The sequence below is a fragment of the Pantoea sp. X-Soil-OKNW-713 genome (assembly GCF_059730685.1).
Genome location: NZ_AP035995.1, coordinates 2,635,345 through 2,692,143, shown reverse-complemented (window position 1 = coordinate 2,692,143; position 56,799 = coordinate 2,635,345). Strand labels below are relative to the sequence as shown.

57 protein-coding genes and 1 tRNA gene (2 of these 58 cut by a window edge) are annotated in these 56,799 nt (G+C 52.0%); 24 read left to right on the top strand and 34 right to left on the bottom strand.

Translation table 11 applies throughout. From position 1 onward, the window contains the following. From AC6I8R_RS12740 to aroD, 4 genes are all read left to right on the top strand, one after another. Positions 1 to 355: the 3' portion of a UbiX family flavin prenyltransferase gene (locus AC6I8R_RS12740; RefSeq protein WP_208724098.1), read on the top strand. 266 nt of this gene lie to the left of the window's left edge; 355 of the gene's 621 nt are visible here — the last part of the coding sequence; its start codon lies off the left edge, out of view; the stop codon is at positions 353 to 355. Further along, positions 352 to 1,071 carry a DUF554 domain-containing protein gene (locus AC6I8R_RS12735; protein ID WP_021182837.1) on the top strand — a complete coding sequence of 240 codons (720 nt, stop codon included), beginning with the start codon at positions 352 to 354 and terminating at the stop codon, positions 1,069 to 1,071. The genes AC6I8R_RS12740 and AC6I8R_RS12735 overlap by 4 nt, the downstream gene beginning before the upstream one ends. A gap of 108 nt (positions 1,072 to 1,179) precedes the next feature. Beyond that, entirely contained in the window at positions 1,180 to 2,721 is a 1,542-nt protein-coding gene (locus AC6I8R_RS12730; protein ID WP_497832413.1) for a right-handed parallel beta-helix repeat-containing protein, read from the top strand. 139 nt (positions 2,722 to 2,860) lie between these two features. Next, the gene (gene aroD / locus AC6I8R_RS12725) at positions 2,861 to 3,745 is read left to right on the top strand and encodes a type I 3-dehydroquinate dehydratase (protein WP_021182839.1); all 885 of its coding nucleotides are present in this window, start codon (positions 2,861 to 2,863) and stop codon (positions 3,743 to 3,745) included. Positions 3,746 to 3,792: 47 nt separating this feature from the next. Here aroD and AC6I8R_RS12720 read toward each other — a convergent pair whose 3' ends face one another. Then, on the bottom strand, positions 3,793 to 5,028 hold the full coding sequence (locus AC6I8R_RS12720) for a carbohydrate porin (protein WP_497832412.1): 1,236 nt from the start codon (positions 5,026 to 5,028) through the stop codon (positions 3,793 to 3,795). A gap of 554 nt (positions 5,029 to 5,582) precedes the next feature. On the opposite strand from AC6I8R_RS12720, the gene AC6I8R_RS12715 reads away from it, so the two are divergent. Further along, positions 5,583 to 6,530, top strand: coding sequence for a PDDEXK nuclease domain-containing protein (locus AC6I8R_RS12715; protein WP_497832761.1), 948 nt, complete (start codon positions 5,583 to 5,585; stop codon positions 6,528 to 6,530). Positions 6,531 to 6,643: 113 nt separating this feature from the next. Here the strand turns inward: AC6I8R_RS12715 and AC6I8R_RS12710 are convergent. The 3 genes from AC6I8R_RS12710 to AC6I8R_RS12700 all read right to left on the bottom strand — a co-directional run bounded on the left by AC6I8R_RS12710 (position 6,644) and on the right by AC6I8R_RS12700 (position 8,445). Then, a tRNA-Asn gene (locus AC6I8R_RS12710) sits at positions 6,644 to 6,719 on the bottom strand. A 103-nt stretch (positions 6,720 to 6,822) separates the two neighbouring features. Further along, on the bottom strand, positions 6,823 to 7,599 hold the full coding sequence (gene mtfA, locus AC6I8R_RS12705) for a DgsA anti-repressor MtfA (RefSeq protein ID WP_415174466.1): 777 nt from the start codon (positions 7,597 to 7,599) through the stop codon (positions 6,823 to 6,825). 165 nt (positions 7,600 to 7,764) lie between these two features. Further along, positions 7,765 to 8,445: a hypothetical protein gene (locus AC6I8R_RS12700; protein ID WP_415174467.1), complete on the bottom strand. Its 681-nt coding sequence runs from the start codon at positions 8,443 to 8,445 to the stop codon at positions 7,765 to 7,767. A 595-nt stretch (positions 8,446 to 9,040) separates the two neighbouring features. Here AC6I8R_RS12700 and AC6I8R_RS12695 point away from each other — a divergent pair. Next, positions 9,041 to 9,739 (top strand): phosphohydrolase, encoded by a 699-nt coding sequence (locus tag AC6I8R_RS12695; RefSeq protein WP_021182843.1) that lies wholly within the window; start codon positions 9,041 to 9,043, stop codon positions 9,737 to 9,739. Positions 9,740 to 9,815: 76 nt separating this feature from the next. Continuing rightward, entirely contained in the window at positions 9,816 to 10,067 is a 252-nt protein-coding gene (locus AC6I8R_RS12690) for a hypothetical protein (RefSeq protein ID WP_021182844.1), read from the top strand. A 74-nt stretch (positions 10,068 to 10,141) separates the two neighbouring features. Here the strand turns inward: AC6I8R_RS12690 and dcm are convergent, their stop codons facing one another. Further along, entirely contained in the window at positions 10,142 to 11,545 is a 1,404-nt protein-coding gene (dcm, locus tag AC6I8R_RS12685) for a DNA (cytosine-5-)-methyltransferase (RefSeq protein ID WP_497832411.1), read from the bottom strand. 143 nt (positions 11,546 to 11,688) lie between these two features. Here dcm and AC6I8R_RS12680 point away from each other — a divergent pair, with 143 nt between their 5' ends. The 6 genes from AC6I8R_RS12680 (at position 11,689) to dgcQ (ending at position 15,779) form a co-directional block, all read left to right on the top strand. Beyond that, the gene (locus AC6I8R_RS12680) at positions 11,689 to 12,165 is read left to right on the top strand and encodes a very short patch repair endonuclease (RefSeq protein ID WP_021182846.1); all 477 of its coding nucleotides are present in this window, start codon (positions 11,689 to 11,691) and stop codon (positions 12,163 to 12,165) included. 69 nt (positions 12,166 to 12,234) lie between these two features. Next, entirely contained in the window at positions 12,235 to 12,510 is a 276-nt protein-coding gene (locus AC6I8R_RS12675; protein ID WP_021182847.1) for a hypothetical protein, read from the top strand. Positions 12,511 to 12,520: 10 nt separating this feature from the next. Then, entirely contained in the window at positions 12,521 to 13,423 is a 903-nt protein-coding gene (locus tag AC6I8R_RS12670) for a DUF808 domain-containing protein (RefSeq protein ID WP_415174469.1), read from the top strand. Positions 13,424 to 13,468: 45 nt separating this feature from the next. After that, a complete protein-coding gene (locus AC6I8R_RS12665) occupies positions 13,469 to 13,603 on the top strand; it encodes a hypothetical protein (protein ID WP_021182849.1) in 135 nt (44 codons plus the stop codon). A gap of 181 nt (positions 13,604 to 13,784) precedes the next feature. After that, a complete protein-coding gene (locus AC6I8R_RS12660) occupies positions 13,785 to 13,964 on the top strand; it encodes a YodC family protein (protein WP_021182850.1) in 180 nt (59 codons plus the stop codon). A 162-nt stretch (positions 13,965 to 14,126) separates the two neighbouring features. After that, the gene (gene dgcQ / locus AC6I8R_RS12655) at positions 14,127 to 15,779 is read left to right on the top strand and encodes a cellulose biosynthesis regulator diguanylate cyclase DgcQ (RefSeq protein ID WP_497832410.1); all 1,653 of its coding nucleotides are present in this window, start codon (positions 14,127 to 14,129) and stop codon (positions 15,777 to 15,779) included. Here the strand turns inward: dgcQ and AC6I8R_RS12650 are convergent. The 3 genes from AC6I8R_RS12650 to AC6I8R_RS12640 all read right to left on the bottom strand — a co-directional run bounded on the left by AC6I8R_RS12650 (position 15,776) and on the right by AC6I8R_RS12640 (position 18,391). Further along, positions 15,776 to 16,996 carry a glycosyltransferase family protein gene (locus AC6I8R_RS12650; protein ID WP_021182852.1) on the bottom strand — a complete coding sequence of 407 codons (1,221 nt, stop codon included), beginning with the start codon at positions 16,994 to 16,996 and terminating at the stop codon, positions 15,776 to 15,778. The genes dgcQ and AC6I8R_RS12650 overlap by 4 nt on opposite strands. Before the next feature lie 31 nt (positions 16,997 to 17,027). After that, the gene (locus AC6I8R_RS12645; protein ID WP_497832409.1) at positions 17,028 to 17,825 is read right to left on the bottom strand and encodes a mannosyl-3-phosphoglycerate phosphatase-related protein; all 798 of its coding nucleotides are present in this window, start codon (positions 17,823 to 17,825) and stop codon (positions 17,028 to 17,030) included. Between the two features lie 362 nt (positions 17,826 to 18,187). Then, a complete protein-coding gene (locus AC6I8R_RS12640) occupies positions 18,188 to 18,391 on the bottom strand; it encodes a DUF2525 domain-containing protein (protein ID WP_021182854.1) in 204 nt (67 codons plus the stop codon). 334 nt (positions 18,392 to 18,725) lie between these two features. Between AC6I8R_RS12640 and dsrB the strand changes: the two genes are divergently transcribed. Next, positions 18,726 to 18,923, top strand: coding sequence for a protein DsrB (gene dsrB, locus AC6I8R_RS12635; RefSeq protein ID WP_208724109.1), 198 nt, complete (start codon positions 18,726 to 18,728; stop codon positions 18,921 to 18,923). 113 nt (positions 18,924 to 19,036) lie between these two features. Here dsrB and AC6I8R_RS12630 read toward each other — a convergent pair whose 3' ends face one another. The 15 genes from AC6I8R_RS12630 to fliF all read right to left on the bottom strand — a co-directional run bounded on the left by AC6I8R_RS12630 (position 19,037) and on the right by fliF (position 32,884). Further along, entirely contained in the window at positions 19,037 to 20,731 is a 1,695-nt protein-coding gene (locus AC6I8R_RS12630; RefSeq protein WP_497832408.1) for a methyl-accepting chemotaxis protein, read from the bottom strand. A 150-nt stretch (positions 20,732 to 20,881) separates the two neighbouring features. Beyond that, positions 20,882 to 21,517 (bottom strand): transcriptional regulator RcsA, encoded by a 636-nt coding sequence (rcsA, locus tag AC6I8R_RS12625; protein ID WP_036624919.1) that lies wholly within the window; start codon positions 21,515 to 21,517, stop codon positions 20,882 to 20,884. Between the two features lie 628 nt (positions 21,518 to 22,145). Then, complete coding sequence (fliR, locus tag AC6I8R_RS12620; RefSeq protein ID WP_021182858.1) at positions 22,146 to 22,934, bottom strand: flagellar biosynthetic protein FliR; 789 nt, start codon at positions 22,932 to 22,934, stop codon at positions 22,146 to 22,148. Further along, positions 22,934 to 23,203, bottom strand: a complete 270-nt coding sequence (gene fliQ, locus AC6I8R_RS12615) for a flagellar biosynthesis protein FliQ (RefSeq protein ID WP_021182859.1) — start codon at positions 23,201 to 23,203, stop codon at positions 22,934 to 22,936. The genes fliR and fliQ overlap by 1 nt, the downstream gene beginning before the upstream one ends. A gap of 10 nt (positions 23,204 to 23,213) precedes the next feature. Beyond that, a complete protein-coding gene (gene fliP, locus AC6I8R_RS12610; RefSeq protein ID WP_036625087.1) occupies positions 23,214 to 23,945 on the bottom strand; it encodes a flagellar type III secretion system pore protein FliP in 732 nt (243 codons plus the stop codon). Continuing rightward, positions 23,945 to 24,340, bottom strand: a complete 396-nt coding sequence (gene fliO / locus AC6I8R_RS12605; RefSeq protein WP_021182860.1) for a flagellar biosynthetic protein FliO — start codon at positions 24,338 to 24,340, stop codon at positions 23,945 to 23,947. Before fliO ends, fliP begins: the two co-directional genes overlap by 1 nt. 2 nt (positions 24,341 to 24,342) lie before the next feature. Further along, complete coding sequence (fliN, locus tag AC6I8R_RS12600; protein WP_021182861.1) at positions 24,343 to 24,753, bottom strand: flagellar motor switch protein FliN; 411 nt, start codon at positions 24,751 to 24,753, stop codon at positions 24,343 to 24,345. Then, complete coding sequence (fliM, locus tag AC6I8R_RS12595; RefSeq protein ID WP_021182862.1) at positions 24,746 to 25,753, bottom strand: flagellar motor switch protein FliM; 1,008 nt, start codon at positions 25,751 to 25,753, stop codon at positions 24,746 to 24,748. The genes fliN and fliM overlap by 8 nt, the downstream gene beginning before the upstream one ends. A 4-nt stretch (positions 25,754 to 25,757) precedes the next feature. After that, positions 25,758 to 26,243, bottom strand: a complete 486-nt coding sequence (gene fliL, locus AC6I8R_RS12590; protein ID WP_021182863.1) for a flagellar basal body-associated protein FliL — start codon at positions 26,241 to 26,243, stop codon at positions 25,758 to 25,760. Between the two features lie 129 nt (positions 26,244 to 26,372). Next, the gene (locus AC6I8R_RS12585; RefSeq protein WP_497832407.1) at positions 26,373 to 27,662 is read right to left on the bottom strand and encodes a flagellar hook-length control protein FliK; all 1,290 of its coding nucleotides are present in this window, start codon (positions 27,660 to 27,662) and stop codon (positions 26,373 to 26,375) included. Continuing rightward, complete coding sequence (gene fliJ / locus AC6I8R_RS12580; protein ID WP_021182865.1) at positions 27,659 to 28,102, bottom strand: flagellar export protein FliJ; 444 nt, start codon at positions 28,100 to 28,102, stop codon at positions 27,659 to 27,661. Before fliJ ends, AC6I8R_RS12585 begins: the two co-directional genes overlap by 4 nt. A gap of 22 nt (positions 28,103 to 28,124) precedes the next feature. After that, complete coding sequence (gene fliI / locus AC6I8R_RS12575; RefSeq protein WP_415174474.1) at positions 28,125 to 29,486, bottom strand: flagellar protein export ATPase FliI; 1,362 nt, start codon at positions 29,484 to 29,486, stop codon at positions 28,125 to 28,127. Next, positions 29,486 to 30,187: a flagellar assembly protein FliH gene (gene fliH / locus AC6I8R_RS12570; protein WP_021182867.1), complete on the bottom strand. Its 702-nt coding sequence runs from the start codon at positions 30,185 to 30,187 to the stop codon at positions 29,486 to 29,488. The genes fliI and fliH overlap by 1 nt, the downstream gene beginning before the upstream one ends. Continuing rightward, positions 30,180 to 31,172: a flagellar motor switch protein FliG gene (gene fliG, locus AC6I8R_RS12565; protein WP_415174475.1), complete on the bottom strand. Its 993-nt coding sequence runs from the start codon at positions 31,170 to 31,172 to the stop codon at positions 30,180 to 30,182. Before fliG ends, fliH begins: the two co-directional genes overlap by 8 nt. Then, positions 31,169 to 32,884, bottom strand: coding sequence for a flagellar basal-body MS-ring/collar protein FliF (gene fliF / locus AC6I8R_RS12560; RefSeq protein ID WP_497832406.1), 1,716 nt, complete (start codon positions 32,882 to 32,884; stop codon positions 31,169 to 31,171). Before fliF ends, fliG begins: the two co-directional genes overlap by 4 nt. 231 nt (positions 32,885 to 33,115) lie before the next feature. Here fliF and fliE point away from each other — a divergent pair, with 231 nt between their 5' ends. After that, positions 33,116 to 33,427, top strand: a complete 312-nt coding sequence (fliE, locus tag AC6I8R_RS12555; RefSeq protein ID WP_021182870.1) for a flagellar hook-basal body complex protein FliE — start codon at positions 33,116 to 33,118, stop codon at positions 33,425 to 33,427. A gap of 399 nt (positions 33,428 to 33,826) precedes the next feature. On the opposite strand, the gene AC6I8R_RS12550 is transcribed toward fliE, so the two are convergent. The 4 genes from AC6I8R_RS12550 to AC6I8R_RS12535 all read right to left on the bottom strand — a co-directional run bounded on the left by AC6I8R_RS12550 (position 33,827) and on the right by AC6I8R_RS12535 (position 37,786). Then, on the bottom strand, positions 33,827 to 35,080 hold the full coding sequence (locus AC6I8R_RS12550) for a glucosyl transferase (RefSeq protein ID WP_497832405.1): 1,254 nt from the start codon (positions 35,078 to 35,080) through the stop codon (positions 33,827 to 33,829). Continuing rightward, the gene (locus AC6I8R_RS12545; protein WP_497832404.1) at positions 35,077 to 35,514 is read right to left on the bottom strand and encodes a hypothetical protein; all 438 of its coding nucleotides are present in this window, start codon (positions 35,512 to 35,514) and stop codon (positions 35,077 to 35,079) included. Before AC6I8R_RS12545 ends, AC6I8R_RS12550 begins: the two co-directional genes overlap by 4 nt. 510 nt (positions 35,515 to 36,024) lie before the next feature. Further along, a complete protein-coding gene (locus AC6I8R_RS12540; protein WP_497832403.1) occupies positions 36,025 to 37,236 on the bottom strand; it encodes a diguanylate phosphodiesterase in 1,212 nt (403 codons plus the stop codon). Positions 37,237 to 37,522: 286 nt separating this feature from the next. Then, entirely contained in the window at positions 37,523 to 37,786 is a 264-nt protein-coding gene (locus AC6I8R_RS12535; RefSeq protein ID WP_208724114.1) for a hypothetical protein, read from the bottom strand. Between the two features lie 168 nt (positions 37,787 to 37,954). Between AC6I8R_RS12535 and AC6I8R_RS12530 the strand changes: the two genes are divergently transcribed. Beyond that, positions 37,955 to 38,221: a hypothetical protein gene (locus tag AC6I8R_RS12530; RefSeq protein ID WP_021182875.1), complete on the top strand. Its 267-nt coding sequence runs from the start codon at positions 37,955 to 37,957 to the stop codon at positions 38,219 to 38,221. A gap of 17 nt (positions 38,222 to 38,238) precedes the next feature. On the opposite strand, the gene AC6I8R_RS12525 is transcribed toward AC6I8R_RS12530, so the two are convergent. Further along, a complete protein-coding gene (locus AC6I8R_RS12525; protein ID WP_013509539.1) occupies positions 38,239 to 38,478 on the bottom strand; it encodes a DinI-like family protein in 240 nt (79 codons plus the stop codon). A 137-nt stretch (positions 38,479 to 38,615) separates the two neighbouring features. Between AC6I8R_RS12525 and iraP the strand changes: the two genes are divergently transcribed. Continuing rightward, a complete protein-coding gene (gene iraP, locus AC6I8R_RS12520; protein ID WP_497832402.1) occupies positions 38,616 to 38,909 on the top strand; it encodes an anti-adapter protein IraP in 294 nt (97 codons plus the stop codon). Positions 38,910 to 39,106: 197 nt separating this feature from the next. Here the strand turns inward: iraP and AC6I8R_RS12515 are convergent, their stop codons facing one another. Further along, on the bottom strand, positions 39,107 to 39,430 hold the full coding sequence (locus AC6I8R_RS12515; RefSeq protein ID WP_415174479.1) for a DUF6388 family protein: 324 nt from the start codon (positions 39,428 to 39,430) through the stop codon (positions 39,107 to 39,109). 150 nt (positions 39,431 to 39,580) lie between these two features. On the opposite strand from AC6I8R_RS12515, the gene yedD reads away from it, so the two are divergent. Next, positions 39,581 to 40,048 carry a lipoprotein YedD gene (gene yedD, locus AC6I8R_RS12510; RefSeq protein ID WP_036624928.1) on the top strand — a complete coding sequence of 156 codons (468 nt, stop codon included), beginning with the start codon at positions 39,581 to 39,583 and terminating at the stop codon, positions 40,046 to 40,048. Positions 40,049 to 40,105: 57 nt separating this feature from the next. Here yedD and fliT read toward each other — a convergent pair whose 3' ends face one another. The 3 genes from fliT to fliD are packed head-to-tail and all read right to left on the bottom strand — an operon-like array spanning position 40,106 to position 42,319. Continuing rightward, positions 40,106 to 40,465: a flagella biosynthesis regulatory protein FliT gene (gene fliT, locus AC6I8R_RS12505; RefSeq protein ID WP_021182880.1), complete on the bottom strand. Its 360-nt coding sequence runs from the start codon at positions 40,463 to 40,465 to the stop codon at positions 40,106 to 40,108. After that, positions 40,465 to 40,872, bottom strand: coding sequence for a flagellar export chaperone FliS (fliS, locus tag AC6I8R_RS12500; protein ID WP_021182881.1), 408 nt, complete (start codon positions 40,870 to 40,872; stop codon positions 40,465 to 40,467). Before fliS ends, fliT begins: the two co-directional genes overlap by 1 nt. A gap of 10 nt (positions 40,873 to 40,882) precedes the next feature. Beyond that, a complete protein-coding gene (gene fliD, locus AC6I8R_RS12495) occupies positions 40,883 to 42,319 on the bottom strand; it encodes a flagellar filament capping protein FliD (protein ID WP_415174481.1) in 1,437 nt (478 codons plus the stop codon). A 337-nt stretch (positions 42,320 to 42,656) separates the two neighbouring features. On the opposite strand from fliD, the gene AC6I8R_RS12490 reads away from it, so the two are divergent. From AC6I8R_RS12490 to AC6I8R_RS12465, 6 genes are all read left to right on the top strand, one after another. After that, complete coding sequence (locus AC6I8R_RS12490) at positions 42,657 to 43,955, top strand: FliC/FljB family flagellin (protein WP_021182883.1); 1,299 nt, start codon at positions 42,657 to 42,659, stop codon at positions 43,953 to 43,955. Between the two features lie 320 nt (positions 43,956 to 44,275). Continuing rightward, positions 44,276 to 45,259, top strand: a complete 984-nt coding sequence (locus tag AC6I8R_RS12485; RefSeq protein WP_208724117.1) for a radical SAM/SPASM domain-containing protein — start codon at positions 44,276 to 44,278, stop codon at positions 45,257 to 45,259. A gap of 39 nt (positions 45,260 to 45,298) precedes the next feature. After that, positions 45,299 to 46,138, top strand: coding sequence for a hypothetical protein (locus AC6I8R_RS12480; RefSeq protein ID WP_497832401.1), 840 nt, complete (start codon positions 45,299 to 45,301; stop codon positions 46,136 to 46,138). A 164-nt stretch (positions 46,139 to 46,302) separates the two neighbouring features. Further along, positions 46,303 to 49,830 carry a glycosyltransferase gene (locus AC6I8R_RS12475; RefSeq protein WP_497832400.1) on the top strand — a complete coding sequence of 1,176 codons (3,528 nt, stop codon included), beginning with the start codon at positions 46,303 to 46,305 and terminating at the stop codon, positions 49,828 to 49,830. A gap of 160 nt (positions 49,831 to 49,990) precedes the next feature. Next, positions 49,991 to 53,419, top strand: a complete 3,429-nt coding sequence (locus AC6I8R_RS12470) for a glycosyltransferase family 2 protein (RefSeq protein WP_497832399.1) — start codon at positions 49,991 to 49,993, stop codon at positions 53,417 to 53,419. 34 nt (positions 53,420 to 53,453) lie between these two features. Further along, complete coding sequence (locus tag AC6I8R_RS12465; RefSeq protein ID WP_021182888.1) at positions 53,454 to 54,605, top strand: DegT/DnrJ/EryC1/StrS family aminotransferase; 1,152 nt, start codon at positions 53,454 to 53,456, stop codon at positions 54,603 to 54,605. A gap of 41 nt (positions 54,606 to 54,646) precedes the next feature. Here the strand turns inward: AC6I8R_RS12465 and AC6I8R_RS12460 are convergent, their stop codons facing one another. Together AC6I8R_RS12460 and AC6I8R_RS12455 are read right to left on the bottom strand one after the other, a co-directional pair. Further along, complete coding sequence (locus AC6I8R_RS12460; RefSeq protein WP_021182889.1) at positions 54,647 to 55,792, bottom strand: Gfo/Idh/MocA family protein; 1,146 nt, start codon at positions 55,790 to 55,792, stop codon at positions 54,647 to 54,649. Continuing rightward, positions 55,789 to 56,799 carry the 3' portion of an ATP-grasp domain-containing protein gene (locus AC6I8R_RS12455; RefSeq protein ID WP_497832398.1) on the bottom strand. 171 nt of this gene lie beyond the right edge of the window, so 1,011 of the gene's 1,182 nt are visible here — the last part of the coding sequence; its start codon lies beyond the right edge, outside the window; its stop codon occupies positions 55,789 to 55,791. The genes AC6I8R_RS12460 and AC6I8R_RS12455 overlap by 4 nt, the downstream gene beginning before the upstream one ends.

Below are 56,799 nucleotides of genomic sequence, written 5' to 3'. Positions count from 1 at the left end.
TGGCATGCTGGTGGCTCCGTGTTCGATGCATACCCTGGCGGCTATCGCCAATGGCCTGACCGACAATCTGCTGACGCGTGCAGCCGATGTGGTGTTGAAAGAACGCCGTCGCCTGGTGTTAATGGTGCGGGAAACGCCGCTTCACTTGGGGCATATCCGTAATATGCAGCAGGCGACGGAATCCGGCGCGATTGTGTTTCCGCCGGTGCCCGCGCTGTATGCGCGGCCACAAACTGTTGAAGAGATAATCGCGCACAGCGTGGCGCGTGCTCTGGGGCTGATGGATCTGGATTGTGCCGATCTGCCGCGCTGGGGGGAAGACGTGACTTTAATGACCAGGAGTAATAAATCGTGATTATAGGACCCTATATTAATGGCTCTGCCGTGCTGATCGGCGGCATTGTCGGTGCGTTGCTCAGTTCGCGTCTGCCAGAACGCATCAGAACCTCGATGCCGCTGATCTTCGGTGCAGCCTCCATGTGTATGGGGATTGTGCTGGTGGTGAAAGTCAGCCATATGCCGGTGATGGTGTTATCGGTGATCCTGGGGGCGTTGCTGGGTGAGCTGTGTTATCTGGAAAAAGGTATCGGTAAGCTCGGCAGCAAAGCGCGTGGCCTGGTCGAGATGTTCGTCAGTTCCGGCGAACAGGATAAGGAGTCGCAGGAGCAGTTCCTGCAAAGTTATGTGGCGATCATCGTGCTGTTTTGCGCCAGCGGCACCGGGATTTTCGGTTCGATGCATGAAGGGATGACCGGCGACACCAGCGTCCTGATTGCAAAATCCTTTCTCGACTTGTTTACCGCCGCGATTTTTGCCACGTCGCTCGGTTTCGCGGTGGCGGTGGTTGCGGTGCCTCAGCTGATTATTCAGCTACTGCTCGCCTATGGTGCGGTGTTTATCCTGCCGTTAACCACGCCCGCCATGCAGGCTGATTTCTCGGCGGTTGGCGGCGTATTAATGTTCGCCACAGGCTTTCGCATTTGCGGCATTAAAATCTTCCCGGTCGCCAATATGTTGCCTGCTCTGGTGCTAGCGATGCCAATCTCTTCTTTATGGACCAGCTTCTTTTAAATCAGGAGGGTAAAAAACAATTATATCGGGGATGGAAAAGTCATTAAACCAGGGGCCGGAAAGTAACGGTGTTTATTTCCGGCTACTTTAGTCAGATCGGAATTCATCATGATTAAAAATAACATTGCCTGTGCAATAGCGTTGCTATTGCCATTGGCTTCGCACGCCGCAGATAACGCAACACAAGGTATTGAAGTATTACGGGTGACGTCTCCTGCCGATGATGGCAGCCAGGGCACGCTGCGCTGGGCGCTGGAAAAAAATAACCAAAATCCCGGACATTATCGTATTGAATTACACTCCGCCAATAACCAGCCACTGATTATCAAACCTAATAAACCATTACCGGAAATTAAAGGTCCGGTAGAGATTATTAACACCGATTTCCTTAAACAAGGGAAATATGTCGCCATCGACGGTTCTGGATATATTAAAGGTGTGGACCCGCAATCCTGCCCCGGTGCCGTCCCTGGCCAGTACGGTGCTAATGTGCGTACCACGACCATGCCGGGTCTGGTGCTGCGCGATACCCATGATGTCACCCTGCAAGGGGTTGAAGTGCGTAATTTCTGTATCGGGATTCTGGTGAATCGCGCCAAAAACAACGTGATTGAAGATAACCGCATCGTCGGTAATCATGGCGGTGCCGGTATTATGTTGACCGGGGATGATGGCAAGGGTAACTCAACCGCCACCACCACCGAGCGTAATAAAATTATCCGCAATACTTTTATTAATAATGGTGATGCGATGGAAGCCACCCGTGGCGCCTCGTTTAACCTGATTGCGGATAACTTTGTCACCACCGACAACGTACATAACCAGGAACCTTCACAGGGGTTGGAGATGCTGTGGGGGAATGACAACGAAGTGATTCATAATCATTTTGAAAATTACTCCGACGGCGTACAGCTCAATTGGGGAAATCGCAACTATATTGCCGATAATACCTTCACCAATCTCTCTTCTGCGGTGACATTAAGTGGGACGGGCAACGTGGTGGCCGGGAATACCATGATCGGCAATCGGGTGGCGGTTTCCGTGCGTCCACAGGGTGAACCCGGTAAAAACGGCAGCTTTGGCATTAATCGGATTACCGGGCCAGCCGTGAACCGGATCACTGAAAATATTATGGTCGACAACGGCAAAGACATTAAACGTTGCTTTGCCGGTGGGAGCTGCCTGCCAGGTTATGCCGGTGCCATTGTATTTAATGTGCCTGGCCTCGAACATGCGGCCTTTATCGGTAATCGTGGCGAAGGTATTAGCAATGACACCAGCAAGCTGGAAAAAATCTGCGCCATTGATGGTAACGTGGCTGGATGTGAAGCAACGCCGAATAAAGATCAGCCTGCGCCGGTCATTACCCGGGTCGTGCGTGACCAGCAGACGCTAACCATCGATGGCAGCGTGAAAGGGGAGGCCAATACTGCCTACCGCATTGAGTTTTTCTCCAACAGCAAAGCAACGATGGACGAAGCGGAGCATTTCCTCGGCTATCAGATGGTTGCCATTGATGCACAGGGTAACGGCACTATCCATTATCAAACCCCGCTGAGCGCGGATTTAGCGGTGGCGAATGTGACATCCACTGCCACCACCGATGACGGTGCTACTTCACCTTTAAGTAAGCCTGCCCCCATGCAATAACCCATTCCTGAGCGAGCTGCGACACAGCATTACCTGACGGCATTCATCTGCAACTAAAAAAATAAACCGACCGGAAAGAGACAGCCTCGCAGCTGATCTCGTCCAGTCAGGTGTGTCATTAGCGAAACAGGAACTCCCCATGAATTTGCATAAAAGTGTATTAGCGATTTCTTTGCTGCTGGCCTTGCCAGGTGTGACCAGCGCCATTGCTGCCACCAGCGCACCGGCTGCGGCCGTCAACGTACGACACGCACAACCCATCACCATTCGCCAGACCACCATTGGCGAAGGGATGCCGAAAGTCATCATCCCGACCACCGGCGCGACAGCCGACCAGGTTCTGGCGCAGGCCAAAGTTATCGGCGCGAACCCGGATGCCGATTTGATTGAATACCGTATTGATTATCTGAATTTCGCCACCGATGCCGCGCAAGTTGGCGCATTGGGCAAACAGGTTGCGGCTGAAGTGCAGGGTAAACCCCTTATCCTGACCTTCCGTACGCAGTCTGAAGGTGGCGCGAAAGCCATCAGCGATAAGGCGTATGGCAAGCTCTATCTGGCGCTGATCAAAGATCACTTTATCGATATTCTCGATGTGGAGATGTTCCGCGATCCGGCAGTGATCCACCAGGTGGTCACCGCTGCCCATGCCGCCGGAATTAAAGTGGTGATGTCCAGCCATGATTTCCAGAAAACCCCGGCCACCAGCGAGATCGTTGCTCGTCTGCGTAAGCAGGACAGCATGGGCGCAGATATCCTGAAAATTGCGGTGATGCCACATGATTCAGGTGATGTGGTGAAACTGATGGATGCTACGGCGCAGATCCGCAATGACTACTCGCGTAAACCGTTGCTGACGATGTCGATGGGCGGCCTGGGGGCGATTTCCCGGCTTTCCGGGGAAGTGTTTGGTGATGACCTGACCTTTGGCATGATTGGTACGGCGTCTGCACCGGGACAGGTGGATGCGGCACAGTTGCATCAGGTATTGAAAACGGTTGATGTGGCGCTGAACGGCCATTAATCCCCTGCAATTATGCCTTCCGCAAGCTCTGCGGAAGGCATTCTGTTTTAGAACTTCACTTTAACCTGCACACCCGCAACCCAGGTATCTTTGATCTCTTTATTCGAGAACGCACCCGGTTCTTTGATGTACTGCACGCTCGGGCGTACCGACAGCCACGGCGTTGCTTGCAGGGTATAGGTCATCTCAACCAGCTGTTCGCCAATATCCAGACCATTTACCATTTCTGCGTCGGCTAATTCGCCTTTGGCGCGCAAACTGTCAACGGCATTATCACGACTGTGCTGGTTGTACACCGCACGACCATAACCAATGGCAATCGCATCATGCGGACGCGCTGCAAACGGTCCATTCAATACCAAACCGGCCGAGTACCAGTGACGGAACGGCGAGGTGGCGGCATCGGTGGTGGTGGCCTGACCAAACATATGCAGGTTCTGGCTGCGCAGCGAAGTGGACTGCCAAATGGTCTGGTCGGCCAGCAGGTAGGCACCCCAGCGTTTATCAGCACGGCGATCGGGCTGGTCGATACGTGCGACGTTGGAACTGTCGTAGTAGTAACCCAGTTTGTACTGACCGGGTAACTCACCCTGTAAGTTGTAGATCAACTCAACCGGGACGATATAGCCGGTGGTGCCCGGTGCAAAGGGTTTAAAAGCACGGGACGATTCGCTGTTCTGTTCCGGGTTAACGTTAAATACCGCCGTTTGCAGCGCCCAGCTGTCATTGAAGCTGTACTTTAACTCACCGCCGAGGTGGGCGTTGGGGTAGTTACCCCAGCCGCTGCCACCTGACATCGACAGCGGGTGAGCACAGAAGCCTGCGTTCATAAAGTTGGTCAGAATCGACAGGCTGCCGAAATCATTCCCCATAGCCAGCCAGCCTAGCTTGTACTGCAACTGCGGGGTGAAGAGATAATTGGCGTAGCTCAGTTCGCTCAGGCGAGTATATTCGCCGCCATACGCTTCCTGAATTGGCAGACGGTTGCCGACCAGATCCGCCGAGGTGCTGCGTCCACGGCGATCGTTGATTGACAGCTGGACCGTACCGGCGTGCTGCGCATTGAACAGACGGTTCAAATCAAAGGTGGCACCCAGACGAATCTGCTGAGCGTAGCGCGTGCCATAAGACTGGCCGCCGCTCAACACGCCTGCGGTTTCTGAGACATAGTCGCCGGTTAAGTTAACGCCGTGCTGGGCGAGATCGCTCCGTGCGCCATCCCAGTCACCGGTCAGGGTGTCCTGGTGGAAGAAGTCGGTAGCTTGTGCGGCAGGTACTGCCAAAGCGCAAAGGAGGGCGACAGGCAATAGCCTGATTTTAAAACAAATGGTTTTCATGGTGTAAGTGGTAGAAAGTTAATAAGCACGCTTATTGTACCTCCTGGTACGTTTTTGATCGTGTGCTTATTGACGCTTCCTGACAAACCAAGTGTTTCTGGATTTTTCTTGCGGTAACGTTAGGTTTTTCAGAAGGGCTGTGAATGCTTGCCCTCGTCAGAATTGGGCTCGGCTGATACAATTCAGAGCAGTTTTTTTGTGCAACTTAAACAAGTGTCACGTTGTTCTAACAGGGTGTTTTTGACTCTGGTCTGAGGATGCTGGGTCGCATTTCAGTGAAAACAAAAATCGAGGAATAGACGAACCATGCCATCCTCAAGCCCCATTTCTGCCGTTTTAGAAGGTTTTGGCAAAGTTCCGGTCAACGTTGGTGAACACGACAAGGAGGTAGCGGTATGAGCAAGAAGCTCCCAGCTTCATTGGTTCCTGAACCAAAGGGTTATGCTGACTGGCTGGCCGACCTGAAAGGCCGTATTCATAACGCTCAGTAGCGTGCTGCACTGGCGATAAACAGGGAATTGGTGGGGCTGTATTGGCGAATAGGTCGCGATATCCTTGCACGGCAAGCAGAGCAGGGTTGGGGTGCTAAAGTCATTGAACGGCTGGCGCATGATCTACGTACAGCCTTTCCTGATATGAAGGGCTTTTCCCCGCGTAACCTTAAATATATGCGCGCTTTTGCCGAAGCCTGGCCGGACCTGGAATTTGTGCAAGCGGTGCTTGCACAATTACCCTGGTATCACCAATTGGCGTTGCTGGATAAATTGTCCCTGCCTGAAGATCGTCGCTGGTATGCCATAAAAGCCATTGAGCATAATTGGTCACGCAATGTTCTTGTCATGCAAATCGAAAGCCGGTTGTTGCAGCGAAGTGGTACCGCAGTGACTAACTTCGATGCCAGCTTGCCTCAGGCGCAGTCTGACCTGGCCCGTGAGTCACTGAAGGATCCGTACCGTTTCGACTTTCTGGGGTTGACCGAAGAGGCCCAGGAGCGAGAGGTGGAAAACGCGTTGGTCAAACATGTGACCGAGTTTCTGCTTGAACTGGGCGCAGGTTTTGCCTTTGTGGGGCGGCAGGTATTGCTGGATGTAGGTGGTGATGAATTTTTCATCGACCTTCTGTTCTACCATCTGAAACTACGCTGCTATGTGGTTATTGAACTCAAGGGCGGTAAGTTCAAACCGGAGCATTTGGGGCAGTTGGGATTCTATCTTACTGCTGTCGATCGGCAGGTGAAAGATGAGCAGGACAACCCCACTATTGGTCTCTTGCTCTGCAAGAGTAAAAACAAAGTGGTTGCGGAGTATGCCCTGGGTGACAAGGCCCAGCCGATGGGCATCGCTGAATACAAATTAGTTGAATCCCTGCCTGAGGAGTTCCAAACCAATTTGCCGAGTATTGAACAACTGGAGCGTGAGTTGGCGGGAGATGCTGAGGATTCTGCCTGAAGGCATAGTGAAGTTATAAATTCATTACAGATCAATTCAGCGGGCAAGTTTAAGTAGGAATGAGGGCCAGCAAAAAGCCCGCTCAGGTTTCCCTGAGCGGGCTTTTCTAAATATGGCTCCTCTGACTGGACTCGAACCAGTGACATACGGATTAACAGTCCGCCGTTCTACCGACTGAACTACAGAGGAATCGTTGGAACGAGGCGCATATTAATGGGCAGTGCCGGAGCTGTCAACAGCTAAAAATACATTTGTATTCAACTGGCTAGCATTAATACAAAGCGATCACGCTTTAAGCAATTTCCGGGCGCGTGGCGGCTAAACGCGCCAGGGGGTCCTGACGATAGAATTGTTGCAGATGGCGGTACATAGCGGGAAAACGCTCTGCCAGTAAATCCGGTGCGCTAAAGAAATATTCGGAGAGGACGGCAAAGCACTCGGCGGGATCGCTGGCTGCGTAGGGATCGATGGTGGCGGCTTGTTCACCCACCAACTCCACTTCAGCTTCGATCTCCTCCATCGCCTGAAGTAAATCTTTTTCCCAACTGGCGACATCACGCAGGGCAATAGCCGGGACACCGCTGGTGTAGCCGCTGCCGCGTGCATCCAGTTTATGTGCGACTTCATGGATCACCAGGTTATAGCCGGAGAGATCAAACGAATCCTGGATATCCAGCGCATTCAACACCACTGGCCCCTGGGTCCAGCTTTGTCCGGCGTGCACCGCCGCCGCCTGATGCACCAGGCCGCTGTCATCTTGCCAGTGGTCATCCACGTTGAAGGGCTCGGGGTAGATCAAAATTTCATGGAAGCCATCAAGCCATTCCAGGCCGAGCTTCAACACTGGCAGGCAAAATAGCAACGCCAGTCGGGCGGTACGCAGTTCGTCGAGTTGCAACGCCTGCAATGGCGTGATTTTTTTTTGTTGCAGGAAGCGCTGTGCCAGAGCGATGAGGCTGGCTTGCTCGTTTTCGTCAAGCAGAGAGAAAATAGGTTGTGCCAGCGCTTGTTGCCACGGCAGCGCTGCGACTGAAGTTTCTACCTGCGCGTGCCACGGCCATTTGAACATCGCATCACTCACTCTTCAGGGCGTAAGACGGTATCCTCGCGCGGTACAGCGAAAATTACCAGCGCAGAATCAAAGCTGTCTATTCAACCTGTTAGTAAGAATTTTGTCTGTGACTGAGATTGCAAAGGTGAGAGGTTTACCCCTCACCTCTGCCGGAGAGAGGACTTACCCTTCACGCTCCACACGCTGGAACTCGATCACCCATACCCACGGGTTCACTTCCCAACTGGTGGCACCGTATTGTTTCTGCCACGCCTTGCGATAGGCCTCTTTAGGCGACTCGGAGTTCATATTCATGGTGAAGAAGTTATTCAGGAAGTGCGAGTCGGTCTGCACGCCTTCTGCCATGATGTCGTCTTCACTGATGTCCTGAATCTTCTCGGCGCGAACGGAGGTGATCTCAAGATCAATACGGCTGGCCCAGCGTGGCATATGGATGGCGGTCTGCCAGCCGTATTGCTCGGCATCTTGCAAGTTGTCATCCTGCTGCCCCAGCTCATTGCTGTCGGCGCGATACTGACAATACACCGGGTCGCGGAAGGGGAGTGGCTCGCGTTCATACTCTGCCAACTGTTCCTCCGGCACGATCGGACCACGCCAGGTTTCGCGTACCCAGAGACGATCGCCGGGTTTACCATAGGGGCAGTGATAACTGATGTCTGACATTGACATCAATTTATAGCCGTGCAGATGGTTTGCACTGACGTCAAATGCGTGTACGCCTTCGTGATGATCCTGACCAGGGCCAAAAGCCTGAGTCTTCATAATGCGCCGGGTCTGTGTTTGCTGGCCAACCAGCAGGGCGCGGACCCGCTGTTCGGAAAAAAGAATCGGCCGTTCTTTCATGATTTACCTCTTGTTGTGTTACCAACCCGGAGAATTTGCTGAACCATCCGCGTCCACGGATGTGCAGAATTAGCATAATGGGTTTAAATCAATTTGCTTAATAATTTGTCGCCTTATAGTCAGGCATTCAGTGCGTATTCAGTTTTAAAAATGGCTCACAAGCAAAAAACGTGCTTGATTGGATGCAATGGAAAAACAAAATCGCATTTTTCTCAGATACAGTACGTTATAACGGACACAATGGGAACTCTTTCAGAATATGTCGTGGGTGATCGGTTGACCGACGTGTTTTAAGTTAGCGAGTTAAACCAGAATTAATCCATTACACACTATTTCTGCATGGCTTTAAAACATTATCACTGCTAAACAGAGTCGTTTAACTGAAACGAGGATGAGGAAATACCGAAAACGCGCGTGGTGCTGGGAAAGTGCTGTTAACAGCGCTATAACAGGATCAGGATCGCATTTTTTCGCAGTTGATTATGCAGGAGGAGTGTAAAGAAAGTGTCATCACCGGGCCGCTATGATGTTTGCAGGAGTAGCACGCTCGTCATTGACGGCGGTGCTTTATAACAGCAATAACAGGAGAAGCACGATGTCGCTAACAGGCTGGCAAAACCGTTTCGAAAACTGGTTGCAGCAGAACTGGCTGCACGATGATAAAGCCCATGATATCGCCCACCTGCGCCGTGTCTGGATGAGCGCGGCACGCATTATGCAAAATAGCGATGCCGATGCGCTGGTGGTGCTGACCGCTTGCTACTTTCATGATGTTGTCAACTTACCGAAAAACCACCCGGAACGTCATCTGGCCTCAACTTACGCCGCTGAAGAGACGCGCCGCATTCTGCAACAAGACTTCCCGGACTTTCCGGCTGACCACATAGATGCTGTCGCGCATGCCGTGCAGGCGCACAGTTTCAGCGCCGCGATCGCGCCACAAACCCTTGAGGCGAAGATTGTGCAAGACGCCGACCGCCTGGAGTCACTGGGTGCCATTGGTCTGGCGCGGGTATTTTATACTGCCGGTGCGCTGGGACGCCCGCTGTTCGACAGCGACGATCCTCTGGGCAAAGATCGTGAGCTGAATGATGTGCACTGGACGCTGGATCACTTCCAGAAGAAGTTGCTACGCCTGCCTGAAACTATGCAAACCGAAGCGGGACGCCAACTGGCGGAACACAATGCCGACTTCCTGGTGCGCTATATGGCAAAACTGTGCGCGGAGCTTCAGGGCAACCTGACCTCGATGGACGAATCGGTGTTGAGGGATTTCAGTCCCCTACACGTCTAATATTAAATTTTTATGACAGCCTGTTAACTTTCGGCATCTTCCGCTACGTTGATGAAAATCAATAAGGAGTAACACGATGACCGAGACCGTTAATTTAACGATTAAGATTGATCCTGCGCTGAAAGAACACATCAAACAACTGGCTCTGGACAACCAAATTTCTATGAGTCAGGAAATTGTGAATCGCTTGCAGGCGAGCCTACAGACTCCGGCGCAGGATGCGATCGACAATCAGGACACAGCAGAAGCGGTAACCGATCAACTGAGTGCTGCTGAACTGAAACAGATTCGCGCGCTGTTGAAGAAGCAGGGCAAGAAAAAGAAATAAAACAAAAACCCGTCAACTGACGGGTTTTTTATTACGCGTTTTCCAGCCTGAACTGCTGTGCCCGTTGCCCGAAATCACTTCATGTTGCGGGTGTATTGTTCGATCAATGGCAACAGCAGTTGCGCTACAGCAGCAAACACCGGCACCACTACCGAATTGCCAAACTGTTTATAGGCCTGGGTATCGGACACCGGAATGCGGAAGCGCGTTTCACCCGGTGCTTCAAATCCCATCAGCCGCGCGCATTCGCGTGGTGTTAAACGACGTGGGCGGCGTGACATATTGTCCGGCTGATGAAAGTCCTGCTCGCCCAGCGCACGGTCCCAACCTCGATCAATAAGAATTTCCGAACCGTCTTTGTAATAGCGAGCCGACAGGGTGCGCACGCAAACCGACGGATTACGCGCATCGTTCAGACCGAAACCAAAGCCGTTCCCCTTGGCTTTGTGTTTTTTGGCGTATTGGTAAAGGTAGTTCCACAGTACCGGTGACAACGTATATTTGGCATCAGGCTGGGGTTCCAGCAAGCTACTGAGCGTCGGGACTTTTTTGGGATAGAGTGCGGGTAAGGCGCGCAGAGAAAATCCCTCGCTCAGATGGGTGTCGCGACGGATACCCACCAACACAATACGCTCACGATGTTGCGGCAGAAAATGGCGTGCATCGATGATTTTAGCATCGGCCAGTCCCGCGTTATTCGCATCGGCCACGTCATAGCCCAGCTCATCCAGTGTCGCCATAATAATGGCGAAGGTGCGTCCTTTGTCGTGACTTTTCAGGTTCTTCACGTTTTCCAGCACGAAGAACGGCGGCTTTTTCGCCGCCAGAATGCGTGCCACATCGAAGAATAAGGTTCCCTGTGCCTCACACTCGAAACCGTGCGCCCGGCCCAGTGCATTCTTTTTACTCACACCGGCCAGCGAGAAGGGCTGGCAGGGGAAACCTGCCAGTAGCACCTGATGGTCAGGGATTGTGCGATCAATATGTTGATAGATGGCCTGCTCATCACTCAGACCGGCCGGTTGCGTTACCTGGCGAATATCGCTGTTGAAGCGGTGTTGCTGCGGATCGCAATAGTGGTTGGCCTTGTAGGTCCGCACCGCCTCTTTATTCCATTCACTGGTAAAGACGCACTGGCCGCCAATCTGTTCAAAGCCACGGCGAATGCCGCCAATACCGGCAAACAGATCGACAAACTGAAAACGAGGCGCGTCATAATGCGCGGGACGAGCGGGTAATAACGCCTGCAAACTGGCAACTTCCGCGCTGCTTAACGCCGGTGCTGCGCTCTTTCCCTGACGAATACGGTTGAGACGGGGCACGCTCCAGTCGCGACCACCGGCGTCGCTCAGCGTGCTCACAAGGTCGCGTGCGGCGTAAATCGCCAGCACTTGCAACAACAGCGTGGTGGCATCGTCAGTGGCGGAAACAGTGAGTGGGGAGGGTGAGGCAGTCGCGGCGGTCTCTTCGGCGTGCATGCGTTTTTCCTTAACAGTGAAGCGGCTATGCTACCACTCCTCACGCTATGAAGAAATTGGCCCGACGTGCCGGTAGTGAATGCGGCTTTCGCTTTTGCCCCAAACCGCTAAAGTTGAAGGAGCCACAAGAAAAAGGAAAGGTTATGGCCGACGTCCATTCTCGTGATGTTCGTAGCAAGAATATGCGTGCAATTCGTACTCAGGATACGGCGATTGAACAGCGTATTGCGTTGATATTAAAAGACCGTGGATTTACCTATCGGGTGCAGGATAAAGCATTAGCCGGTCGACCTGATTTTGTCGTTCCGGCCCAGCAGGCGATTATTTTTGTTCACGGCTGCTTCTGGCATCGTCATCATTGCTATCTGTTCAAAATGCCCGCTACGCGTACCGAATTCTGGGCCGGTAAAATTAACAGTAATGTCGAACGGGATCGGCGCTACATTCAGCAGTTGCAGGAGAGCGGCTGGAAGGTGCTGATCGTCTGGGAATGTGCGTTACGTGGCAAGCTGCGCCTTGAGGATGAGGCGTTAATTGAACGACTGGAGGAGTGGCTGTTGGCCGCCAGTCACAGCGGTGAAATCGATCATGCAGGTTTGCATCATTATCGCGGCGTATAAGGCAGATTGTTGCTTTTACTCGCTATAACGGTTTAGATCACTCCTTTCTCTGGGACGCGGAACATAGCCATGAGCAGCATAAAACTGACGGTCAAACGCCTGTACCAACTTCGTGACGAACGGATGGTCAACACTCGAGCCACCGCCCGGATCTATCTGGGTGATACGCTGGTCGCCACCGAAGAGATTACGGGTATGACGGAAAGTCCGGTGAGTAAATATTTGCATGCCGGGGATGTGGCGGGGCAGCCGTTACGCGTTGAGTGGGATTGTGCGGGCATCGCCGATATGTCAGTGACTGCGGTCGAGCGTTGCCCCTGTTGTCAGGATCACGAACAGGAATAAGGAAAACATTTTGGCAGGAACCAGCTTACTGACGCTTCTGGATGATATTGCCACCTTGCTTGATGACATCTCTATGATGGGCAAAGTGGCCGCAAAAAAAACCGCCGGGGTATTGGGTGACGATCTGTCCCTGAATGCGCAACAGGTTACCGGCGTAAAAGCCAATCGCGAATTGCCGGTGGTGTGGGCGGTGGCGAAAGGCTCCTTTATTAACAAATTGATCCTCGTGCCGCTGGCGCTGTTGATTTCAGCTCTTGCGCCCTGGCTGATTACGCCGTTGCTGATGATTGGCGGGGCGTATCTCTGCTTTGAGGGCGTGGAGAAGGTGTTGCACAGCCTCAACCACGATAAAGCCGAGCAAAGCCCGGAAGCACGTCAGCAGCGTCTTGAGCAACTGGCGCAACAGGATCCAAAGACATTTGAGAAGGATAAAGTGAAAGGTGCGGTACGTACCGACTTTATCCTTTCGGCCGAAATTGTTGCCATCACACTGGGCATCGTGGCGGAAGCGCCGTTGCTCAATCAGGTAATGGTGCTGGCGGGTATCGCCATTCTGGTGACGGTGGGGGTGTATGGCATCGTTGCCGGGATTGTGAAAATCGACGATCTCGGATACTGGCTGCGGGAAAAATCATCCACGCTGGCGCAGGCGGTGGGGGGATTGTTGTTAGCCGCTGCCCCGATATTGATGAAAATTCTGTCGGTGGTGGGTACCCTGGCAATGTTCCTGGTGGGGGGCGGTATTGTCATTCACGGGATTACGCCGTTGCACCATGCGATTGAGGCGTACAGCGCGGGTTTTAACCCGTTGGTCTCGGCGCTGCTCAGCAACGGCGCCAACCTGGTACTGGGCTTTTTGATTGGGTCGATCGTGCTGTTGGTGGTGAATCTGATTGCCAAAGTGCGTGGATAAAGACTATAAAGCGCAGGAAATTTCTAATCACGGGTCAGGAGAACGATGATGAACGACGATATGTTTGAATTTGATATCGATGCACAGCTGGAACAGGCTGAAGCGAAAGCGGCGGAGAAAGCACGCGAAGTCCCGACCGATCTGAGCGACGAAGCTGATTGCGAAGGTTGTAAAATCTGATTTTCCCACCCGGGAAAGCATTTCAAAGCGGATAATAATTTTTATCCGCTTTTTTTATTTTCCGCATATTTAACTGCTTATTCCTAAATTGCAGTAGTAATCACAATCTCTTATAGGCAAAAACCCCCCGCGCCTGCTATACCTGATGAAGTTCATTCAACGGGTAGAAGGGAGGGCGCGTATGACCTTTGCGATCAGTGACGAAGTTCAGCACAAACAGGGCGGACCCACTATGGTGGTGACCGGCTATGCCAGCGGAATGGTAGAGTGTCGTTGGTATGATGGCTACAGCGTGCGCCGTGAGGCATTCCATAGTGATGAGCTCTGTCACTTATCTGCCGCGCGTCAGCTGGCCAGCTAATAGCTGAGATGAATACGTAGCGGCACGTTTTATCGCGCGACTTTTTCTGCACCCTGCACGAAATTGCGCGATAAATCGCGCCGCTACCGATCCCCGTCTGTACGATCTTTCCCCGGCTGGCTACACTGTTTTCATTCGCCTTTTTCCGGAGCATGGTTGCTGATGGCACAAACGCCACTTCCCCGGCAGTCGGGCAATCCCTTTTTATCTGTTCACCTGTGTTTTTTTGCGGTTTTCCTTTTCTCGGCTTTCCTGACGGTGCATGAAGCGCTGGAGCTAAAAACCAGCTATGAAGATCGTCAACGTGCGCAACTGGCGGAGATTCAAAAGAATCTCGACAGTCAGTTCCAGGAGAGCGTGGATGAGCTGGTTTACTACCAAAAGATGCTGAGTTATGCGCTGACACACCCGCTTGATTCCGATAACGCGCGCGAAGCGGTGACGCGTTTCCAGGCGTTACGTCAGCATCCGTTGTGGCAATTGCAGCTGAATAGCCCGCGTAGTATGCCGCTGAACGGTGTCGGAGATGACTGGCTGGCGCGTGATCCGCTGCTAAGGCGCGACCCGGCTCTGATTGACCAGGAGATCCGCGCTGCGCTGGAGTTCAGTTTTATCATGCAATTCAGCGATCCGGACCATGATTTTCATTCGCGCTTCTGGTACATCTCCCGCGCGGGTTTTTATATCAGCTCGCGACCACCGCAAAGCCCGCAAGAATTGGAGCAAAGCTATGCCACAATGGTGCAGCGCGCCTATTTTCGTGCCCTTAACCCGCAGCAGAATCCCAGCCCCTATCTGCGCTGGACCAGCGGTTACCAGGGGCAGTTCGATGAAGGACTGATGTTGACCCTCAGCGCGCCGATTATCAGCAATGGCTACTGGTATGGCGTGTTGTCGATGGATTTCCCCCAGGCGCGCATTCGTAATCTGCTGGCGGAAACGCGTCATACGCTGTTGCAGGGTAACCTGGTGTTACTCGATCGTAAGCTGGAGGAGGTGGCTCGCCTGCATGCCCCGGATGAAGTCCCACTGAATGCTGAACAACGGCAAGAATTGCTGAAGCGTATGCAGCATGAACGCAGCGGCATATTGCGGCTGGGGACGCAGTTTGCCAGTTGGAGCAAACTGGCAAATGTCGACGGCTACATTATCAATGTGCAGACCCTGAAGCAGGGTATGAAGCAGGAGCTGGGACGCGTTACCCTGTTCCTGCTTGGCATGTGGTTGCTGTTTGTCCTGATGCTGGCGGTAGCACATCAGGTGATCTTCCGTCTGGTGCGCCGCCAGGATGAGCTCTCTGCGCGCCTCACCTGGCGGGCCAATTACGATGGTTTGACGCGTTTACTCAATCGCAGTGCCTTCTTCGAACAGTTTGTGGCGCAGGCCACCCACTGCCAGCAGTTGCAGCGACCGCTTGCGGTTATCCAGTTGGATGTCGATCATTTTAAGCAGGTCAATGACACCTGGGGGCATCATGCGGGCGATCAGGCATTGATCCGTGTAGCCAGCGTAATCAGCCATACGCTGCGTAAATACGATGTGGCGGGGCGTATTGGCGGGGAAGAATTCTGTATTGTGTTGCCGGAAACCACCCTGGCGGAAGCCAGTGTGGTGGCGGAGCGCATCCGTGCGCGTCTGGCGGCCAAAACTATCCTGGTGAACGCCAGCACCACCTTTAACATCACGCTCTCGGCCGGGGTGACCAGCAGCGAGGAGCAGGGCGATTACGACGCGGAGAGCTTGCAGGCCAAAGCCGATAGCCGACTCTACCTGGCGAAAACCAGTGGCCGTAATCGCGTGTGCAGCGCGGATTAAACCTTACCGTCGTTATCCTCTTCAACCGCCTGGTAAATCCGTTGCAGGATATCCGGAAAGGCAGATTGCACCCGGCTCCAGCTGGGAATAAAGGGTTTGTCATTCGGACGTTCAATAAATGCCTGACCGGCGTCGAGAATCGCTTGGGTGAACATCTCTACCGCCGCCTCTTCAATATGCTGGTCGAACTTCAGACCATTCATAGTGGCTTCGTGGTTGTAGACCTCCATCATATCCAGCGCGTTGCGATAATAGGTGGCTTTCAATACCCGGAATGAGTCACTGGTCAGAGGCACACCCATTGTCGCCAGTTTACGTAGCAACGATTGCACGATGTCATTGCTCATACGCTTAAGACCACCGGTGCCATCTTCTTCGGCCAGCGGCTGATGCTTATGGTCATAGTTATCGGCAATCTCTACCTGGCAGCTTTGCCGTGTGGTGTAGTTGCGATAAATCTCCGACAGCACGCCAATTTCCAGCCCCCAGTCGCCGGGAATCTTAATATTGTTCAGCACATGGGTGCGCATGGCAAATTCCCCGGACAACGGGTAGCGGAAGCTGGCGAGATAGTCGAGATATTCCGAATGACCATACACTTTTTGCAGTGAGCGCAGCAGCGGCCCCACCAGCAGTCGCCCGACACGACCATTCAGTTTGCCGCCTGCGACCCGCGCATAAAAACCTTTGCAGAATTCATACTGAAAAGCCGGGTTAGCCAGCGGATAGAGCAAGCGCGCCAGCATACTACGTTCATAAGTGACGATGTCGCAATCGTGCAACGCGACGCAACTGGTACGGTCGGAGGCCAGCGTATAACCGGTACAGAACCAGACGTTACGCCCTTTACCCGGCTGGCTGGGCGAAAGGCCCTCTTTGTCCAGTTCGGCATCCAGCGCTTTCAGACGCGGCCCGTCATTCCACAAAATACGATGGCGCTGGGGCAGGCGAGCAAAGAACTCGCGTGCAAACAGAAACTGCTCGCGGTCTGCGCGGTCGAGGCCAATCACAATCTCATCGAGGTAAGGCACTTTCGCCAGTTCATTGACAATGTTATCCAGCGCCGGTCCTTCCAGTTCGGAAAACAGCGACGGTAAAATCAGCCCCATTTTGCGTTTGCGGGCAAAACGCACCATCTCTTTTTCCAGCGACTCAACGCTACGGTGGGTGAGATTATGAAAGTTGGTAATCACGCCATTCTGGTAAAAATCACTCATCGCCTCATCCTTCTGATTAGCTGTGCGCCCGTTAATCGGGTTGGGCAAGAAAATAATCCAAACCTTCACGCCAGCCCTCGGGACCAACGTGTGCGGTGTGGTAGACGTTTTCCCCATCATCGCGCGTCAGGATGACCGGCGTTTTACTGAAGCCTTTTATGACGACGGCATAATCGACGTATTCCAGCATTGGCACATCATTGGGGCCATCTCCCAGGCCGATGGTGGTACGGGTGATCCCCTCGCGCCGGGCGAGATGCTGTTGCAACGTTTGCAGCGCGTGACCTTTTCCGCATCCTTCAGGCATCACATGCCAGAAGCGTCCTCCCTGGGTTAACGCCAGACCGTGCTGATGCAGGGCCGCCCGGAATTCATCCAGCCGTGCGGCATCATCGCGCCACAGCACCACCTCGGAAGCATCGCGTTGTCGACTCTGACTGGCTTCCGCCAGCGTCAGGCCAGTGAATCTGGACACTTCAACGTCACTGAAATCGTGAAAACCGGTGAAGCGAAAGTCAGCCTGTAAGCCTTTCAACTGCTGACAAAGTGCAAGGTAAGCTTGCCCCTGTCCTTCACTGCGTCGGTCCTCCGCCTCAAGAACAATACGGGCACCGTTTTCAGCAATAAAAGGCGATCCGGCAATGCCGAGTTTTTTTTGCAGCGGAATAATCTCGGCCGCAGTTTTGCTGGAACAGATCACCAGCGGAATCTGATTTTGTTTCAGACGTGCCAGCCATTCGCTGGCGGCATCCCAACGATAATCGTGATGGTCCAGCAGTGAGCCATCGAGGTCGGTGACGATCAATAACGGTTGGTCAAGACTGACCATCTTCACACTCCTTACACCCTTGGGCATCCGTAAAGCGAGGAATAATCAGTATAATAGCGTAATCGCGATCACACTTTTTCGCACAGCGATGGGAAGTTAACCCAGGAAAATTCCTAAAACAGGCTAACAGCAGAATTGTGCATGTGTAAAAGATGCGCAGAAAAAAGACAGCATACATGCGGTGTTTTCGGTAACAACCGCGACGTAAAACAGGTGAGGGGTTGCACCTCTGGAAAGCGTTGGCACTTGTCTTATTCAGACTGAGGCGTAATCTGGCTGCTGTGTTAGAGATTTTCCTGGTGTAACGAATTTAGCGCTTTTACTTTACCCGGCTATCCCGCCGGGTATTTTTTTGCCTGATATCAATGATGCACTTCAATGCAGGAGCAATCGTGGATATCCAGTTCAAAGGCTTGTGACAGATCAATTTGCGCATCCTGCGATCCGCTCGCGTGTGGTTGCATATGCTCTTTGATCTTGCCTGATGTCTTTTCCTGAATGGCGTTAAGCAATGTATCGATATTGCTGTTCAGGTTATCGCTATCGTCGTTTACCGTTACCATCATCGTGCCTCCTGAGCGGAGAAGGGGGACGTAGACAGTATAGACGTCTGAGGGGAATCGTGCGGAATCTGCGCAACAGGCAAAAAAAAGCCCGCGCTGCGCGGGCAAAAATCCTTGTTACTTTTAGGTTGACTGCGCCTTTGGGGTTGGTGCAGTAACAAAAATTCTACGCGCTGGCCGCGTCAAAAGTCTCGCCATTAAACGTTAAGAAAGTGAAAATCCCTTGCCAGGCGCATTCTTAGGCGAGTTGAGCAATCACCCAGGCTGATCGCGATCACACGGTTACCCAATTCTTCCGTTACACTGTGTCCGAGGCACTATTTCTGGAGAGTATTCAATGAAGGTCAATGACCGCGTGACGGTAAAGACAGACGGTGGTCCGCGCCGTTCAGGCACGATTCTGGCGGTAGAGCCATTCAATGAAGGCGTCATGTATCTGGTTGCGCTGGAGGATTATCCGCTGGGTATCTGGTTCTTTAATGAAAACGATCATGCGGATGGGGTGTTTGTCGAACCCTATGTCCCCTCACCCTAACCCTCTCCCGCTGGCGGGAGAGGGGACTGATGCGAGCACAGGCTAACATTTTGCACTGCCTCCCTCTCCCGCTTGCGGGAGAGGGCCGGGGTGAGGGCATAAGTAATCTCAGATTAGAACGTTTCCCAATTATCATTGCTGACGGTTGCCACGCGAGGCGTCAGCGCTTTTAATGTCGGCTGCACGGTCGGCGTCGGAATCAACAAACCGGGCTTGTCATTCAAACGAAACGCCGCAACCGCCTGGGTCAATTTACCCGCCTGGTCTTCCAGCGATGCTGCCGCCGAAGAGGCTTCTTCCACCAGCGAGGCGTTCTGCTGAGTCACATTATCCATCTCGGTAACCGCCAGGCTCACTTGCTGAATGCCGCGGCTCTGCTCATCTGAAGCGGCGGCGATTTCAGACATAATGTCGGTAACACGGCGCACCGCCTCAACAATCTCACTCATGGTATTGCCAGCTTCCCCTACCTGATGCGAGCCATTGCTGATCAGATCAACCGATTCTGCGATCAGAGACTCAATCTCCTTCGCCGCCTGCGCACTGCGCTGGGCCAGGCTGCGCACTTCACTGGCGACCACGGCAAAACCGCGACCCTGCTCACCGGCACGGGCGGCCTCAACGGCGGCGTTCAACGCCAGAATATTGGTCTGGAATGCAATGCTGTTGATAACATTAGTGATTTCGGCAATCTTTTTCGAGCTGCCAGAAATGTTGTTCATGGTTTTCACCACGCCATCTACCAGCTCTCCACCGCTGCGCGCTTTACCTGATGCATCGGCTGCCAGTTGGCTGGCATGATGGGCGTTTTCGGCATTCTGCTTCACGGTGGCCGTCAGTTGTTCCATGCTGGCGGCGGTCTGCTCCAGTGCGGAAGCCTGTTGTTCGGTGCGCGAGGAGAGATCGGTGTTACCGGCAGAAATCTCACTGGAACCCTGGTAGATCGCCACCGCACCTTCACGTACCACACCAACCGTACGAACCAGTGAGTCCTGCATCAGTTGCAGATTATGCAACAGGCTACCAATTTCACTGCGGCCCCATGCCTGATCGGGCGCGGTTAAATCCCCCTGAGCGATTCGTTCAATACGCGCGACAGATTGACGCAGTGGGTTAATCACCACGCGGCGCAGGAACAGGAAGGTCAGCAATACCAACACCAGTGCTGCGGCAAAGGCGGCGGCCATAGCAATAAAACCAATACGTGACTGATGCGCCGCTTCCGCATTTATCGCATCAGCGCGATTAGTACGGATCTTGATTGCCTTGAGTAATACCTCGTTATAGGCGTCATCCAGTTTGCGTGTTACATCGGTTTCCTGCGCAATAATGCCTTCAAAGCTGCCTTGTTTCGCCGAATCGATCATCGGCTTCAGACCTTTATCGATATAAGCGTTGAAGCGTTCCGTCAGCGGTGCATCCAGCGCCAGGTCTTCTGCGGTTTTGGTTTTGCGGTCCATATAAAGTTTGAAACCGGCGCGTGCCTGTTGAATACGCTGCTCGGTGCGCGCCAGGTCGGCGCGGTAACTGTCCATCTCGCCAATACGTGCGGCGGCACCAGACTGAATAACATTCAGACGTGCAGTACGCAGGTGGTTTGAGCTGTTGGAAATCCCCATACGAATCTGGATTTCATCTGTAGCGTCATTCAGCGAGTTATTGCTTTGAATCAGAAAGTAGCTGGCGAGTCCAATGCACAGGGCAAAAAGCAGCAGAATGCCACCAAAGATCATGCTGAAAAGAGGCATCAGGCGCAGGTTCTGCCAGATGCTGAGCTTATGTTGCTCATCAATCGATGCTGTTTTCATATCCTTGCTCTCATATAGGTTGGTGTTCTGAAGCTAACATCGGCAAGGGAGGGGAAAGGATTAGCCAGCAGAGTGGGATCTGCATCGCAAAATGGACAAAAACAAAAAAGGGCCAATCAGCGGATTAGCCCTTATTTTTACCGAGGGAAATTATCGCACGTTGACATAGATCCCGGAGGTGACATTATCAGTAAGACGCACAACATGATAAATAACCTGTTTATTGTGGGTCTTAATTTTACGTTTAATATTACCTTTATGTGACGAAACTGTTTTCGCCTTAATTTGCATCTTGTCTGAAATCTGAATGGTGTCATGTCCTGACATCCACATTTTCAGCATATTTGACTCAGTCTGGCTTAATGTCAGAGGGTGAATGTCAAGCCCGGCTGAAATTCGTGGTGCTGCATTGAGTTTCTTTTGCAGATAGGTGCCGAGTAGGGAATCCAGGGTCGATGTTTTAATCGATTTTGACGTAATAATCAGGTTCTTACGAACGTAGAGATATTCCTCAAAATGGATGTTTGAGATCGCCATGAAGATGAAAAATAGGGTGTCAGGATGCTGCATAATAATGCCGCGGATACGATCGCTGGAGTCGGATTCATGAATGAACGATTCTTCGTTAATAAATACGACCCCGGGTTTTAGCTGTTCACATCTTTGTTGCAATTGCTCGATGTCAGACACGGAAGTAATATTTTTCTTTTTAACTCCTTTTGCGGACATATAGTCCGATAATCCCAGGCGTGTGTAGTTGCATGAATCCATAATAATCGTTGGCATGTTAGCGACCCTCACCAATTTGTTATCCGTTTAAATCAACGATGAATTACGCGTTTGCGGTACGAGAGAGATTTCCAAAGACACTTTTTTATTCTGCTCAGCAGCCTGGCGGAGTAAACCCGTGCGCCATCATGACTCTTCCCTGACCCGTTCTGCGAAGTTTATTGTGTTACTTCAACGTCACTCTTGACCCCGCGATAGTGGGAATCGCCGGGAATTTGTTTTAAGTCGGTAAATCGCTCATTTTTGCGAGCCATGTCACTATCGCGCATGTCACAGACAAATCTGATAGGACAAATCTTAAAAACATTTGAAATACGAAAGTGTGACGTTTCAGCGAGTGTTGACAATGCCGGAAAAAAGGTTTTCTTACAAGAAAAATCGCTGCTAAATTTTTTTTGTTTAAAAACAATCTATTGGGCATTTTCTCAACGAATCCACACGCTTAGGCACTGTAGGATTCGTCTGACTAAAATACTTGAAGCGCCGTTTAATAAGAATAATTTTCACCAGAAATGCGCATTTATCAGATTTTCCTCAGTTGATTTCTGAGAATTATGGTTCGAAAAATGCACAAATAGATTTTGAACGCTTAACTATCACTTAAGAACGGCTACAGATTCGTTAATCAACTCGTACGGGAGAGTTCTGACAGGAACTGAGCGAGCAAATCAAAGACTTCACTGAAGAGATGTTCGCAAAAAGGGGCAAGGAGAGGCATCATCAGACCGATGCTCAGGATCCCCACAGTTAAGGTGATTGGGAAGCCAACAACGAAAACTGATAACTGTGGTGTAACACGGTTTAACAAACCCAGGGCCATATTGAGCGTGAGGAGCAGAACGATTAATGGCAGCGCTAACATCATGCCATTAAGGAAAATTAATCCCGCTGCCTTCACCAACGCCATAAACGCGTTAGCGTTGAGCGGATGATCGCTGATCGGCATGGTGTGAAAACTGTCGACCAGCATCGAGATGAGCCACAGATGACCGTTGAAGGTCAGGAACAGCAGCATCGCCAGCATATCAAGAAAACGCGCCAGCACCGGCATATTCAGACGGCTGCCAGGGTCAAAGAAGGTAGCGAATGACAACCCCATCTGCAAGCCAATCACTTCGCCCGCCATACGCACCGCACCGAATGCAAACTGCATGGTCAGCCCCAGACCGACACCAATCAGAATTTGCTGCAGCAGCAGCCAGAAACCGGCAGCAGTAAACAGGGTGACTTCAACCGGTGGCAGCAACGGCATCAAAATCCACGTCGTCAGCACCGCCAGACCAATTTTGACGCGGTTCGGGATACTTTTCTCGCTGAGTACCGGCGCGCTGGCAAACAGCGCCAGCAAACGCACCATCGGCCAGAAGAACTGGCTGACCCAATGAACTAACTGGCCGCTGTCGAGGTTAATCATTAACCGATGATATAAGGCAGGTTGCTAAACAGGGTGCGCATGTAATCCAGGATCAGGTTAAGCATCCACGGACCGGCAACCACCGCAGTGGCGGCCACGGCAAGAATTTTGGGAATAAATGACAGGGTTTGTTCGTTGACCTGCGTAGCCGCCTGCAACAGGCTGATAATCAGGCCACTCACCAGCGCCACCAGCAACATGGGTGCCGCCATCATCAGGGCAACACGCATCGCGTCCTGTCCCATTACCATTACCGATTCGGGTGTCATGCTGCACTCCTCAGGAATAGAAACTTTGCGCCAGTGAACCCACCAGCAGCTGCCAGCCATCCACCAGCACGAACAGCATCAGCTTAAACGGCAGTGAAATAGTGGCGGGAGGGACCATCATCATCCCCAACGCCATCAACACGCTGGCAACCACCAGGTCGATGATCAGGAAAGGGATAAAGACGGTAAAACCAATCTGGAATGCGGTCTTCAGCTCACTGGTGACATAGGCAGGCAGCAGAATGCGCATCGGCACCGCTTCCGGCCCCTCAATCGGCGGCGTATTTGCCAGACGGGCAAACAGCGCTAAATCCGCTTCACGCGTCTGACGCAGCATAAATTCACGCAGCGGCTGTGCACCCTTATCAATGGCGACATCCATGCTGATCTTGTCCTGGCTAAACGGCAGATAAGCGTCGGAATAAATCTTGTCGAAAGTGGGTGCCATGATGAAGAAGGTGAGGAACAGCGCCAGACCGACCAATACCTGGTTCGGCGGTGCTGATGGCGTACCGAGCGCGTTGCGCAACAAGCCAAATACAATAATGATGCGGGTGAAACTGGTCATCATCAGCAGCACTGCCGGAATAAAAGTCAGTGAGGTGATAAAAACCAGCGTCTGCACCGGCAACGACCAGCTCTGGCCACCATTTGCCAACGGATGGCTCACCAAACCGGGCAGTTGCGCATGCGCAACCGGTGCCAGCAACAGCAGCGGCAGAAGAGGAAGCAAACGACGCATCATTGGGTTTTTCCGGGGCGTTTAACCAGAGTGTTTAACAGTTGACGAAAATCCTGCGGCGCGGGTGGCGCAGCAGCATCTTCAGGCGCAAGCGGTGGCAGGGTATGCAGGTGAGTGACCTGTTGTGCGGTGACGCCAAGAACCAGACGGGCATCCTGGGTATCAACAATCACCACCCGCTCGCGTTGGCCGACCTGTACGCTGGCACTGACTTTCAGCGCCTGACCGCTCACCGCCTTCGGTGCAAAACCGAGGCGGCGTGCCAGCCAGCCACAGGCGAGGATCAGTAACACAATCACCGCCAGCACGCTGCTGACCTGGCCAATCACCGAACCGGCTGAAACCACCGGTTGGCTGTGGCTGGCAGGTTGTACCGTTTGCGCGTTCTTCAACATACTTAGCGGCTCAGACGACGCATACGTTCAGACGGGGTGATGATATCGGTAATGCGCACGCCATACTTGTCGTTCACCACCACCACTTCACCCTGGGCAATCAGGTAGCCGTTGATCAGAATATCCAGCGGTTCACCGGCCAGACCGTCCAGCGCCACCACCGAACCCTGCGTCAGGCGCAGCAGCTCTTTGATGGTCATTTTGGTCCGACCCAGCTCCACGGTCAGTTTGACCGGGATATCCATGATCAGATCGATGTCCTGCAATGATCCGCTGGCACCGCCGCCGTCGAGCGACTTAAATACCGCTTCGCTTTGCTCCGGCGCGCTGGTTGCCGCCTGCTCGTTCATTGCAGCAGCCCACAGATCGTCCGCGGAGATGTCGTCATCGGACGGTTTCTTGCTGTCACTCATTGGGCTGTTCCTCATTCAGCGAATTCAAAATCGGGTTAATCAGATGCTCGACACGCAGCGCATACTGGCCGTTTAACGTGCCGTACTGGCTGGTAAGCACCGGTACGCCATCTACGTGTGCGATGATGCGATCCGGCTTCTCAATGGGCAGGACGTCACCAGGTTTCAGTTGCAAAATACGTGACAGACGCAGCGACACATCGGCGAAGTGGGCAATCAGCTCCAGCTCCGAGTGCTGCACCTGTTTCACCAGGTTGTCGCGCCAGTGGTTATCTTCCTGACGAGAGTTCTCCAGTGGGGGATTGACCAGCAGCTCACGCAGCGGCTCAATCATCGAAAATGGAATACAGATGTTGAATTCACCCACCAGGTTGCCAATCTCCACCTGGAACGGGGTGTTCACCACGATATCGTTCGGCGAGGTGGTGATGTTGGTGAACTTCACCTGCATCTCAGAACGGACATACTCCACATCCAGCGGGTAAATCGCTTTCCATGCGTCGCTGTAGCCTTCCAGCGCCAGCTTCAGCATGCGGCGAATGACGCGCTGCTCGGTATGGGTAAATTCGCGGCCTTCCACTTTGGTCGGGAAGCGGCCATCGCCACCGAACAGGTTATCCACGGCGATAAACACCAGACTCGGCGAAAACACCACCAGCGCGGTGCCGCGCAGCGGTTTCAGGTGGATCAGGTTCAGGTTGGTCGGCACCGGCAGGTTGCGGGCAAACTCATGGTACGGCTGAATCTTGATCGCCCCGACGCTGATATCCGGGCTGCGGCGCAACAGGTTAAACAGCGCCATACGAAAGTGACGGGCAAAACGCTCATTGATGATCTCCAACGCCTGCAAACGTTCACGCACCACGCGACGTTGGGTATTGGGATCATAGGGACGAATATCACTGTCGCCCCCGTTGGAACTCTTCTCTACTTCCGCGCTGTCACTGTCGCCATTGAGCAGCGCGTCAATCTCAGCCTGGGAGAGAATGCTATCGCCCATTAAATCACCTCAAAATGAAGGCGGTAAACAGCACGTCACTGACCACCTGCGGAGGTTGACCTTTTACCAGCGGCGGCGCCAGCACCTGTTTGATTTGATCAACCAGGGCCTGTTTGCCTTGCTCAGAAGCCAGCGCCGCAGCGCTTTGACGTGAGAGCAGCAACAGCAGGCGGCTGCGCACTTCCGGCAGGTAGTCATTCAGCCGACGTCGGGTGTCCTCATCGGGCAGACGCAGCGTAAAGCCTACGTACAGCACACGGTCAGGATCGTTGTCAGGATTGACCAGGTTAACCGTAAAAGTATCCATTGCAAAAAATACGGGGGCAGGGGGTGGCTCTACTTTCGCCACTTCCGGCTTATCGCCCTCGTGTTTATTCATCATTCGCCAGACTGCATAGCCTGCCACGCTGCAAGCGGCCAGCGTCACAATCAGTAACACCGGAATTAATATTGAACGTTTGCGGCCTTTAGCTTTCGCGTTATCAGACATGTTTGCAGTTACTTCCTGTGAATTATGGGCAAGCCTTTCGGCTCGCCTGGACAGATTATCCCGCGTCTTAAGTCAAACAATGGGAAGAAAAGACGCGGGTTTTACGCTTACCTTCAGCGTTAGCCGCTGTCAGGCAAAGATATCGACAGCGCCGTTGCCGGTCGCGCGCGCCTGAAGGGCTGCCGGGACGGCAATAGGCGTTATCTCGTTGTCACTGTCCTGGGAGAGGATAAAGCTGCCGTGCTGGCCATCACGGCGACCTTCCTGCTGACCCTGATAATTCTGGCCTTGTGCGGAAGCGTCGCTGCTGACATTACTCTGTCCCAGGTTTATACCGCTCTCCGCCAGCGCCGTTTTCAGCTGTGGGAGAGCCGCTTCCAGCGCGGCCCTCACATGGCTGTGGCTGGAAACCATATTCAACTGTGCCTGATCCTTATCCAGGGTCAGGCTGATCTGAATTGCACCCAGGTCCTCCGGGTGCAGACGCAACTCAGCATTCTGCTGGCCGTTGCGACTAAACATCACAATCTGCTGACTCAGCGCCTGCTGCCATTCCGACGAACCAAGTTGCGCATTCAGCATCGGTGTCGACGGTGTGGTGCTGGTCGACGCGGTGCTGCTGGTCAGTGTGCTGCTACTGCTCAGCGGTGCGCTGGTTACCGGCGTTGTCGTGTCGCTACTGCTCAGATCACGCTTATCATCCGGTTTACTTAGCGTACTCAACACCTGCTGAAAACTCTCATCCAGCGTCAGGGCGGTGCTGTTAGTCGAACTGCTGCTGGCCGTGGTGCTGGTGGCCTGCGTTGTGGTGGTTTGCGCGGTTAACGCATCAGCCACATCGCTGCTTTTCTTCGTCGCTGCCGTTGTCACTGCCGTTGTGGTGGCGGTCGTCGTATCCGACTGCTCATCCTTAACTTTACTGGTCAGCGCACTGAGTAACGTACTGTTCAGACTGGCTCGACTGTCACTGGTATTCTCACTCAGCGCTGTGGTGGCCGCTGTTTGCGTAGTACGATCTTCCACCGCTGCCGGTAACATGGCGAACAGGGCCTGAACATTCTGTAAGTCGCTGGCGCTTAACGAACTTGCCTCAGTCTTATCCTTATCATCGGCTGATTTCAGCGTGGCTTTAATATTTTCCGGCTGTAAAAGTGCGTTCAGCGTCTCTGGTTTGTCCAGTACCTCCAGCAGCGCGCTCAGAGAGACACTTTTGCTGGATTTTTCATCGCTTTCTGCTGATGAATCAGCCGATTGCGCGTTGGTGCCTTGCTGTTTTGCCAGCGTCAATAACTGATTTCCCAGGGCGGTAACGAAGTCCTGCGGCAGGTTTTCCACCCCTTGCAGAATGTCCGTTGAAGCTGAAGTATCAGCTTCACCCGAACTGGCAGTTTGTGTAACGAGTGTTGGCAGCGTAATCATTCGCCTTTCCTCAGTGCGGCCCGTTGGGCGTATTCATCCATCCGTTTCTGATCGAGACGGTTTTCTTGTCGTAATGCGGTTTCGGCGGCGCGGGTAATCAGCGTTTGATAGGCATTAAGCCGTTTCTGCTTTTCGCGCCAGTTATTAAGAGCCTGATCGAGGCGCTGACTCCATTGCTGCAACTGTTGGCGATGCTGCTCAATGGCTTTTTCCAGCGTCTGAATAAATTGGTGATAGTTGGTCCAGCGGGTGCTGGCGATACCGCCAGACATATCCTGATTCAGCTTGTTGCGATACTCATCCTGGTAATCGAGCAGCATATGCAGCTGCTCGTCAGCTTGCTGGTGGCCGCGGCGCATATCACCAAGGTGAATGACCGCTTTCTCCAGATCCTGTTCCGCCAGGTCGCGCAATGTATCGATAGCATTGGCCGTTTTCATTGCAATCCCCCTTCACGCAGGTTTAACCGAACATCGCCTGTAAATGCAGGCAGGCATCGTCGTAGTCGCTGCGTTCGAAAATCCCCTGTTGCAGGAAGGCTTCCATCTGTGGATAGAGCTTAATGGCCCGATCCAACATCGGATCGCTACCTGCGGCGTAGGCCCCCACGCTGACCAGATCGCGGTTGCGCTGGAAGCTGGAGAGCAGTTGCTTAAACTGACGCACGCGGGCGTAGTGGTTTTCATCGATCAACGCGGTCATGGCACGGCTGATCGAGGCTTCAATATCTATCGCCGGATAATGTCCCGCTTCCGCCAGACGGCGCGATAACACGATATGTCCGTCAAGAATGGCGCGCGCGGAGTCGGCAATCGGGTCCTGCTGGTCGTCACCTTCGGTCAGAACGGTATAAAAGGCGGTAATGGAGCCGCCGCCATGCGTACCGTTACCGGCGCGTTCCACCAGCGCGGGCAATTTGGCAAACACTGAAGGTGGATACCCTTTGGTGGCAGGAGGTTCACCGATAGCCAGCGCGATCTCACGCTGGGCCATAGCGTAGCGGGTGAGTGAGTCCATAATCAGCAGCACATGCTGACCGCGATCGCGAAAATCTTCGGCGATGCGGGTGGCATAGGCCGCGCCCTGCATACGCAGTAGCGGTGAGACATCAGCCGGAGCTGCAATGACCACCGAACGTGCCCGGCCTTCGGCGCCGAGAATGTTTTCAATAAACTCTTTAACCTCACGGCCACGTTCACCAATCAGGCCAACCACAATCACATCGGCTTTGGTGTAACGCGCCATCATGCCGAGCAGTACGCTTTTGCCGACGCCGGAACCGGCGAACAGGCCCATACGCTGCCCGCGTCCGACGGTAAGCAGGGCGTTGATAGCGCGTACGCCGGTATCCAGTACATCCTCAATCGGGGTACGTTGTAACGGGTTGAAAGGGGCGGTGATCAACGGCGCGCGATAGCCGGTTTCCGGGGCGGGCAGGCCATCAAGTGGCTTACCGCTGCCATCGAGCACCCGGCCCAGCAGTTGTGGACCGAGCAGCAACTGTTTGCCGCTGTGCGCGTTATCACCGGTGACACGCGCATAAACGCGAGCACCGGGCAAAATCCCGTCCACTTCTTCCAGCGGCATCAGAAACAGTTTCTGGCCGTTAAAGCCGACCACTTCACTTTCTACTTCAGTGATATTCGCGCCGTCATGACGTTCAATAATACAGGTGGCACCCAGCGGCAGTTGCAGGCCGGTGGCCTCCAGAACCAGGCCAGTGGCACGAACCAGGCGGCCATAGCGACGTACGGTCTGCACCTGGGAAATACGATCTTCGAAGGCGTCCAGCGCCCCGAGCCAGCGATTGAGGCGCGTGCTCATCAGAACTCTCCCGGTGCCGCCAGGCGGCACAATTCCTGCCAGCGTGTTGCTACGCTGGCGTCGAGATCGCCATCCTCGGCGCTGAGTTTACAGCCGCCAGGGTGCAGGGTACTGTCGGCCAGCAGACGCCAACCGTGCAGATCCAGCGTCGGGCCGAGGGTTTGTTCAATTCGTTGCAGGTCATCCGGGTGCACGCGTAGCTGGGGTTTCCCGCTGAACATCGGCTCCTGTTGAATCAACTGTTGAATCTGACGCAGCAGCGCGCTGCCATCGACCGTCGTTGCCTGACCGATAACGGTGCGTGCGGCTTCCAGCGCCAACTGCATCAAACGTGCGGCGATCACGCTATCGAGCGACTCCAGCGTGTGCTGAAACTCTGTCACCAGTTGCTGCATACGCGCTTGCAACGGCGCCTGCTGCTGTTGGGCGTCAGCCAGGCCCTGCTGGAAACCAGCGTCGTAGCCATGTTGCTGCGATTCAGCATGACCTTTCTGGTAGCCTTCGCTGTAGCCCTGCGTTTGCGCCTCTTTGCGCATCTGCTGTTGCAGACGCTCCAGTTGTTGTTGCTGTTCATCTTCGGCACTCAGCACTTCGTCGCTGATGGACTCCAGCGGCAGCTCTTCGGGTTCAGAATCGAATGAACGCCCTAAATCATCAGGCTGCCAGCGTTGCCACGGACGGGCGGAAAAGGCATCAGACATAGGTTTCCTCGCCACCACCAATTACCATTTCGCCTGCCTCTGCCAAACGGCGTACCACCAGCAGGATGGCTTTCTGTTCGTTTTCCACCGCAGACATACGGACCGGGCCACGGTTGGCAAGGTCGTCGCGCAGGATATCCGCCGCACGGGCTGACATGTTTTTGAGGAACTTCTCGCGCAGCGGCTGTTCGGCGCCCTTCAGGGCGATCAGCAACTGCTCGGATTCCACTTCCTGCAACAGACGCTGGATGCTGCGATCGTCCACTTCCACCAGGTTTTCGAACAGGAACATCTCGTCGATGATCTTCTGAGCCAGTTCGCCGTCGAAGTCGCGAACCGCTTCGATAACCGCCTCTTCCTGCTGGGTTTTCATCAGGTTGATAATTTCCGCTGCGGTTCTCACGCCGCCCATCTTCGCGCGTTTGAGGTTAGTACCATCCAGCAGGGTGTTGAGCACTTCGGTCAGCTCGGCCAGCGCTGCTGGCTGCACGCCGCCGAAGGTGGCGATACGCAGCATCACATCGTGGCGCAGACGTTCGTCGAACAGCGCCAGAATATCTGCCGCCTGACCACGTTTGAGGTGGACCAGGATGGTGGCGATAATCTGCGGATGCTCGTCGCGGATAAGGTCTGCCGCCGCCTGCGGTTCCATAAAGTTGAGCGTTTCCATACCGCTGGTGGTTTCGCGGGTTTCGAGAATATCTTCCAGCAGGCTGGAAGCACGCTCTTCGCCCAGCGCCTTAATCAACACGGTGCGCAGGTAATCGTTGGAGTTGAGACTGAGCGCGGCAAACTGCTCGGCATTCATCTCAAACTCACGCAACACCTCGGTCAGCTGCTTGTGCGAAATCTGTTTCATGCTGGCCATGGCCGCACTCAGATGCTGTACTTCACGCTGGTTGAGGTGTTTAAACACCTCAGACGCACGATCCTCGCCGATAGTCATCATCAGAATGGCGCTTTTTTCAGTACCGGTCAGACTCATAGTTCGTTACTCATCCAGTCACGGATCACCAGCGCAACAACGCGTGGATCGTTTTCAGACATATCGCGGATACGCTGGCTCATTACTTCCGCGCTCATGCGGTTATTTGATTTGCGTTCCTGATCCAGCTCATCTTTACTGAGCTGCACGCTATAGGCTTCTTCCTCTTCCTGCGCAGCGGCGCGGGCGGCAGCGGCTTCTACGGCGGCCTGTTCCTGCTGACGCTTACGCATAATCTGCGGACGTACCAGTTTGCGATAGAGGATGAAGGCAACCAACGCCACCAGCAGCCAGCGACCGGCATTCATCAACTGATCAAAGAACGACTGCTGTTGCCAGAAGGGCAGGTCGCCACCGGCAGGCTCGGTCATATTGAACGGTGAGTTCACCACGTTGATGCTGTCGCCACGGTTCTGCGAATAGCCCATCGCTTCACGGGTCAGGTCTTCAATCTGCTTAATCTGCTGATCATTCAGGGCAACTTCTTTGCCTTTGTCGTCAGTGCGGTAGTTCACCACCACCGCGACCGACAGACGCTGCACATCCCCGACGTTCAGCTTGGTATGACGGATGGTGCGATCCAGTTCGTAGTTAACGGTGTCGTCACGGCGTGAACTGCTTGGGCCGCTCTTTTCGCTGGTACTGGTGCTGGTGCCATTGGCCGGATTGTTTTGTCCATTGGCATTCTGGCCATTGGCATTGTTAGCGGGCGGATTGGTCACCGGCGCAGTATTCGCTGGGGCGGGCTGATTTGACAATGCGCCCGGTACGCCACCTGGGTACGGGCTACCGTTCTGCTCGCTGGTGCTGGTCTGACGCGAACGAATCGCTGAATTATCAGGGCTACCGTTAGGCTGATATTTCTCATCCGTCTGTTCGCTACGGTCAAAGTTGAGCTGCGCTGTCACCTGCGCATGCACATTGCCCTGGCCAACAATAGGATTAAGAATCGCTTCGATGCGCTGCTGATAGCGGCCTTCCACTTCGGCGGTATATTTCAGCTGGGCATCGTTCAGATCACGGCCTTCGCTGTCAGAACGGGTCAGCAGGCGACCGGCCTGGTCTACCACTGTCACGTTACCCGGCGGCAGGCCAGGCACACTGCTCGAGACCATGTGCACCACGGCCTGAATCTGACCTTCGTCCAGGGCGCGGCCAGGTTGCAGATTCAGCGTAACGGAAGCCGACGGCGCTTTCTGCTCACGCACGAACAGGGTCGGTTTCGGCATCGCCAGATGAATACGCGCGCTCTTGACCGGACCGAGTGTTTCGATAGTTCGTGCCAGTTCACCTTCCAGTGCACGTTGATAGTTAACCTGCTCGCTGAACTGGCTGATGCCGAACTTTTCTTTATCCATCAGTTCAAACCCTACCGAGCCACCTTTCGGCAACCCTTGTTGGGCGAGACGCAGGCGCAGTTCATGCACCTTATCGGCCGGCACCATCAGTGCACCGCCGTTCTCGGCAAACTGGTAAGGAATGTTCATCTGGGTCAGTTGAGTGACAATCGCGCCGCCATCCTCATCAGAGAGGTTGCTATAAAGGACGCGATAGTCGGGGGCTTTTGCCCAGAGCACCAACGCAAAAACCACTGCGATAGCCGCAGCGGCAGCGATAATTAAGGGAATTCGCGGATTGGCGCGCAGGCGGGCGAGAAGGTCACTGAAGCCTTTCTTGGTTGTATCCTGTGTAGCGGCTGCACTCGCATTCATGACCGATTCCTGCCTGACATAATTGACCGGGTGAGTTGTGGTGACAAAACGGACTCCCTGAAACGTCGAAAAATGAAATTCCACTCCAATGCTTTGCATTATTTTCTGAATCGCGAAATTTGATGGGCGAAAAAGCCGGGGTTTTTGCAGTCATTTAACGCCTTTGTCTTATTGACAGTGTGATAACTTTTCCAGCGTGAAAAAATGAATCATCTTCAACGAGGTAATGGCATGTCGATTCAGGCAATTGATGGTGTTCTGCAACAGCTTCAGCTGACGTCGTTGCAAGCCAGCGGCCAGCAGAGTGACGCCACTCAGCAGGTGGACTTTGGCGCAACCATGAAAGCGGCGCTGGATAAGATCAGTGAAACGCAAAACAATGCGCGCAGTCAGGCACAGGATTTTGAACTGGGTAAACCGGGCGTGGCGTTAAATGATGTGATGGTCGATCTGCAAAAATCGTCGATTTCTATGCAGATGGGGATTCAGGTCAGGAACAAGCTGGTGTCGGCTTATACCGATATTATGAATATGCAGGTGTAGATGGTTAACTTACTGAATTGTATTAGGTTTAACCTCCAGGTGCTTTTCAGTAAGGCTTATGCAGGGCAACGTCAGCAAATTTCGAGTTAATCAGGCTCACCTGCTGGTCGTTGTTTTCCTGCATCCATGTTTCGTAAACCATATAGACCATCTGTTAATTGAAATGAACCATCTGCGCGGCAACAGAATAGTATGCGCTTGACTCAACATTAACGGTACCACCTTACCTATCCTGCAAGTCGATATCCTCCCATGCCAGCGCACACAATTCCGCATTACTAACATCAGGGTAATTAACTCGCCTGGTGCGGCAATCCCTTCCGGGACTTACCGCATTTGTTTGACTTTCACAGACCAGACTTATTGATAAAAAAGGCCATCTGTTTGATGGCCTCATTATTATTTTTTTCTTATATCCATAAACCATCCAGGAGGGTTTATCCTTATTCTCACGTTTGCACCTTGAGAAGCAGATTCGAACTTTTGTATGTCTTCCTTATACCCAACCTCATCGTATGGAAGCATCTCGAATCCGTAATGACATGTGAAAATTGCAAACACGGACAAAGAAAGTAGGAGCTGATTTTTATATATGCCAGTTTTATGTATTGCGTACAAAACAAAACAGAAGAATGCAAAGTTAGTAATGAAGAAGTATCGTTCTCCATTACCGGGACCGAAGAAAACCGGCCATTGAGGCTCGGTAAGGCTCATCATTGGTTTTGCCAGTGCAAACCCAAACATAAGAGCTGGGAAAATTAATGCTACCTTAAATCTCCAGCCTGAGCGCACAAAGAAGAAAATCAATGGAACTAAAAATAAAATAAATACACCAAGTGACAGCCATTTGTTATATGGCATGAATGCAATCATATCGTTTGGAAGGAACGTACCACCAATCACTCTGTAGGAAATTATCTTAACCAGGATGCCGATCGATGCCCCAAGTGGTGCGGAAGATCTTGCCGTGTCAGGTGAGAGGAGGATTGCGGCAACCTGTATTATGCAGCAAACAGCCATGCACACATCGAAGGCATCAATCCCTTTGATTGCGTTGAATATGCCACCTCGTTGGTAAATGCGCTTAATGATAAGGCATGGAGCAATGAATACAACAAATGGCCCGCTCAAACCGCTAATGATTAGTAATGAAAAATCATGCACTTTCCATAGCCTGGTATCAGGTTCATTTGCCATAACAACTGTCAACAGGTACATAGAAAGATACCAGTGAGCGTTGGTTATGTTTACAAATCCTTCTGCTAGGTTTGGCATTAGAATGAAATATAACGCAGCAACAAGTCTGAACTTGATGTCGATAAATTTCATTCGCTCTGAAAGAATAAAGCCTACGAAAAAGCAACGGATAAGTATTGCTATTACGTTTGCGATAAGCGCTGCATTACTTATCCCAAACATCAGAGCGATACCATATGTAATTCTTGATATGGTCTGATAATAACCATTTTGTGGTAAAAACAATGATGACCAGAATCCATCATTGTAGATCCCTGCCATCCATATTCTACCATCTTCAGCCCAGGGTTGAGCATTTTGTATAATGTCTGGTCTTCTTGTCACCAACAAGATAAAAGAGGCGGCCATTACAAATACAATGTGCCATCCTGTCACTTTCCATGGTTTAGTGCTCATAGTCCACCTTGAAGAGAATTGCACGAATAGTTTATTACTCTTCTCTTTCCGTCTGATTTGTCAATTATCATAATATTTGCGTTGAATGAATCGGGCACACCAGGAAGGTCAAGTACACCGGAAAATCCCACAGTCTCTTTCTTTCCCAACAAAAACTCATCTGATACATCACTGCGAAGGGTTCTTTTAACATGAATATCAAGATTTGCTTTTTCACCTTCGTAGATTATAGCGATATCTCCCGGACCGTTATCATCACCAGATATGTACCAACCGGCAATGTATAAAGTAGCCCCTCTAATCATGCATTGGTCTACGTGATATCTGACGCTTTTGTAATCCATTGAGGAAGTGTAAGGGGGGGTAGCCAGAGCAATACAGGCTACTGCCAGCAACCCAAGGGCCAAAAGCGGAGATACTTTAGCGCTTTTCATAACCACTCCTTCTGTTGGAAGGTGCAAATCCTAACACAAAAAAATGTGTTTGATGGGAAGGGTAGAGTCTGTATCGGGTGGATCACGGGGAGCGGGACGATAATTTTACTGTGGGGCATATAAAAGGCAAAAAATTACCGCAAATCAACTTGAAGCCGCCCAGCGTCAGGAATCAGTTTGCGGTAATACATTGCGGAACCTTACATCAACATGAAACAACGCAATGATTTCAAGGTATTAACTGGCTTTATGAATATGCAGGTGTAATCAGCATCACTGCAAACGAAACGGCGCGATTACTCGCGCCGTTTTGATGAAAAGTTTATGCCCCACCCGGCGCTTATCTCCGGCACTCACAATGGCTTAGCTCTTGAAGGGGCAAAGTCATTATCTCAGATTTGTCCGAAAAATACAGGGTTGTGCGGCAAAATTTGCCTGGTATCGTGATGCCAATCACAAGCATTTTTAACCGTGCTAGTTCACGACCCCGGATTGCGCAAGTTTTCGTGATTAGTGTATCTCCGGCCATGCTACAGCCGGGATGCCGTTCAATTGTGGTCGGGCAAACAAAAAGCCCTGAAATTTACTGATTCCTGCCGCCTCCAGCCACATCCACTCTTCGGGTTGCTCTACGCCCTCCGCTATCACGGAAATTTCCAGCGAAGCGCAACACTTGATCATGGCATGCACAATCGCCTGTTTAGGCCCGCTTTTGTGGACATCTTTAATAATGCTGCGGTCAATTTTGATTTTGTCCGGCTGGAACTTTGCCAACAGTGACAGGCCGGCAAATCCGGCACCAAAATCATCGAGGGCCACACTGATGCCCGCTGCTTTGAGTTGTTTAATGGCGGCGGTAAATTCGTCGGCGCGTGAGATGGCCTCATCTTCCGTCACCTCAACCACAATCTGCTCCGGGATCAGGCCATTGGCATGAATTTCTTCCAGCAGGTAGTCCACCGCATTTGGCACCATCACCAGCGACATCGGCAGCAGATTAATCGACAGCGTTAATTTCGGGATGTTGAACTGCTTTGCCAGCTTAAATGCCTGGCTTTTGCATTTGAGATCAACCTCATAAGCCTGCTTGCGACTGTATGGGGCAAAAAACTTTTGTGGTGAGCCGCCATCAGCACTGCGAATCAGCGCTTCCAGCGCCAATACTTCGCGTGAAAAGGGGTCGATAATCGGCTGGAAAGCAAAATGACACTGGACAGAAGCGTCTTGCGGAACATCGATGATTAAATTTTCCTGCTCGTCGGCGATAAATTCCCAGGTGTTGGCGGGGGGGATTTCGAAATAGTTCTCTTTTTCTCCGGCCTCGACAAACGTTCGCAGAAATCGTAATGCCCGGTCTTCAAAGGTCAGCTGGTATTTTGATGTTCCTTTATTGAGCACCGCCTGTAACACCGTGGCTTTATCGTGTTCGCGTAAATCAAACAGTTCCATCCCGGTATTGCCAAAACGGCGCGCCGGGGCATAGTCGTGCAATAGCTCTACCAGGTTTTGATGGCGGGCGTCTTTACAGATCCGGTCATAGATAGACTGTACCGCATCGGTTGGCCCTTCCAGCAACTGAAAAAAATGCAGCCCGTCAAATAATAAAATGCCCGTCACATCCAATAATTCATTATTTCTATTGGCTTTTTCAACCATGTCTTCCAGTCTTTTCACTGGAACATGGTCGCAGAGGTGGCTGCGATAAAGGATGGTTGAGAGCATGGCAGGTTCCGGAACATTATTTTTGTGAGGTCTACATTAACAGAGCATCCAGGGAAAATGTCTCAGACAGCGATTATTTATCTTGAGAAGCGTCTGAAAGCGCTCGACAGGGTAAAAAGCGCTGTTCTGTTTACGTCAAATCGGATTCTTTCTGCATCCGACCGTATTCCGGTCAACGATAAAAATATTAGATTGAAACGACAAATAAAAAGCGTAGTGTGACCTTCGTTAACGGGAGGTGAGCACAATGTTGCGTGATTATTTGAAGATTGATGATAGCGATCGCTTAGTAGAACAGAGCATACAAAGGCTCAACAATCGCGGTCAGGAAGATATTACCGAATGGCGTATTGTCGGGAAGAATGGTGAACATAAGGGCCATGTCTCCCTGTTTGATAAACTGTGCATCCAGCGGTCCTGGAATGTCAGCTACCGTATTACGCAAACCGATGTAAACGGAAGGGTTGTCGTCGATCACTTGACCGACGTGTTGTAATTTTTGCCGTAGTTTTTGTGTTACTTGACCCGCCTGTGAGCGGGTTTTTTGCATTGATACTTTTCGGCGAGTCATTTGCCTGGCCGGCACACGGCAGCGAGGGTTTCAGCCTCAGTAGAAAAGTCAGATCCGATTATTCCTAATGCATTGTCGATATATTTAACTACCTTTAATCACTGAAGCGTTATTTAAATGGGTAATTTCACAGAAAAGGAATATAGCATGAGTGATTCAGAGGCAATCAAAACCAAAACTGACTACCTGCGTGATGTCACCTCACAGCTAAAAGAGATGCGTCACTATGCGCAGACCAACACCGAAACTCTTTCCAGTCACTGGCTGGCGTTTGATGCCGGTGAGTATAAAGACAAAGAGTATGCCGCACGATTCGATACGTTGATTAATAAGCAGGGAAAACTGCTGGATGATATTGATCAGGCGATTCAGGATTTGGAAATCGCCGTCAATCATAACGAGCAGGAGCGCTAAGCCACCAACGCGGTGATTTAGTCGGCCACCAGCCACATATCGGCTTCATCGAACATCTCCTCGATGATGCGTGCCAGGGTGGCTTTATCATTTTTACTCATATCGGTCTCAATGGCGTTCCGTTCCATCGGTTTGACCCGTACCTCAAGCTCCGGAAATACCCGCTGCACGCGTTTTTCCAGTTCCTGCAAGATCATTTCGCGCGCACCGGGTAATCCTGCGACGTTGCGCTTGTCGTAAATCAGCTCCACAAACATTCAGGGCATTCCATTTAATCAATCAGAGCGTCATATTACTGTAAATAAAAACAGTATCAAGCGGCAGGAAGGGGAAAGCTGATAATTTTTTCGACCTGTCTCTCACCACGTCACTTTTTCACGCCAGGAGGGGAAGCATGCGCCAGTTGGTCGTCGATATTTTACTTAAGATGGCAAAGATGGATGTGGAAGCGAAAGAGCTGATGGCACAGGTCGAAGCGCAGTCGCTGTTGCTGGCCGCGTTATTGATTCAGGCAAAGCAGGATAATTCGCTGACCATCAGTGAAACGGTACAGGATGCGATTGTCACCGCGTCTCGCTCCTCTGAAGAGTTTTTGCAGTCTGATGTGGATCTGCTGTTGACCCATATCAATCGCCTGTTGGCAGTGGCGCGTTATGTCGAAGTGAAGGCGCTAGAACGTGAAGAGTAAGTGAAAAAATAGAACCTCTGGAGGTGGAAATCCAGCAACACCTCCAGAGGCGGTGCAAAAGCACCATTCGTTCAAGGACAATCTACGACCGAAGTCGTAGAACTAACTTATACAAGTTTTTCGTCCTTGTACAACTTTATCCTGATCATTTTGAGTGGTACGAGGTGTGAAATCGCGACCACGCAAAACTGAAGTGTTTAAAGTTCGTTCTTAATACAGAACTCTTCCCACGTCATACCTAACGCCGCCGCGTGGGATTTCAGGTAGGTTTCGATGGCCTCTGCGGCCACCGCTTTATCCGGTTCGGCAAGCTGAATAGAAAACAGCATGCCGTCGAGGTTCTTCTGGCGTAAGAATGCGGCATAGATACGTTCTGCGTGCCACTGGCGCAGCGCAGTCAGGGTCATGCCCGCTTGCTGCGCATCATTCTCTGTCAATTCATCCAGCGCCGCCTGGAAATCAGGATGGGCGGCAAAAAACATTTCTCGAGCCTGGGCGTAATATTGTTCTGGCGTTTTCATGCGGAGGTTCCTGCTAATAAACTCGGCGCGTAGTGTAGCGCGCATGCGTCAGCTTGTCAGGAACCAGCCAGATCCTGTGCAGATACCTTGCGCAACGCCCTGGAAAAATTATAACGTAGCCGCCATTGAAGCGAGTGTAGGGATCGAATGATGAAAAAGTGGATGGTACTGGCCGCGCTGGCGCTGACCGGGTGTGCGCAAATCAACAATTATGAAGCGGCGGTTAAGACGCCCGCGCCAGCGGAATTGCAGGGCTACTGGCAAACGGTCGGTCCCCAACGCAAGCTGGTAAGCGACCAGGCAATGGGCAGTCTGATTATTGGCGCACAGGGCGATACGCTTGATTGCCGCCAATGGCAACGCGTTATTGCCAAACCCGGCAAGCTGACTCGTCTGGATGACCAGTGGGTTAACGTGACACGGCAGGTGCGTGTGATGCCGCTGAGATTAAATAATGGTGAGCTGCGTTACGATGGCTTGCGGATGCGTAAAGTGGACCGTCCAACGGTTGAATGTCAGCAGGCATTAAAAGAAGTCGCCGCACGGCCAAATGACGATGTGATTCAGAATATTGAACCTGAGATTTTGCGTCCGACGCAGAGTGCCGCACAGAATTAATCGTTGAAAAAATAGCGGCAGGGAAAGAGGTTTCGCTGCCGCTACTTCAGGTAACACTCAGACTGACTGACGTGGTACCAATACGCTGCCTTGCTTGCCGTAGGCGCTCATCATGGTTTTCTGCCGTGATGATTGTCCAACCAGTTGTGCCAGTTCATCCAGACGTGCCTGTAACAGGCGTTTGACTTCACTCTCATTGTCAAGGATATGGCGTAATACCGGGCGCAGTTGCTCCTGAGTTTGCAGCGAAGGTGCGTTATCTTGCGTCGATCGTGCCAACTGTTGCACCGCACTAACGTATTCCATCTCCTTGGTGATTAATTCATCCCATTCGCCGTCTGCGGCAAGGCGCAGCATTCCCTGGCTGAGATCGAGTAACTGCTGGTAAATGGCAATCAGATGCGGTGCGATAGTCATTAAACGGCGTCCTGAAGGTGTTGAGGTTGAGCGACTTCTTTCCAGGCATCAGCGATGTTACGTAGCAGCCCTTCAACTTCTTCGATGGCTTCTACGTCATTACGCAGATTGGCCTGTAACAGACGGCGAACCATGTAGGCGTACAGCCCTAACAGGTTATCGGTGAGTTCATCACCGCTGCCTTCTGCCAGACCCTGTTTGAGTCCGTTTTCGATAATATTGATCGCTTTAGAGAGCGACAGGCCTTTGCCCTCCATATTTCCGTCCTGCAAAAACAGACGGGCGCGTACCAGTGCACTGAGCGCACCGTCAAACAGCATAACCACCAGTTGCTGCTGGCTGGCGCTCATGACGGCGCTTTCAACGCCGATTTTGGCATAGGCTTGGGTGCCATTTGCGCTATACATGAATCACTCCTTATGAGGATGAGCTACTGGTCGTCGTGCTGGAGCTGCTTGAAGAATCAAACTGCTGTGTCAGGTAGCTACTGGTACTGTTTAACTGACTCATCAAAACATCGAGGGCAGTAAACTGTGTTTTATAACGCGCGATCAGGTTATCGATACGCGTACTCATATCGTTGTACTGATCGGTCAGATCATTCAGGGTTTTACTCACGCCATCGGTGGCCGCCTGAACGATACCGGTGGTAGAAAGCCAGCTGGTCAGGTTGGTGGCGATGGTGGTGGTGATGCCCGTGGTGGTGCCATCGCCAACGATCATCTCTTTCACGCCATCCGGGTCGCTGGTCAGGGCGCTCTCGAGGGTATCGGAGTCCAGCTCCAACTGACCGGATGTCGGATCAGTGGTAATACCGATCTGCGCCAGCGTTTTATAGGTTGAGCTGCTCTGCGCATTGGTCAGCATGCTTTTCAGCTGCGTCTGAATGGTACGCAGGGTGCTGTCACCGAGCAGCGCGCCGTTGCTGGAGTCCTGTGAATCTGAACCGACATCCACTGCGGTATATTTGGTCAGAGTGTCGAACTGCGTCAGCAGGGTGTTATAGGCATCAACCCAGCTCTCAATCGCGCTTTGCGCTTTCGACGAGTCTTTGGTGATGCTTAATGTCGCGTTACCGGTGGTGGTGTCATTGAGTTTGAGCGTAATGCCTTCCAGCGCATCACTGATGGTGTTGCTGCTGTTCTCAATTTCAACGTTGTTTACCGTCAGCTTGGCGTTCTGAGCCGTGACGCTTTCCGTCATGGCGTTGCTGCTGGAGGTTGAGTCATATCCTACGATGCCTTGCAGGGTGTCATCGCCGGTCACGCTGATGCTGCTAACGGCATAATCGCTGCCGGTTTCTGACGACGTCAGTGACAGGCGATAGCTGCTATCACCGGTTTTAATAATGGTGGCGGTAACACCGGCATCGGCACTGTTGATGGCATCACGCATACCCGTCAATGACGTCTGATCGCTGGTCAGGGTGATGTCTTTACTGGTGCCATCCACCAGAGTAATGGTCATCGTACGGCTGCTGGCAGAGCTGTCGCCCAGCGCGGTGCTGTTGCTGGTCTGTGTTGCTGAAGTCAGGGTTTGTGCCTGCGCCAGCTGTGACACGCTAATGGTGTAGTTTCCGGCTACTGTGCTGCCAGATGTCGTGGCGCTAAAGGCACTGGAACTGCTGGTGGCAGACGTCGCAGTGAAAAGATCCGCGTCATTCAATGCGGTATTCGCGGTCTGGAAAGTGGTCAATGCGCTTTTCAACGTACCGTAAGCGCTCAGCTTGGCGGTATAAGCCGTCTGCTGAGTAGAGATAGGATCTAATGACGCTTTTTCGGCGGTTTCCAGACTATCCAGAATGCTACTTAAATCGAGGCCTGAACCGACACCCAGGGTAGAGATACTTGCCATGTTGTTTCCTTTTTATGTCGACACGGAGAGTGAATACCGGGGTTATCGGCTTTCGATGGGGAAAGTTTAAAATTATTTACCTGCGAGTAATAAAGCGAATAGCGCATATAGAGAAGGGTATTTCTGACGCTAGAAAAGTGATCATTTATATCTAAAGAAGTCTGCGGGTCGGGCGATAAACATAAGCGTGACAGGCTGAAGACAAAAATTTTTGCCTGGTACTAAAAAAAATCTAAAGGTTGTTTAAGGGCAGACGATAACAACTTTGACGGCGCTGAAGCCGGCGGGTTGAAGCCCACACCTTAACCGAAAGACTTGATTAACAGGAATATTTATCATGGCCCAAGTCATTAATACCAACAGCCTCTCGCTGATCACTCAGAACAACATCAACAAGAACCAGTCTGCTCTGTCTACTTCTATTGAGCGTCTGTCTTCTGGTCTTCGTATTAACAGCGCTAAAGATGACGCAGCGGGCCAGGCAATTGCTAACCGCTTCACTTCTAACATCAACGGCCTGACTCAGGCAGCTCGTAACGCCAACGACGGTATCTCTGCTGCGCAGACTACTGAAGGCGCACTGTCTGAAATCAACAACAACTTACAGCGTATCCGTGAACTGACCGTACAGGCGCAGAACGGTACCAACTCTGATTCCGACCTGTCTTCAATCCAGGACGAAATCAAATCACGTCTGGATGAAATCGACCGTGTGTCTGACCAGACCACTTTCAATGGCGTGAACGTGCTGTCTAAAAACGGCTCAATGAGCATTCAGGTTGGTTCTAACGATGGCGAAACCATCGACATCAACCTGGAGCAGATCGACTCTTCAACTCTGGGTCTGAGCGGCTTCTCTGTTTCTAAAAACTCTCTGGATGTGACCGACGCGGTTACTCAGGTTGCCGATACTGGCGGCGTGATGACTGATGTTGACATGTCAGACGTAGCAACCAAACTGGGCGTGAGCAGCGGTACTCTGTCTCTGCACCAGATCTCTGGCACCAACGAATATGTTGTTCAGTCTGGCAGCGATTACTACTCTGTATCTGTTGATAACAGCGGTGCAGATGCCGGTAAAGTTGAACTGAACACCACCGACGTTTCTTACGGTGACGAATCTAACGGTATCGCCACTAACGGCGCGGTACAGAGCGGTCAGCTGATTAAAGTTGGCACCGACAGCAGCGGCAACGCAACTGCCTACGTCACCATCCAGGACAAAAACTACAGCGTGTCTTCTGGCCTGCTGGCAAACAGCTCCGATGCAACTGCTGCGACTTCTGGCGCAACTTCAGGTATCGAACTGAGCTCTACCGGTGGCGTGACTGCAACCACAGAATTCTCTGGCGCAGCAACTGCTGACCCGCTGGCGCTGCTGGACAAAGCTATCGCTAAAGTTGATACCTACCGTTCAAGCCTGGGTGCGGTGCAGAACCGTCTGGACTCTGCTATCACCAACCTGAACAACACCACGACGAACCTGTCGGAAGCGCAGTCTCGTATCCAGGATGCGGACTACGCAACAGAAGTGTCGAACATGTCTAAAGCACAGATCATCCAGCAGGCAGGTAACTCCGTGTTGGCGAAAGCTAACGCCGTACCTCAGCAGGTTCTGTCTCTGCTGCAAGGCTAATCAGCGTAACAGGCGTTATCCAAACAGACTTGTCTGGCATAACGAGTTACTGAATCTGATTAACGTAAACGAAGGGTGTTTATACACCCTTCGTTTTTTGCTTTCTGCAAGCCAGAACACGCTCACCAGGGTGAATACGTAGGCGGCAAATAGGCGTGAATTAGGCCTTTATCTCACGATTGAAAAGGTTTACCCGGTGTTAATTTTAACCTCATTTAACCGCCCGGATCCCTCCTGGCACTTTAGCAGAGTCATCCCATTCTGGCTTCGGTAAGAGCAGATAACTTGTCAAACCGGAGGGGATAAGCAGGAGAGTTTCAATGAACTATTTCGATCAGATCAGTTTCGGTTCAGACGAAAGCATTATGAATTTGTTAGATAATCGTCGCAGTGCGCTACTGACGGATATTCAGAAACAAATCATGTTCAAACGACACGTTGAAATCGTCAACCTGGAGCTCTCATACAGTTGTAACCGGAAATGCGATTATTGCCCGGTAAGTTTTTCAAATCGTCAGTCAGTGCAACGCTTCATGGACCAGACTTTATTAGAAAAGATCTGTCATGAACTGGCGGCCGTTCGTTATGAGAATCGCATCTCGTTAAATCTTTATAACGAACCGTTAATGGACCTGGCACTGGAAAGCAAAATTGCTTTGATAAAACGCACGTTACCCTATACGCATGTGGCATTTAACAGTAATGGGGATTATCTGGACAGTGAGCGCCTGGCTACCTTGGCTGAAAGTGGACTGGATGCCATATGTGTGACGTTACATCCCAATGCGAACGTCATACAAAGTGCATCCTCCATTTGTCGGCGAGTGCATAAAATTGTCGAGCGATTGGGTTGTGAACACTTGTTTGCCGATTTCAGTGTAGATGATGTGACGCAGTCAACGAACATTGAGTTCAGCCTGCGGGGCGTAAAAATTAAGGTTCAATGGCCAGACTGGCGCAAAAGCGGCACAAATCGCGCGGGATTATTAACAGAACATGTTGCGAGCAGTGCGATTCGTACGCAGCCCTGTGTGAAGCCATTTAGAGAATTCACCATTTTCTATGACGGTACGGTACAACCTTGCTGCGAAAGTTTTCTTGATGACAAGACTAATCTTGCTTCAGCAGGGAGTTTACAGACGTTGTCAATCTATGACATCTATGCTGGGAAAATGCTCAGTAATTTCCGTAAAGGGTTATTTGATTTTGGCTTGAAAAAAGGAATTTGTGCTTCTTGTACTGTTGCGGACTATAGCCGTGAAGAAGATGATGCTGAACGCAAGCGTATATTACAGGCGTTATAAATCAAGGCATTTCCGGGCATTTTATCAAAGAGAAAAGACATGAGAGACATTGAAGATTTTATTACTGGTGAAAGTCGCTATTTCGAACCCATGCTGATGCGTGCAACCCAATCGACAGCAGCGCAGCGGGAACAATGGCGTACGGAGACGATTCGGGAACGCCAGGAGCGTATTTCACTTGAAGTCTTTGAACAGTTAGAGGGCCATGTTAAATACGGTCCTTTTACCGGTATGAAACTCGATCGTAATACCTGGTGGGGTAAGCTTGATCTTGCGTCACAATGTCTGGGTTTATATGAAAAAGAGATTCTTGATATTGTCGGAGAAATAAATCCCGATCAGTACAGTCGATTTATCGATATTGGTGCTGCTGATGGATATTATGCTATTGGGATGCTGCTTTCCGGTAAATTTAACAAGACATCTTGCTTTGAAATAACGGAAAAAGGACGCGAAGTCATCTCCAAAAACTGGCAAAACAATGGTTCACCCGGTGAATTGCGTATTTTTGGTGAGGCGACTGAGAAGAGTCTGGCCGCGCTACCTGCGGAGCAAAGGAACAACGCGTTTGTACTGGTGGATATTGAAGGGTTTGAGTTTGAATTGTTGAGCGAAAAAACACTTTCGTTGCTGCAATCCTGTACTGTTATTATTGAAATTCATCATTGGGTTGATGATTTTTTGCCACGTTATACAAGGTTATTGCGCACAGCAAGTCAGTTTTTTGACCTCGAGCTGCTTAAACCTGTCGAGCGTGCCACACTCCATCTGGCTGAACTGCGTGATTTAACCGACGACAACCGTTTACTACTGACTTCCGAGCGACGTCCGGGTGTTATGCGTTTCTTAAAACTTTCGCCAAAATCACCGTCCATCTGACATTCAGCAGCGCCTGATTGCTGACCAAAACGGTATGAATAGGCAGCGATTCACGGTGTTGCTCGACGGATTGAATCCAGAGAGGCTCTTTATCATGAGGAATACTCGTCTTTCTGCGCCTGACAAAGAGTGCTGGCGCAACGTATTCCAGCGAAGGGCCTCTGATGAATCACTCTCCACTTGTCAGCATTATTATCACTGCACACGTTCCCGTATGGCTGGAGGGAGCGCTTAAAAGCGCCCTGGCACAGGACTATCCGCATTGTGAGATTCTGGTCTCCGATACCAGTGGCAAACAGTTTATTGGTCAACGGTTACAACCTTATCTCAATCAGCCAGGACATACCGTCAGGCACTTAATCTTTCCAGCAGGGTACTCAACAGCACTGGCTGAAGCGATCCATTCGGCACAAGGCAAATACATAAAGTTGCTGAGTTTTGCCGATCAATTGGCACCTCAATGTGTTTCAACGATGGTCCAGGCGTTAGAAAGCCTGCCTCAGGCGGTGCTGGCTGTCTCCAAACGTAAGCGACTTGATGCAGGCGGTGAGGATGTGGCGGATACGTTATCCACAGCGGCATTTTTGCCACAACCGGGGCTGGTAAAGGGTACCGACCTGCTGCGTTATCAATGTCGTCTCAGCTACAACCTGATCGGTGACCTCAGTGCGACCTTAATCAGGCGGGAGTGCCTGTTGGCACTGATGCCAGAACCAGAGGCGCTGTTCACCCTTGAGAATGAAACATTAGCACCAGCAGGTGCACTGGTTTTGTATAGCAAATTGTTAGCACAGGGTGATGTGGTTTGGTTCCCGACCCCACTCTGCGCAGTACGCGTTTCTGATGTCCATCCTCAACCTCATCAGATCGAGGATGACGAGCCGGCTCGGACGTCGCGAGAGAGAGTGATTCAGTTTTTGCGGCAAGCATCCTGGCAGAGCAGCGCAAAAGGGCCATCAGAGCTCATCTCTGTTGCGCCCTTATCACAGCCAGCGGCATTTACGCAGCATAATGTCAGGCAGTTGCAATATCATGCACTCAGTCTCAGTACGCTTTTTCACTGGAATGCGGTACGGAGTCTGAAGCCGGTTCACCAGGCGGCGCTGGAACAGTTGAGCGATCGTGCACCACAGCCTGCGAGCCTTGCGATCATCATTATCGTCACGCCTGAAAATGTAGAGCAGCTGAATGACACGTTAACATCCCTGAGTGATTTTTCTTCGCCATTATTGGTACTTACCCCTTTATTGGTCGGTGAGGTAACTGACAATACGCAGGGAGCCCCAGCCTGGCCTGCATCAGCTGAATCCCGACTTGCGGTAATTAACCAGCTCATTGCTGAGCAGTCGTACACTTGGTTGATGTGTGTTGAGGCCGGAATACGTTTTAATCTCTCCGGGCTAATGGCGTTGTCTACCACTTTGCCATCACGGGATGACGTGTTGGCGCTGTATGCAGATGAGTATTTCTATATTGAACAGCAACCCGCAGGTCTGGCATTCCGACCTGATTTCAATCTGGATATGTTGCTCAGTTCACCGAAGTCCATGGCACGACACTGGCTATTTCGTCGTGAACTGTTACTCGCAGCAGAAGGGTTTGACATCAATTTTAACCAGTCAGCTGAACTGGATCTGATCGTCAAACTGATTGAATCGCAGGGGTTGAATGTCGTCGGTCACCTCGCGGAACCACTTCTGACAGCTCATCTTCGACCACGAGATATTGCGCAGGATGCACAGATTATCCAGCGCCATCTGCACAACCGTGGTTATGCAGAGGCGGAAATTGCGCTTGATGGCTACTACAACTATCGGCTGCGCTATAACCATGCTGATCAACCCAAGGTTTCCATAATCATTCTGGCCGGGGAAAGCCTGGCGGCGTTGATCACCTGTGTCACAACATTGATGGAGAAGACACGTTATCAGCATTACGAGTTGATGATCGTGGCTGACAATCAGCATAGCCAGGACCGCGATAACTGGCTTGAGGCGATTGCAACCGTTGATGTAGAACGTATCCGCGTCGTGCGTTACGACGGTGAATGGCATCAGGGCGCAATGGCGAATCTGGCAGCAGAACATGCACAGGGCGAATACCTGATGTTTTTGCACAGTGAGCTAGCGATTACGGATGGCGAGTGGCTGGCGAATTTGCTCAATCATGCGCAACGCCCGGAAGTGGCGATTGTGGGAGGCAAGCAACTGTCGGCAGATAATAAAGTGCGCCATGCGGGCTTTGTCCTGGGTGTTAATGGCATCGCTGGCGATGTATTTCGCGGCCATGACGATAAGGCCCCGTCTGCGCTAGGACGCCTACATCTCGATCAAAACTACAGTGCCGTATCGGGCGACTTTATGCTGGTTCGTTTTACGGTGTTTGCCGCTCTGAATGGTTTCGATGAAACCCTGACGCTATTCAGTGACGTTGATCTTTGCCTGCGCGCCCGAAATCAAGGCTATCTGACAGTGTGGACGCCCTATGCCCGTGTATTGCGGGCGGCAGATCGAAAACGTCCGTTTGCGGGCGTGTCGATCCAGGCTGCGGCGCGACTCAAGCAACAGGAAGAGGATTTGCTGTTGCAGCGCTGGTTACCGTTAGTTGGACGCGACCCTGCGTATAACACCAACCTGTCGCAACGTGGTCGACATTTTGATATCAGCAATGACAGTGAAATGTGCTGGCAGCCAGTGAGAAGTGCGGGTTTACCACAGCTGTTACTCCACCACTCAGATACGGCGGGTTGCGGTCACTATCGTATGCTGCAACCCTTGCACGCGATGCAAATGGAAGGCAAGGCACAGGGTAACGCCTCTCTCTCATTGCTTAACCTGAGTGAGGTGGCACAGTATCGTCCAGACAGTTTGATTATCCAGCGCCGGTATGCACCTGCCTTCCATACCTGGATTGAGCGTGCCGGTAAGATTCCCGAAATGTTCAAAGTGTTTGAGCTGGATGACTATATTCTTAATTTGCCCATGAAACACTACAACCGCGCCAATTTCCGGCAGGAAGTATCGGGGCATTTACGTAAAAGCCTGAGCTATTTTGACCGCTTCGTGGTGTCGACACCGCCATTGGCAGAGGCCCTGTCGTCTTTCCACCCTGATATTCAGGTGGTGCTTAACCGTTTGCCGGTTAACTGGTGGGGAGAGCTACACAGTCTACGTGGGCAAGGGCGTAAACCTCGTGTCGGCTGGGCTGGTGGCTCCAGTCATCAGGGGGATCTGGAAATGATAGCGGATGTGGTCAAAGCGCTTGCCAACGAAGTGGAATGGGTGTTCATGGGGATGTGCCCGGAGAAACTGCGCCCTTACGTGCATGAACATCATTCAGGTGTAGACATCAGTCTTTATCCGGCCACGCTGGCTGCACTGAATCTGGATCTGGCTCTGGCACCGGTAGAGGATAATATCTTCAACGATTGCAAAAGCAATCTGCGCTTGATGGAGTATGGCGCTTGTGGCATCCCGGTGGTGTGCAGCGATGTCCAATGTTATCGCCACACTAACCTACCGGTGACCCGCGTGAAAAATCGCTTCAAAGATTGGGTCGATGCGATCCGTATGCATCTTAATGACCTGAATGAAAGTGAACGAACCGGTCTCGCCCTCCAGCGGCAGGTGCGTGAAGAGTGGATGCTCAAAGGCACCCATGTTGATAACTGGCTCAAAGCCTGGAGCGCCTGATTACTGTGTCACGCAGGCTGGGTATCCCATCCAGCCTGTTTCCTTTGATATGAAAAATGCCGCGTTTTTGCCCTCTGTTTTGGGGATTGGTTGTCACCTGTCATGGCTACTATAGAGAAAATTTGCCCGGCAACACTTGCCGCTCAATATACGCGTAACCATGATGACGACTATTCAGGACGAAAATTTCCCTTATTTCATTATCGCGCCAGATTACCGCGACTCTTCTGCTGGCGTGCAGGTTATGCATCGCTTGTGCCATCTGTTAAATGAAAGTGGCAGACGCGCATGGATGGTGAATTGTAAGGTCAATCCAGAATGGAATACCCCGGCGGTGACCGGGAAAGAGTTGCGTGACTACCGTTTGCGCGGCGGCCTGTTTATTGCTGTTTATCCAGAAGTTGTCAGCGGGAATCCACATCAGGCTCCGGTCGTGGTGCGATATATGTTGAACCGTGAGTCGGCAATTAATGGCAATACATTACAAGACAAGGTGGGCGACCTCTTTTATTGGTATCGACCGGAGTTCGCTGCAAAGCACCACCACGCCAATATTCTCAATATTGAGTGTTATGACCTTGACCTGTTTTGTGATGAGCAGCGTAAACGTAATCGTGATGTGCTGTACCTGAATCGAGTTCCAGAATCTGCCGTTGATTTCGCGTCATTGCCTGCGGATATACAGATTCTCTCCATGCGTAATCCGTTATCGTTGCCACAACTCGCCGAAACACTCAAAACTACCCGTACGTTATACACCTATGAATCCTCGGGAACAGGATTGCTAGCCGTACTCTGTGGTTGTCCGGTAGTGGCGTTGACGGCCAGGGGCTATGAACAGCATGCGGTAACACCCGCAACGATCAATGATCTAAATGGATTAGGCTATTGTTGGGATGACAAACCTGGGACCCTGGAGCGGGTGCGCAGTAACATCGGAGAGATGCATGATGTGTTACTTGAGCGCCGTAAACAGACTGCGTCACAGCTTGACCATCTGGTGAGCTCTTCACAGCAGGCAGCCAGAGAATTTCAGCAAACGGTTTGGGAAGGACGCCTGGAAAATTGGTTGGTGAACCGAAGTTTGACACCTGCGCTGAAAAGCAAACTGCAATTTACGCAGATGCCTCGTTTGCTTATCACGATTTTTGATGATGCTGAACATCCCGAACGCTTGTCGTTAACGCTTGATACGCTGGCTGAACGTCCTGCTTACGTGGCTGTTGTCATTGTTTCATCGCGTCAGGATGCCGCAAGGCAAGGTGTTGAGGTTGTTGCACTGACGCATTGGCGAGGGTGGTTGGCACGGCAGGTTGCTGAGGATACTTTTGATTGGTTGCAGTGTATTCCTGCTGGTGGTTTTTATAGCGCTGAGTGCTGGCCGGGCCTGGCACATTTCCTTGCGAGTCAGGCGCAAGTGCAGGCGGTGTATGCCGACGAGTTATGGCTTGATGCTAACGGTGAGCCGGTTCCACATCTCAAACCGCAATGGGATTGGGATCTGTTCAGTAATGCACCCGAGATCTATCTCAAACGCTGCCTGCTGGCGCGAAGTGCATTCGCTCAATGGCTGGATACAGCCCATTTAACGCAGGCACTGGACGTTAGCGTGCTGCAACAACTTTATCTCCATGCCGGTGTTATGGCTATTCGGCATTATCCAGACCTGATCTGTATTTTGCCGCAGCCGCAAGTGCACACCGAGGAGAGTGATGAGGCTGCTCAGGCGCTAAACGCGTTGACGATCCAACGAGGTTATCCGACGGCCACCGTAGAGGTACAACCCGGTTTGCCGATGCGTGTTGTGTACGCTCATCGAGCGCAACCCTTGGTTTCTTTAATACTGCTGGCGGGCAACAAACTGGCGGCTCTTGAACGTGCAATCACCAGTTTGCTGCAATATAACGCATGGGCAAATACCGAATTGCTGGTGATCAATCATCAACATAGTGATAGCACGATCAATACATGGCTGGAGGGACTCGCAAGCATTGATCCTGCGCGTATCCGGGTGATTAATCTTGCTGTCGGCTGGCAGCCTGTAATATTACGCAATCATGCTTCGCAACACGCCAAAGGCGAGTTTCTTTGCTTTATCGAACCTCACCTGATTTTCTTTAGTGATAACTGGCTTTCTGCGCTGATGAATCACGCTCAGCGTCAGGAAGTGGCTGTGGTTGGTCCAAAACTGATCCATACGGAGCAGCATATCCTGTCGGCTGGCATCATTGGTGGTTATCGTGGCCTTGCCGGGCACATTGGTAAGGGCGAACGTTGGGATTCGATGATCGCCGCCGGTTTCCTGCAAAGTGACCGTTATTCTCGCCTGTTAGATGGGCAATGCCTGGTGGTTCGCCAAACATGCTGGCATGAGATGAAGGGACTGAACGAGAGTTATGGCGACATTGCTCTGGCGGAAATCGATTTTTTCCTCAAGGTCGCGCAAGCCGGTTACCTGTCCATCTGGACGCCCCATAGTGTGGTCGCAACTGATGCTGATGCGCGTGGATTTAATCCATCTTCTGTCGAGGCTTCGCATCTTCAGCAGCAATGGGGCAGAAGTCTATTCTGTGACCCTGGCTATCACCCCAGTCATTCTCTGTATGGCGAACCCTTCACGGTTGATGAAAGCGTCAAGCAAATGTGGCCAGCATTCACCCAGGCAAACATCCCACGCGTCGTTTGGGTACAGGGAGATAACGGCATGCCCGCCAGCGCTTACCTGGGAGAGATACTGAGCGCGATGGCGCAGCAACAACAGATTGCGTTGCTCACATATGATGCCCTCGCGCCTTGGGTGTTGGTGCGCTTACAGCCAGACATGCTGATCATATCGGCGGAGGTGGGCGAACGCCAACTGGGGCATCTTAAGTCGATTACCACCATGACCGGTTGCCAGACGTATTGCTTACCTGAGGCTGGCATCAATCAACAAGCGGTCCAGGGACTGTTGCATGCCGATTGGCTCGCAGGCTGGCTGGTATGCAACGAAGAATTAAAACTCTGGCTGCAAAAACGTAAGCAAACGGTCTATTCCCTGCCATCGTTGGTGGTCATGCCAAAACTGCAGTTAGGAGTCGCCCCACGCGGCACGAAACTGCGGGTCTTATGTGACACTCTGCAATTAAGTGATGCTGATAAGCGCTTCTTTGCCCCTGTCATCAACGAAACCGCGGGATTTATCGATTGGGTCATTCGTGGTGATGTTCCCGCCGGTTGGTTTGCCGGTGTGAGTGAAATACATCGAACGCACTCTGTGCTAGTGAGCGCTGATGACATCATATCCCTGCAAGTCAATCTGGCGGTGCTGTTTCGTCTCAACAATGATGAAAACCGCTTCAAAGATAATTTGCCCCTGCTGCATTACCAGGCGGCTTCGCTTCCGGTGTTGTGCAGTGAGCATATCGCGTTGGCACACGGCGGGTCAGTAACAGCGGTAAGAAATAAAGACAATGTTTGGATTACTCGCTTACGTGAATGGCATCAGAACGTTGAGTCGGCAGTTGTGTCGCCAGTAACCCGCGAAAACCAGTTAACGACAAACACGCTTGCGACCTTTTGGCAGCAGGCCGGTGTAGATCTCCAATAACCGTGACACATTACTTTGCCCGCAGGGGGCCACGATGAAAAAAATCGCGCCACATTACGACAACAAAAATATTCTGGTGACCAGCCCCTTACTGCCACCACTGGAGGAGTTTATTCCTTACCTCGAAAATATCTGGCAGAGCAAATACCTGACCAACGGTGGCCCGTATCACCAGGCCCTGGAAGCTGCGCTGGCAGAATACCTGGGCGTGAAACATATCTGCTTATTTTCTAATGGTACGCTGGCGTTGATGACCGCGTTACAGGCGCTGCGTATTGATGGTGAGGTGATCACCACACCATACTCCTTTGTGGCGACCTCACATTCGTTGTTGTGGAACGGCATCAAGCCGGTGTTTGTCGATATCGATCCTCAGACCTGTAACCTCGACCCGGCTAAAATTGAGGCGGCAATTACGCCGAAAACCAGCGCCATCATGCCTGTGCATTGCTACGGCCTGCCGTGTGACACCGATGCGATTCAGCGCATTGCCGATACCTATGGCTTACGCGTGATTTATGACGCGGCCCACGCTTTTGCCGTGAAACGCGAAGGGGTCAGCATCCTGAATCATGGTGATTTATCGGTGCTGAGTTTCCATGCCACGAAGGTGTTTAATACCTTCGAAGGCGGTGCGATTATTTGCCCGGATGAGAAGATTAAACGTCGCATTGATTATCTGAAGAACTTTGGTTTTGCTGATGAAACAACGGTCGTAGCGGCGGGCATCAATGGCAAAATGAGCGAATTCCAGGCAGCCTTTGGTATGTTGCAGCTAAAGCATGTGGATGCCGCGTTTGGTGTGCGTCAGCGAATTTATCAACGCTATGCTGAGGCGTTAGCCGCGGTGCCAGGGGTATCGTTGTTGCAGGCTGATGCGCAAACCGAATGGAATTACGCCTACTGCCCGCTGTTTATCCACCCGGAACACTTTCCACTGACGCGCGACCAGCTTTATCAACAGATGAAGGACGCAGGGATTTACGCCCGTCGCTACTTCTATCCACTGATTTCGCAGTTTCCGATGTATAAAGGTTATGAGTCGTCTCATCCTGACAATCTGCCGGTTGCCAGTGCCACTTCCCAGCAGGTGCTGTGCCTGCCGATCCATCCCACGCTGACTGAGACAGAGCAAGCGCGCATTATTGATATTGTGTTGGCAGCCAGTCAGACCGCGGCGGCCTGAGAACGGCTCCCCCCGAAAGGGGGGAGCAAAGTGTTAGCGCATTAACCGGTCGCAGTGGCGGGATGGGAAAGCAAGTCCAGCAGCGTTACTGGCTGGTGTAACGTGGCACTGCGTTGGGCTTTTTCGAGAAAATTCAGCCCGCTCAGTGCCGTATCAATACCCTGACTGTAGTCGTTGTGTTCGCCACGTAAACTCTGGGCGATATCCGCATAGTAGTTAGCAAAGGCTTCGATAAATCCAGCCGGATGACCTGCCTTGAAGCGGCAGTAGCGTGGCAGGTTAGCGATGCGGTTGGCATTATCGGTACGGTCAATCAAAGTGACCTGGCCGTGCACATTGCTGAGTTTCAGGGTTTCCGGTTCCACCTGTAACCACTCCGCGCTACCTTTATCGCCCATTACCCGGATACGTAAGCCATTGCGGTAACCCAGCGCCGCCTTGCCGTACCAATACTGGCATACCAGACCATCTTCATAGCGGGATACGGCATGGACGGTGTCGATAATGTTGGGTAACGTCGTGAAGTGGCTATTGATCGCATAGACATCGGTCGCCCGACGTTGCGCAATAAAATCCACTAACTGATGCACATGAACACCGAGATCGAGCGATACCGTGGGGATCACGCCGTCGGACTGACGCCAGCTTTGTGGCCGTGCTACATCCCCGGCCATATTGCGACGGCTAAAGCCCTCCTGCGGCATCTCTACCAGGATCTGCTGGATATTCCCCAGCTCGCCATCGGCAATGCGCTGGCGCAGCTCGCGCACCATTGGGTAACCGCTGTAGTTATAGGTAACAAACAGGCGGCCACCAGTACGTTGCAGGGCGTGACTGACCACCAGCGCGCTGGCGACTGACTCCACCAATGCCTTTTCACATATCACCGCGACACCATATTCAAGGCAGCGCACGATGACGTCGAGATGATGCGGCGTAGGCAGTAGAATCACCACCGCATCCAGTTGTGAATGTTCTGCTGCCAGCAACGCTTCATAATGGTCGTACAGACGATCGGTGGCGATGCCCCAGATCTGCGCTGTTTGTTGATTTATCTGTGCATCGCGGCTGAAACAGCCAGCGACCAGATGGAATTCACCATCCATCTGGGCGGCAATTTTGTGGGTCTGGCCGATGGCGGAATTGATGCCGCCACCAAGGAAGGCAATCCTGAGTGGTTGGGTCATGACTTTCTCTCCTGTTGCATCGGGGGATTAAGATACTGGTTCAGATGCGGCGTCAGTTGCGCCAGCCTGGTCAGGCTGGCGCACTCGGCAAACACCAATCCTGCGCGGTCGCGCGGAGCGGCTTCCAGTGCATCGCCCGGTAACTTGAGGGGGATGACATCGAGTATTTTTGCCGGTAACGCGGCAAAGTGAAAACCCGCGAAACGGGTTGCTTCGGCGACGGAGACGGTATGACGGGCGATAAAGCGCTGGCGTACCGGGCGGCGTTGGTCAAAGTGGTCATCAATATTGATAAAGGGTGCGACAAAATGGCTGCTGTAAGGCACACCGGTCGATAGGCTGATCAGGCGGCTATAGAGATCGCCAGGACAACGTCGTGTCAGTTCAATCAACCAAAAATCGTTGCCGTCGGTCATAAACTGGGTGTGTAGCAGGCCATCACACAGACCGAGCTGTGACGTTAACGTCGCCAGACAATCGCTGACGCGATCCTGTAATGTGCGGCTCAGTTGCGTGGTGAGAGAACTGCTGTTGACTTGCCACGGATAAACGGTGCAAAACTCATCGACATAAAATTCGCAGACGATTTCACCGTTACGAATAAAGGCGGAGTGGCTGTGCAGCGTGCCATTAATAAACTGCTCAATTAACGCTTCACCGCTACGTGAAGCCTGTTGAGCAGCGAGGAAAGCAACAGCTAACTGTTCGCGTTCAGAGATATGGGTAATCCCTAATCCGCTGTAGGCGTCAACTGGCTTAACGATCAGCGGTAAAGACAATTCATTGCTTTCGCTTAACTGCTGTACCGCTGCTGGCACCGGGAAATGGTTAGCCTGTGCCCATTGGCGAAACTGATCCTTCTGGAACAACGTATCAGCAACATCCGGAGTGTCGAATCCGGAAAAACCAAGTTGTTCTGCGACCCGTGAGCCGGCGAGATAAGAGACATCCGTGACGCCGGGCAGCAGGGCTGAAATGCCCCATTCGCGACACAGGTCAATGACTTG

Coding starts and splice junctions, on each gene's coding strand:
- AC6I8R_RS12730 (WP_497832413.1), top strand. CDS start 1,180: ATGATTAAAAATAACATTGCCTGTGCAATAGCGTTGCTATTGCCATTG.
- aroD (WP_021182839.1), top strand. CDS start 2,861: ATGAATTTGCATAAAAGTGTATTAGCGATTTCTTTGCTGCTGGCCTTG.
- mtfA (WP_415174466.1), bottom strand. CDS start 7,599: ATGTTCAAATGGCCGTGGCACGCGCAGGTAGAAACTTCAGTCGCAGCG.
- AC6I8R_RS12700 (WP_415174467.1), bottom strand. CDS start 8,445: ATGAAAGAACGGCCGATTCTTTTTTCCGAACAGCGGGTCCGCGCCCTG.
- AC6I8R_RS12695 (WP_021182843.1), top strand. CDS start 9,041: ATGTCGCTAACAGGCTGGCAAAACCGTTTCGAAAACTGGTTGCAGCAG.
- AC6I8R_RS12690 (WP_021182844.1), top strand. CDS start 9,816: ATGACCGAGACCGTTAATTTAACGATTAAGATTGATCCTGCGCTGAAA.
- dcm (WP_497832411.1), bottom strand. CDS start 11,545: ATGCACGCCGAAGAGACCGCCGCGACTGCCTCACCCTCCCCACTCACT.
- AC6I8R_RS12680 (WP_021182846.1), top strand. CDS start 11,689: ATGGCCGACGTCCATTCTCGTGATGTTCGTAGCAAGAATATGCGTGCA.
- AC6I8R_RS12675 (WP_021182847.1), top strand. CDS start 12,235: ATGAGCAGCATAAAACTGACGGTCAAACGCCTGTACCAACTTCGTGAC.
- AC6I8R_RS12665 (WP_021182849.1), top strand. CDS start 13,469: ATGATGAACGACGATATGTTTGAATTTGATATCGATGCACAGCTGGAA.
- AC6I8R_RS12660 (WP_021182850.1), top strand. CDS start 13,785: ATGACCTTTGCGATCAGTGACGAAGTTCAGCACAAACAGGGCGGACCC.
- dgcQ (WP_497832410.1), top strand. CDS start 14,127: ATGGCACAAACGCCACTTCCCCGGCAGTCGGGCAATCCCTTTTTATCT.
- AC6I8R_RS12650 (WP_021182852.1), bottom strand. CDS start 16,996: ATGAGTGATTTTTACCAGAATGGCGTGATTACCAACTTTCATAATCTC.
- AC6I8R_RS12645 (WP_497832409.1), bottom strand. CDS start 17,825: ATGGTCAGTCTTGACCAACCGTTATTGATCGTCACCGACCTCGATGGC.
- AC6I8R_RS12640 (WP_021182854.1), bottom strand. CDS start 18,391: ATGATGGTAACGGTAAACGACGATAGCGATAACCTGAACAGCAATATC.
- dsrB (WP_208724109.1), top strand. CDS start 18,726: ATGAAGGTCAATGACCGCGTGACGGTAAAGACAGACGGTGGTCCGCGC.
- AC6I8R_RS12630 (WP_497832408.1), bottom strand. CDS start 20,731: ATGAAAACAGCATCGATTGATGAGCAACATAAGCTCAGCATCTGGCAG.
- rcsA (WP_036624919.1), bottom strand. CDS start 21,517: ATGCCAACGATTATTATGGATTCATGCAACTACACACGCCTGGGATTA.
- fliR (WP_021182858.1), bottom strand. CDS start 22,934: ATGATTAACCTCGACAGCGGCCAGTTAGTTCATTGGGTCAGCCAGTTC.
- fliQ (WP_021182859.1), bottom strand. CDS start 23,203: ATGACACCCGAATCGGTAATGGTAATGGGACAGGACGCGATGCGTGTT.
- fliP (WP_036625087.1), bottom strand. CDS start 23,945: ATGCGTCGTTTGCTTCCTCTTCTGCCGCTGCTGTTGCTGGCACCGGTT.
- fliO (WP_021182860.1), bottom strand. CDS start 24,340: ATGTTGAAGAACGCGCAAACGGTACAACCTGCCAGCCACAGCCAACCG.
- fliN (WP_021182861.1), bottom strand. CDS start 24,753: ATGAGTGACAGCAAGAAACCGTCCGATGACGACATCTCCGCGGACGAT.
- fliM (WP_021182862.1), bottom strand. CDS start 25,753: ATGGGCGATAGCATTCTCTCCCAGGCTGAGATTGACGCGCTGCTCAAT.
- fliL (WP_021182863.1), bottom strand. CDS start 26,243: ATGTCTGATAACGCGAAAGCTAAAGGCCGCAAACGTTCAATATTAATT.
- AC6I8R_RS12585 (WP_497832407.1), bottom strand. CDS start 27,662: ATGATTACGCTGCCAACACTCGTTACACAAACTGCCAGTTCGGGTGAA.
- fliJ (WP_021182865.1), bottom strand. CDS start 28,102: ATGAAAACGGCCAATGCTATCGATACATTGCGCGACCTGGCGGAACAG.
- fliI (WP_415174474.1), bottom strand. CDS start 29,486: ATGAGCACGCGCCTCAATCGCTGGCTCGGGGCGCTGGACGCCTTCGAA.
- fliH (WP_021182867.1), bottom strand. CDS start 30,187: ATGTCTGATGCCTTTTCCGCCCGTCCGTGGCAACGCTGGCAGCCTGAT.
- fliG (WP_415174475.1), bottom strand. CDS start 31,172: ATGAGTCTGACCGGTACTGAAAAAAGCGCCATTCTGATGATGACTATC.
- fliF (WP_497832406.1), bottom strand. CDS start 32,884: ATGAATGCGAGTGCAGCCGCTACACAGGATACAACCAAGAAAGGCTTC.
- fliE (WP_021182870.1), top strand. CDS start 33,116: ATGTCGATTCAGGCAATTGATGGTGTTCTGCAACAGCTTCAGCTGACG.
- AC6I8R_RS12550 (WP_497832405.1), bottom strand. CDS start 35,080: ATGAGCACTAAACCATGGAAAGTGACAGGATGGCACATTGTATTTGTA.
- AC6I8R_RS12545 (WP_497832404.1), bottom strand. CDS start 35,514: ATGAAAAGCGCTAAAGTATCTCCGCTTTTGGCCCTTGGGTTGCTGGCA.
- AC6I8R_RS12540 (WP_497832403.1), bottom strand. CDS start 37,236: ATGCTCTCAACCATCCTTTATCGCAGCCACCTCTGCGACCATGTTCCA.
- AC6I8R_RS12535 (WP_208724114.1), bottom strand. CDS start 37,786: ATGCAAAAAACCCGCTCACAGGCGGGTCAAGTAACACAAAAACTACGG.
- AC6I8R_RS12530 (WP_021182875.1), top strand. CDS start 37,955: ATGAGTGATTCAGAGGCAATCAAAACCAAAACTGACTACCTGCGTGAT.
- AC6I8R_RS12525 (WP_013509539.1), bottom strand. CDS start 38,478: ATGTTTGTGGAGCTGATTTACGACAAGCGCAACGTCGCAGGATTACCC.
- iraP (WP_497832402.1), top strand. CDS start 38,616: ATGCGCCAGTTGGTCGTCGATATTTTACTTAAGATGGCAAAGATGGAT.
- AC6I8R_RS12515 (WP_415174479.1), bottom strand. CDS start 39,430: ATGAAAACGCCAGAACAATATTACGCCCAGGCTCGAGAAATGTTTTTT.
- yedD (WP_036624928.1), top strand. CDS start 39,581: ATGAAAAAGTGGATGGTACTGGCCGCGCTGGCGCTGACCGGGTGTGCG.
- fliT (WP_021182880.1), bottom strand. CDS start 40,465: ATGACTATCGCACCGCATCTGATTGCCATTTACCAGCAGTTACTCGAT.
- fliS (WP_021182881.1), bottom strand. CDS start 40,872: ATGTATAGCGCAAATGGCACCCAAGCCTATGCCAAAATCGGCGTTGAA.
- fliD (WP_415174481.1), bottom strand. CDS start 42,319: ATGGCAAGTATCTCTACCCTGGGTGTCGGTTCAGGCCTCGATTTAAGT.
- AC6I8R_RS12490 (WP_021182883.1), top strand. CDS start 42,657: ATGGCCCAAGTCATTAATACCAACAGCCTCTCGCTGATCACTCAGAAC.
- AC6I8R_RS12485 (WP_208724117.1), top strand. CDS start 44,276: ATGAACTATTTCGATCAGATCAGTTTCGGTTCAGACGAAAGCATTATG.
- AC6I8R_RS12480 (WP_497832401.1), top strand. CDS start 45,299: ATGAGAGACATTGAAGATTTTATTACTGGTGAAAGTCGCTATTTCGAA.
- AC6I8R_RS12475 (WP_497832400.1), top strand. CDS start 46,303: ATGAATCACTCTCCACTTGTCAGCATTATTATCACTGCACACGTTCCC.
- AC6I8R_RS12470 (WP_497832399.1), top strand. CDS start 49,991: ATGATGACGACTATTCAGGACGAAAATTTCCCTTATTTCATTATCGCG.
- AC6I8R_RS12465 (WP_021182888.1), top strand. CDS start 53,454: ATGAAAAAAATCGCGCCACATTACGACAACAAAAATATTCTGGTGACC.
- AC6I8R_RS12460 (WP_021182889.1), bottom strand. CDS start 55,792: ATGACCCAACCACTCAGGATTGCCTTCCTTGGTGGCGGCATCAATTCC.